Origin of the sequence: Streptomyces desertarenae, from assembly GCF_042681365.1 — a bacterium.
GTDB lineage: Bacteria > Actinomycetota > Actinomycetes > Streptomycetales > Streptomycetaceae > Streptomyces > Streptomyces desertarenae.
The window spans coordinates 412,428-469,910 of the sequence record NZ_JBHUFU010000001.1; the positions used below are offsets into that span (position 1 = coordinate 412,428).

The following is a 57,483-nucleotide window of genomic DNA, read 5'->3' on the forward strand; positions in this document are numbered from 1 at the left end:
GCGGGGGGCGGGCCCCGCCGCCGCGGGTGCGTCAGACCGCGCCCCCGGCCGGGGGCGCGGCGGCCCGGCTGCGCCGGGGCGGGCGGGAGGGCGCCGGCGCCGGCCGGGTCACGGCAGCGTCAGGATGTCCGCCCCGGTCTCCGTGACCACCAGCGTGTGCTCGAACTGGGCCGTCCGCCTGCGGTCCTTGGTCACCACCGTCCAGCCGTCCTGCCACATCTCCCACTCGTGGGTGCCCAGCGTCAGCATCGGCTCGATGGTGAACGTCATGCCCGGCTTCATCACCGTGGTCGCGCGAGGATCGTCGTAGTGCGGGATGATCAGTCCCGAGTGGAACGAGCTGTTGATCCCGTGCCCGGTGAAGTCGCGCACCACCCCGTACCCGAAGCGCTTGGCGTACGACTCGATGACCCGGCCGATGACGTTGATCCGGCGCCCCGGCCGCACCGCCCTGATCGCGCGGTCCAGCGACTCGCGCGTCCGCTCCACCAGCAGCCGCGACTCCTCGTCCACCTCCCCGCACAGGTAGGTGGCGTTGTTGTCGCCGTGCACGCCGTGGATGTAGGCGGTCACGTCCAGGTTCACGATGTCGCCGTCGCGCAGCACGGTGGAGTCCGGGATGCCGTGGCAGATGACCTCGTTGACCGAGGTGCACAGCGACTTGGGGAACTTCCGGTACCCCAGCGTCGAGGGGTAGGCGCCGTGGTCGCACAGGTACTCGTGCGCCACCTCGTCCAACTTGTCGGTGGTCACGCCCGGTGCGATGTGCTCGGCGGCCGCCGCCATGGCGCGGGCGGCGATCCGTCCGGCGATCCGCATCTTCTCGATCGTCTCGGCGTCCTGCACCTCGGGTCCGGTGTACGGGGCCGGCGCGTCCTTGCCGACGTACTCCGGACGCGGGATCGAGGCGGGGACGGTGCGGCGCGGCGAGAGGGTGCCGGGGACGAGGAGTGACTGGCCAGACATGTGCGCGAGTCTAGCGGCGGTAGGCGGCGCCCCCGCGGGGCAGCATGGAACACATGGCACTGTTCAAGCGCAAGGCGGCCGGCAGGCCCGGCGAGTGGTTCTACTGCCTCGAGCACCGCACGGTCGAGGAGGGGCCCGAGTGCCCCGCCAAGGACCGCATGGGGCCCTACGCCTCCCGCTCCGAGGCCGAGCACGCGATGGAGACGGCGCGCGAGCGCAACGTCCGGTGGGAGAACGACCCCCGCTGGAGCGAGGGCGCCCCCCGGGACGGTGCCCCCTGACGGCGGGGGCGGGCGCCCGCCCCCGCGTCCGCCCCGGTTCCCCGACGTCGCTCTACCGGCCGGTAACCCCGGTGGTGCCGAGCCCTGCGGACCCTGGCAGGATCGGAGGCATGACCTCGAACGAAGCTTCCGCAGCCGCTCCGCAGAAGGCCCCCGCCAAGGACCCCTGGGACCTGCCCGACGTCTCCGGCCTGGTGGTCGGCGTGCTCGGCGGCACCGGCGACCAGGGCCGCGGCCTGGCGTACCGGCTGGCCAGGGCCGGGCAGAAGGTGATCATCGGTTCGCGCGCGGCCGACCGGGCGCGGGCCGCCGCCGGGGAACTGGGCCTCGGCGTGGAGGGCGCGGACAACGCCGAGTGCGCGCGCCGCAGCGACGTCGTGATCGTCGCCGTGCCGTGGGAGGGCCACGCCGCGACGCTGGAGGGCCTGCGGGAGGAGCTGGCGGGCAAGCTGGTCGTGGACTGCGTCAACCCGCTCGGCTTCGACAAGAAGGGCGCCTACGCGCTGAAGCCGGAGGAGGGCAGCGCCGCCGAGCAGGCCGCCGCGCTGCTGCCGGACTCCCGGGTGACCGCCGCCTTCCACCACCTGTCGGCCGTGCTGCTCCAGGACCCGCGGATCGAGGAGATCGCCACCGACGTGATGGTGCTGGGCGAGGCGCGGGCCGACTGCGAGATCGTGCAGGCGCTCGCGCACCGCATCCCGGGCATGCGCGGCGTCTTCGCCGGGCGGCTGCGCAACGCGCACCAGGTCGAGTCGCTGGTCGCGAACCTGATCTCGGTCAACCGCAGGTACAAGGCGCACGCCGGGGTGCGGCTCACCGACATCTGAGCGGCCCGCCGCCGGGTCCGGCGGTCACCGGGCGGGGCGCGCCCGCCGCCGCCGGGGCCATGGGGGACAATGGACGGGTCACGAACGCCGTACCCCCCTGGAGCGCGTCCCCATGGCCCCCTCGTCCCCGCACCGGCGGCTGTCCCTCTTCGCCCTCGCCGTCTGCGGCCTCGCCGCCGCCGCCGCGGTGGTGGCCTTCGTCAAGGGCGCCTGGCTGGTGGGGATCGTGTGGGTCCTGATGGCCGGGCTGTCGTCCAACATGGCCTGGTACTACGTGCGCCGGGACCGGCTGGCGCGGGCCTCGGCCCAGGTCAACGGGGAATGACGGCAGACGGCGGCCCGCCCTCCCAGAAGCGGAAGTACTCCAGCCCGTAGGCGGTCTCCTGCCGGGAGACCCCCAGCGTCCCCGTCACCGCGTCGATGCCGGCCCAGAAGACGGCGTTGACCTCGGGGATCCACAGACAGGCGAAGACCGCGAGCAGACCGAAGGGCGCGACGGGCTCCACCCGGCGGCGGATCCCGTGCGGCAGCCAGGGCTCCAGGACGCCGTAGCCGTCCAGGCCGGGCACCGGCAGGAGGTTCAGGACCGCGGCCGTCACTTGGAGCATCGCCAGGAAGGCCAGCGCGCAGCGGAAGGCGACCGGCGCGCCGTCCACCGCGCCGAGCCGGAAGGGGGCAGTCAGGGCCGCCGCGAGGGCGGCGTTGACCAGGGGCCCGGCGGCCGACACCAGGCTGCGCCGCAGCCTGCCCCGGATGCGCTCGCGTTCGATGAACACCGCGCCGCCGGGCAGCCCGATGCCGCCCATGACCACGAACAGCACCGGCAGGACGACGCTGAGCAGGGCGTGGGTGTACTTCAGCGGGTTGAGCGTGAGGTAGCCCCTGGCCTCCACGGAGAGGTCGCCGCCGTGCAGGGCGGTGCGCGCGTGCGCGTACTCGTGCAGGCAGAGCGAGGCGATCCAGCCGGAGACGACGAAGAGGAACACCGCGGCGCCGACGGCCGCGAAGCCGGTCCACAGCCCCCAGGCCGACGCTCCCAGCACGGCCAGGAGCGCCGGGAACACGGGGCTGATCCGACGGCCGGTGCGGGTGCGGCTCGCGTCCATGGGGGCAGACCGTACCCGGCGCGGCCGCCGGGGTGCGAGCCCGTCCGGCGCCCGCCCACCCGCGGCCCGGCCCCTCCCGCGCCGCCTCCCACCGGTGGGACCGGGCGCACCGGCGGGAGGCGGGGTGGCCGGCCGGACGGCTGTGCGGGGCCCCGGGGAGGGGCGCCGCCTGTCGCCGTGCCCCGCGGCCATGCCCGGCGGCCGCGCTCGCAGCCGCCGACGGACCGCCGGCAGCGGCCCCGCGGACGGCCGACAGCCCGCCGACGGGGCCTCGCGGGCCCGCCGGCGGGCTGCCGGTGGGGTGGCCGGTGGGGGAAGCCGGCCGGGGGATGGTCCGCGGGCCGGCGGCGGCCGGCGCCGGATCAGTGGAAGCTGTGCTCCGCGGCGGGGAACGCGCCGTCCACCACGTCCCGGGCGAACTCCCTCGCGGCGTCGCCGAGGGAGGCGCGCAGCTCCGCGTACTGCCGCACGAAGCGCGGCATGCGGCCCGGCGTCATGCCCGCCATGTCCGTCCACACCAGCACCTGCGCGTCGCACCCGGCTCCGGCGCCGATGCCGACGGTCGGGATGTGCAGGGAGCGGGTGACCTCGGCGGCCAGCTCGGCCGGGACCATCTCCATGACGAGGGCGAAGGCGCCGGCGTCCTGCGCGGCCTTGGCGTCGCGCAGCAGCTGCTGCGCGGCCTCCTCGCCGCGGCCCTGGACGTAGTAGCCGCCCAGCGCGTTGACCGACTGCGGGGTGAGCCCCAGATGGGCCATCACGGGGATGCCGGACCGCACGAGCAGCTCGGTCTGGGGCAGGGACCGCTCGCCGCCCTCCAGCTTGACCGCGCCCACGCCCGCCTCCTTCACCAGGCGGGTGGCGTTGCGCAGGGCCTGGACGGGCCCCTCCTGGTAGGCGCCGAAGGGCAGGTCGGCGACGACCATCGCGCGCCGGGTGCCGCGCACGACGGCCGCGGAGAGCACGGCCATCTCGTCCATGGTGACGGGCACGGTGGTGTCGTAGCCGAGGTGGCAGTTGCCCGCGGAGTCCCCCACGAGCAGGACGGGGATGCCCGCCTCGTCGAAGACGGAGGCGGTCATCGCGTCGTAGGCGGTGAGCATGGGCCACTTCTCGCCGCGCTCCTTGGCGGCGGCCAGGTCCCTCACGGTGATGCGTCGCTGCTGAGTACCGCCGTACAGCGCCTTGCTGCCGTCGGCGGGCTTCTGGGCGTGCGTCATTGCGCCGGCTCCTGTGTTCGTCGTCTCGAGGCGCCCTGACGGCGTCCCCGGATCCACGTCCATGGTGGCACCCCCGGGAGGAGGGAGGGAAGGGGGCCCGGCACACCGCGCGGTGCCGGAATGTGCGCGTTTCGTTACAGTGGCGGAGGGGCGCCGGAGATCAGGAACCCGACACCCGGCCGTGTTCGTCCTGGCAGACGTACCGGCGTGCGGGCCGCCCGGCGCGGACCGGCACGCCCAGCACACGCAAGACCGGCCGCCACCCGGGGAGCCGGACCGGGGCGGCCGCTGTGACGGCAAGTGAGGACGGCGGATGGCACGGGCGTACATGACGGACACGGAGTCGCGGACGTCGGAGGAGGAGGCGCCCGGCCGCTCCGGGCCCGCCCGCCCGGCCGCCCGTCTCCGGCGCGCGCTCGCCCGGCTGGGCGGCGAGGGACGGTGGCGGCGCGGCCGGGTGATCGCCGCACTGGCCGTGCTGGTCGCCCTGCTGATGGTGCTGCACTCCCACGTGCCCAACCGGATCGGCAACCTGGGCAGCCTGCTGGAGACGTTCCTGCCGTGGCTGGGGCTGGCGGTCCCGGTGCTGCTGGCGGCGGCCCTGCTGCGGCGCTCGGCCACCGCGCTGGTCGCGCTGCTGCTGCCCGTCCTGGTGTGGGCGGACATGTTCGGCGGTCTGATCACCGACAAGCGGGCCGACGGCGGCGACCTGACGGTCCTCACCCACAACGTCAACGCCGACAACCCCGACCCGGCCGGCACGGCGCGGCAGCTCGTCCGGGCCGGCGCCGACCTCGTGGCGCTCCAGGAGCTGCCGAAGCGCTCGGTGCCGCAGTACGAGGCGGCGCTGGCCGACGCCTACCCGTACCACGCCGTGCAGGGCACGGTCGGCCTGTGGAGCAGGTACCCGCTGGGCGACACCAGGCCGGTGGACATCGGGATCGGCTGGACCCGGGCCATGCGCGCGACCGTCGACACGCCCGGGGGCGAGGTCTTCGCGTACGTGGCGCACCTGCCGTCGGTGCGGGTGAAGTTCGAGGCGGGCTTCACCGCGCGGCAGCGGGACCTGGCCGCCGACATGCTGGGCGAGGCCATCGTGCGGGAGCGCATCGAGCGGGGCGTGCTGCTGGGCGACCTCAACGGGACGATGAACGACCGGGCGCTGGCGTCGGTCACCTCCCAGATGCGCTCCACCCAGGGCGCGGCGGGCGACGGCTTCGGCTTCAGCTGGCCGGCGTCGTTCCCGATGACGCGGATCGACCAGATCATGGTGAAGGGGGTCGAGCCGGTCTCGTCGTGGTCGCTGCCGCGGACCGGGAGCGACCACCTGCCGCTGGCGGCGTCGGTGAGCTGGTAGGCGGCCGCGGCCGCCGGCGAGCCGGCCCGTCCCCTCGCGGGGGCGGGCCTTTCGCTGTTCGTAGCATGGCCGTCACCTATTTGTTTTGCGGCGGAACAAAAAGCTGCCACACTGGGTTGTGCCCGGAGCACACCGACTCCGCGCGTCTATGACACGCCACCACCCCTCGCGTCGAAAGGCCCTTCCGCCATGCCCCTGGCCCTGCTCGCGCTCGCAGTCGCGGCCTTCGGGATCGGTACGACGGAGTTCGTGATGATGGGCCTGCTGCCCAACGTCGCGGACGACCTGGGCGTCACCGTGCCCGCCGCCGGCCACCTCGTCTCCGCCTACGCCATCGGCGTCGTGGTCGGCGCCCCGCTCCTGGCCGCCGTCGGCGTCCGCATCCCGCGCAGGCGGATGCTGATCGCCCTGATGGGCCTGTTCACCGTCGGCAACCTCGCCTCCGCCCTCGCCCCCGACTACGGCACCCTGCTGGCCGGGCGGGTCCTGGCCGGGCTGCCGCACGGGACGTTCTTCGGCGTCGGCGCGGTCGTCGCCGCCCGCCTGGTGCGGGAGGGACGGCAGGCGCGGGCCGTGGCCACCATGTTCCTCGGTCTGACGGTGGCCAACATCGTCGGTGTGCCGGGCGGCACCGCGCTGGGGCAGCAGCTGGGATGGCGCGCGACGTTCCTGGTCGTCACCGTGATCGGGCTGGCCGCCATGGCGGCGCTGGCGGCGCTGGTGCCGCACCTGCCGCCGGAGCGGCGGAAGGGCGCCGGCGGCGCCGGCGCCGAACTGCGCCGCGAGGTGCGGGCGCTGGGCGACCGGCAGGTGCTGCTCGGACTCCTGACCGCCGTCTTCGGGTTCGCGGGCGTCTTCGCCCTCTACAGCTACCTCGCGTCGATGGTCACCGAGGTCACGGGGATGGCGGAGTCGTCGGTGACGGTCGTGCTGGCCCTCTTCGGCGTCGGCATGACGCTGGGTGCCCTGGCCGCCGGGCCGCTGACCGACCGGGCGCTGCGGCCGACGCTGTACGGGGCGCTGGCGGCGCTGGCCGCGGTGCTGGTGGCCTTCCGGTTCACGGTCCACGTGCCGTGGGCGGCGATGGCGACCGTGGTGGTGATCGGTGCGGTCGGCTTCATGACGACCACGCCGCTGCAGATGCTGGTGATGGAGAAGGCGCGCAACGCCCCCACGCTGGCCGCGGCCTCCAACCACTCCGCGTTCAACCTGGCCAACGCGGGCGGCGCGTGGGCCGGCGGCACGGCCATCGCGGCCGGCTGGGGCTGGACCTCGCCGGCGCTGGTGGGCGCCGTGCTGGCCGTGGTGGGGCTGGCGATCGCGCTGGTGGCGGGCGTGCTGGACCGCACCCCCTCGTCCGGCGGCCGGTCCCGGGTGGTCGCCCGCGGTGCGGGGGCCCGGAGGGCGGGCGACCGCGACGGGGCCGGCGTCCGCTGAGGCGGGTGCCGGGGCGTTCGGCGGGGCCGCGGCGGGCGGACCCCGCCGCGGCCCCGTTCCGCGCGCGGCGTCAGCCGGTCTCGCGCCAGCGGCTGGTGATCGGCAGGCGCCGGTCCTTGCCGAAGCCCTTGGCCGAGATCTTCGTGCCCGGCGGGTACTGCCGCCGCTTGTACTCGGCGGTGTCCGTCATCCGCAGCACCCGGGTGACGGTCTCCTCGTCGAAGCCCTCGGCGATGATCTCCTCGCGGCCCCGGTCCCGGTCGACGTACAGCTCCAGGATGCGGTCCAGGACGTCGTAGTCGGGCAGGGAGTCGGAGTCGACCTGCCCCGGGCGCAGCTCGGCGCTCGGCGGCTTGGCGATGGAGTTCTCCGGGATCGGCGGGGTCTCGCCGCGCTCGGCCGCGGCCTTGTTGCGCCAGTGGGCGAGGCGGTAGACGGTCGTCTTGTAGACGTCCTTGATCGGCCCGTAGGCGCCCACCGAGTCGCCGTAGAGGGTGGAGTAGCCGCACGCCAGCTCGGACTTGTTGCCCGGTGCGAGGACGATGTGGCCCTCCTGGTTGGACAGCCCCATCAGCAGGGTCCCGCGCAGCCGGGCCTGGAGGTTCTCCTCGGCGAGGCCGGTGAGGTGCAGCGCGTCCATGTAGGCGTCGAACATCGGGCCGATCGGCACGGTGCGGAAGTTCAGACCGGTGCGCCGGGCCATCTCCGCGGCGTCGTCCCTGGAGTGCTCCGAGGAGTAGCGCGAGGGCATGGAGACGCCGTACACGTTCTCCGGGCCGACGGCGTCGCAGGCGATGGCCGCCACCAGGGAGGAGTCGATGCCGCCGGAGAGGCCGATGAGCACCGAGCGGAAACCGTTCTTCCGCACGTAGGCGCGCAGACCCGTCACGAGGGCGGTGTAGACCTCCTCGTCGTCGTCCAGGCGCGGGGCCTCGGCGCCGGTGACCTCCGGCTCGTACGGCGGGAGGGGGTCGGCGGTCAGGACGCGGTGGTCCACGCGCAGGCCGTCGGCCACGTCCCCGGAGGGAGGCGTGTCGGAGGCGGCGGGCAGGTCCAGGTCGAGCACGACGCAGCCCTCCTCGAACTGCGGCGCCCGCGCCAGGACCTCGCCGTCGGCGGCGACGACGATGGAGTCGCCGTCGAAGACCAGGTCGTCCTGGGCGCCCACCATCGCCAGGTAGGCGGTGGTGCAGCCGGCCTCGCGGGCACGGCGGCGGACCAGGTCCAGGCGGGTGTCGTCCTTGTCGCGCTCGTAGGGGGAGGCGTTGATCGACAGCAGCAGCCCCGCCCCGGCGGCGCGGGCGGCGGGGACGCGGCCGCCGTCCTGCCACAGGTCCTCGCAGATCGCCAGCGCCACGTCGATCCCGTGCACCCGGATCACGGGCAGCGTCTCGCCGGGGACGAAGTAGCGGAACTCGTCGAAGACCCCGTAGTTGGGGAGGTGGTGCTTGGCGTAGGTCAGCACGACCTCGCCGCGGTGGAGGACGGCCGCCGCGTTCTGCGGGGCGCCGGCGGGCTGGCCGTAGCGGGGCCGGGCCTCCTCCGCCCGGTCCAGGTAGCCGACCACCACCGGGAGCTCCCCGAGCCCCTCGCCGGCCAGGCGGGCGGCGAGGGCGGTGAGGGCGGCCCGGCTGGCGTGGACGAAGGACGGCCGCAGGGCCAGGTCCTCGACGGGGTAGCCGGTGAGCATCATCTCGGGGAACGCCACCAGGTGCGCTCCCTGGTCGGCCGAGTGCCGCGTCCAGCGGACGACCGCGTCCGCGTTCCCGGCGAGGTCGCCGACGGTGGAGTCGATCTGGTTCAGGGCGAGTCGTAGCTGAGGCACGCGGTCAGTCTAATCGTCGTACTGACGCGATCGGGGGAGGCGGGAGGGCGGCCCTCCCGCCGCGTGTCGCACCCGTTCGGGTGGACCTCCCGGGCCGGGGCGCGGGGCGGGGCGGCGGCTCGCAGGGGTTGCCGCGCGGCGGTCGCACGGCCATTCTGGGAGCGCTCCCAAGCGGGGGAGGCGAGGAGGAGAGCGGTGACCACGAGGACCAGGCCGTTCGTGCGGCCCTGCCGGCCCGAGGACCGGGACGCGGTGTACGACGTGTGCGTGCGCACCGCCGACGCCGGCGGCGACGCCCGGGGGACCTACCGGGACCCCGACCTGATGGGCGACCTCTTCGCCGGCCCCTACCTGTGGCTGGAACCGGAGCTGGCCTTCGTCCTGGACGACGGCGAGCGGGCCGTGGGGTACGCGGTCGGCACCGCCGACACCGCCGCCTTCGCCGAGGCGTTCCGCCGCACGTGGCTGCCCCGCGTCGCCGGGCGGTACCCGAGGGCGCAGACGCCGCGGACCCCCGACGACCACATGATCGAACTGCTGTACACGCCCGAGCGGATGGTCCTGCCCGAACTGGCCGACCACCCGGCGCACCTCCACATCGACATCCTCCCCGGCCACCAGCGGGCCGGCCACGGCACGGAGCTGATGGGCGAACTGCTCGCCGCGCTGCACCGGGCCGGCGCGGAGCGCGTCCACCTGGGGATGCTGACGGCCAACACCGGCGCCCGCCGCTTCTACGACCGCCTCGGCTTCCGCGAGCTGGCCGTCCGCGATCCGGGGCCGCTCACCTACCTGGGCAGGCCCACGGGGGCGTTGCCGCACCACGGGGATCACCGCGGGGCCGGAGCGGCGTAATGTGACGGTAACCCCTCACCGTGATACTGGTGTGCCGGCCGCCCCCTCGACCCCGGGCGGTGCGGGGAAGGGCCGTCTGACCAGCGAGGATGGGTGACCATGGACAAGCAGCAGGAATTCGTGCTCAGGACGCTCGAGGAGCGCGACATCCGGTTCGTCCGGCTGTGGTTCACCGACGTGCTCGGCTTCCTGAAGTCCGTCGCCGTCGCGCCCGCGGAGCTGGAACAGGCCTTCGACGAGGGCATGGGCTTCGACGGGTCCGCGATCGAGGGCTTCGCGCGCGTCTACGAGTCCGACATGATCGCCAAGCCCGACCCCGGCACGTTCCAGATCCTGCCCTGGCGCGCCGAGGCCCCGGGCACCGCGCGGATGTTCTGCGACATCCTGATGCCGGACGGCTCCCCCTCGTACGCCGACCCGCGCTACGTCCTCAAGCGGGCCCTGAACAAGACCTCCGACCTGGGATTCACCTTCTACACCCACCCCGAGATCGAGTTCTTCCTCCTCAAGGACCGGCCGGTGGACGGCTCCCGGCCCACCCCGGCCGACTCCTCGGGCTACTTCGACCACACCCCCCAGCACGTCGGCCAGGACTTCCGCCGGCAGGCGATCACCATGCTGGAGTCGATGGGGATCTCGGTGGAGTTCTCCCACCACGAGGGCGCCCCCGGACAGCAGGAGATCGACCTGCGGTACGCCGACGCGCTCTCCACGGCCGACAACATCATGACGTTCCGTCTGGTGATGAAGCAGGTCGCGCTGGAGCAGGGCGTGCAGGCCACCTTCATGCCCAAGCCGTTCTCGGAGTACCCCGGTTCCGGCATGCACACCCACCTGTCGCTGTTCGAGGGCGACCGCAACGCCTTCCACGAGTCCGGCGCCGAGTACCAGCTCTCCAAGGTCGGCCGCTCCTTCATCGCCGGGCTGCTCAAGCACGCCGGCGAGATCTCCGCCGTGACCAACCAGTGGGTCAACTCCTACAAGCGCATCTGGGGCGGCGCCCAGCGCACCGCGGGCGCCGGGGGCGAGGCGCCCTCCTACATCTGCTGGGGGCACAACAACCGCTCCGCGCTGATCCGCGTGCCGATGTACAAGCCGGGCAAGACCGGCTCCACCCGCATCGAGGTGCGCTCGCTGGACTCCGGCGCCAACCCCTACCTGGCCTACGCGGTGCTGCTCGCCGCCGGCCTGAAGGGCATCGAGGAGGGGTACGAGCTCCCGGCCGGCGCCGAGGACGACGTGTGGGCCCTGTCGGACGCCGAACGCCGCGCGATGGGCATCGAGCCGCTGCCGCAGAACCTGGGCGAGGCGATCGGGCTGATGGAGCGCAGCGAACTGGTCGCCGAGACGCTCGGCGAGCACGTCTTCGACTTCTTCCTGCGCAACAAGAAGCAGGAGTGGGAGGAGTACCGCTCCGAGGTCACCGCCTTCGAGCTGCGCAAGAGCCTGCCGGTGCTGTAGGCGCAGGTCAGCGCAGTTCTCCAGCCGCAACAGCACTCGGGGCCGGCGGCACGCGGCCGCCGGCCCCGAGTCGCTCCGTCCTGGGCCGTCTGCGGGCCGTCCGGAGCCGGACGCCTTCGGTCTGCCTCGTGCGTTCGCCCGGTGCTGCTTCCGGGGACAAGCACGCCGTCCATGCCATCCGGCTCGTTCCGGGCCGGCGGGAGAAGTCGGTCGTGTGGATCACGCTGGTACAGAGTCGGGTGCTGCCTTCCCGGGGTCCCCGCAGTGGAGGCACGGCGGACCTCGGTGCCGCCGGTCGCGCCTCGTCAGGCACCCGGAGCGTGTCCTGTGCGGGGAGGCGGATCAGCCGTCTGCGGCAGCAGAGGACAGCGGCCGGGCCGGGGAAGGCCGGGTGGTTGCGGGAACGGCGCTCGCAGCGAACGGTGGAACGGCGGTGGCCGGTCCACCGGGCGCAGCCGCTGACCGGCACGTGGACGATCGCGGCGAACACCGCTTCACCAGGAGTGCTCCGTGTCTTCTCCTTCATCCCCCGAAGAACTCGACGGCTGGTTGAGGGGGTACGGCTGGAGTCCGGAGCGAAACATCGGCGAGGAAGCGGAAGAACTCGTCCGGTCGGCTGTGGAAGTCTTCGCCAGGTATGGCGTGCCCACGTCCCCCTCTTCCTGCGCTCTGAGCGTCGTCCGCAACTACGGGAAACTGGAGTTCTTCCTCCACGACCGTCCCGAGAACCATGCCGTGATGGTTCCCGGGATCGTCTACAAGGGGCAGGCCGAGGAGGTCGCGGAATTCGAACAGGAACTGGGGGCCAAGGTGTTCGCCGTCGGGCACGACACTTACGACGGTGCCCTGTTCCTGGTGGACGACTCGAATCGGGTGTTCCTGCTCCATCACTCCGGTGACTACTTCTTGGGCACCGGGATGAGGGAAGCCTTCTTCACCTTCATGTACGGGGAGTTCCAGGACGCGGAGGACTTCCATGCCTGACGGCGTCCCCGGCGTCCCCGGCGCCGCCGCCTCCCTGCCGATCCAGGGCACGGTCGTGAGCCGGACCGACCCGGCGGGGGACGGGAGTCCCGGGCTGCGTCCGGCGGTGCGGGAGTTCTCCGGCTCCCACCCCCGGAGCGCCGTGAGCCGTCCACCGGACACCGCGCCGAGTCCGCACTCGTCTGCGACCGGTTGCGGCGCCTGGACCAGGAGCGCGGCGACGGCCGCACGGCGGCCGGCCGTGGCGGCTCGCGCGGTGCCTCGCCCGGAACCGTAAGGTGGCTCACGAGCTCCTCCGCGACAAGCAGCAGGAGCGGGAGGAGCACCGCTCGGAGGTCACCGCCTTCGAGCTGCGCAAGAGCCTGCCGGTGCTGCGGCCCCGGCCGCGGGCGGGCGCGGGCGCCCGCCCGGGACGGGGACGGCGCACACGGCGAGGAGGTGGAGGGCACGGTGGTGCAGGGCGGTCGGCGCGACAGCCGGTTCGGACGGTTCGCACGGCGGGGGTTCACCGACCCGGGGGCGGCCGGGCGGCTGCTGGACTCACCCGCCGTGGACCGGGTGCGGGACGACCCGGCCCTGCTGGACGCGCTCGGCGCCACCGCCGACCCCGACCTGGCGCTGCGCTCCTTCGTGCGCCTGGCGGAGGCCCAGCCCGGCGAGGAGGAGCGCCGCCTGCTGCTGGACACCGTGCGGGCCGCCAAGCCGCTGCGCGACCGGCTGCTGGGCGTGCTGGGCTCCTCCGAGGCGCTCGGCGACCACCTGGCGCGGCACCCCGGGGACTGGCGGGCCCTGAGGGCGTACGAGACGGCCGACCTCCACCCCGGAGTCGGGGAGTTCGAGGCGGCCCTGGCCTCCGTGAAGGACCCCGACGGGCTGCGCGTGGCCTACCGCCGCGCCCTGCTGGCCGTCGCCGCCCGCGACGTGTGCGGCACCGCCGACGTCGCCCAGACCGCCGCCGAACTCGCCGACCTGGCCACCGCCACCCTGCGGGCGGCCCTGGCGATCGCCTCCCGGGAGGCGCCCGACGACGCGGCGCTGTGCCGGCTGGCCGTGATCGGGATGGGCAAGTGCGGCGGCCACGAGCTGAACTACGTCTCGGACGTGGACGTCGTCTTCGTGGCCGAGCCCGCCGGGGGCGGCGGGGAGAGCGGCGGGGAGGAGGAGAGCGGGGCGCTGCGGGCCGCGACCCGGCTCGCCTCCCGCATGATGCGGATCTGCTCCGACACCACCGCCGAGGGCACCATCTGGCCGGTGGACGCCAACCTGCGTCCCGAGGGGCGCAACGGTCCGCTGGTGCGCACCCTCAGCAGCCACCTGGCGTACTACCAGCGGTGGGCCAAGACCTGGGAGTTCCAGGCCCTGCTCAAGGCCCGGCCGGTGGCCGGCGACGCGGCGCTGGGCCGCGAGTACTGCGAGGCCGTCGGGCCGCTGGTGTGGCAGGCCGCCGAACGGGAGAACTTCGTCACCGACGTCCAGCAGATGCGCCGCCGGGTGGTGGCCGAGATCCCCGCCGCCCAGCTCGACCGCGAGCTGAAACTGGGGCCCGGGGGGCTGCGGGACGTGGAGTTCGCCGTCCAGCTCCTCCAGCTCGTCCACGGCCGCGGCGACACCTCCCTGCGCAGCCCCACCACCCTGGCCGCGCTCGACGCGCTCGCCGCGGGCGGGTACGTCGGACGCCAGGACGCGGCCGCGCTCGGCGACGCGTACCGCTTCCTGCGCACCCTGGAGCACCGCATCCAGCTCCACCGGATGCGCCGCACCCACCTGATGCCCCGGGACGAGGGCGAGCTGCGGATGCTGGGGCGCTCCCTGGGCTTCCGCCAGGACCCGGTGGCCGAGCTGACCCGCGCCTGGAAGCGGCACGCCGCGGTGGTGCGGCGGCTGCACGAGAAGATCTTCTACCGGCCGCTGCTGGACGCCGTCGCCCAGCTCGCACCCGGCGAGATCCGGCTCTCCGCCGGCGCCGCCCGGCAGCGGCTGGAGGCCCTGGGCTACGCCGACCCGGCCGCCGCCCTGCGCCACCTGGAGGCCCTCACCTCCGGGGTGAGCCGCAAGGCCGCCATCCAGCGCACCCTGCTGCCGGTGCTGCTGGGCTGGTTCGCCGACTCCGCCGATCCCGACGCCGGGCTGCTGGGCTTCCGCAAGGTCTCCGACGCGCTCGGCCAGACGCCCTGGTACCTGCGGCTGCTGCGGGACGAGGGGGCCGCCGCGGAGAACCTGGCCCGGGTGCTCTCCGCCGGGCGCCTCGCCCCCGACCTGCTGCTGCGCGCCCCGGAGGCCGTCGCGCTGCTGGGCGATCCCGAGGGGCTGCGGCCGCGCGGCCGGGAGGCGCTCACCCAGGAGGTGCTGGCGGCCGTCGGACGGGCCGGCGGGCCCGAGCAGGCCGTCGCCGCCGCCCGCGGGGTGCGGCGCCGGGAGCTGTTCCGCACCGCCGCCGCCGACGTCGTGGGCGCCTACAAGGCCGCGGACGGCGGGGACGCGGAGGGCACTCCCGCGGAGGTCGCCGCCGCGGTGGACCGGGTCGGCCGGGCCCTGGCCGACCTCAACGCCGCGACGATCGCCGGGGCCCTGCGCGCGGCGGTGGACGCCCGCTGGGGCGACGCCCTGCCCACCCGCTTCGCCGTCATCGGCATGGGCCGCTTCGGCGGCCGGGAGCTGAACTACGGCTCCGACGCCGACGTGCTCTTCGTCCACGAGCCGCGCGAGGGGGCGGACGAGCGGGAGGCGGGCGAGGCCGCCTTCGCCGTCGCCAACGAGATGCGCCGGCTGCTCCAGCTGCCCAGCTCCGACCCGCCGCTGCCGATCGACGCAGACCTGCGGCCGGAGGGCCGCAGCGGCCCGCTGGTGCGCACCCTGGCCTCCTACGAGGCGTACTACCGGCGCTGGTCGCAGGTGTGGGAGCGGCACGCGCTGCTGCGTGCCGAGCCGGTGGCCGGCGACGAGGAGCTGGGGCGCCGCTTCGTCGAGCTGATCGACCCGCTGCGCTACCCCGAGGGCGGACCGGACGAGGAGGCGGTGCGGGAGATCCGCCGGCTGAAGGCGCGGATGGAGTCCGAGCGGCTGCCGCGCGGCGCCGACCGCACCACCCACACCAAGCTGGGCCGGGGCGGCCTGTCGGACGTGGAGTGGACGGTGCAGCTGACGCAGCTGCGCCACGCCGCGGCCGCGCCGGGGCTGCGGACCACCCGCACCCGTACCGCCCTGGCCGCGGCCCGGGACGCCGGACTGATCGAGGCGGACGACGCCGCGGTCCTGGACGAGGCGTGGCTGCTGGCCACCCGGGTGCGCAACGCGGTGATGCTGGTGCGCGGCCGTCCCGGCGACACCTTCCCCTCCGAGCCGCGCGAGCTGGCCGCGGTGGGCCGCTACCTGGGGTACGAACCGGGGCACGTGGGGGAGCTGCTGGAGGACTACCGCCGCACCACGCGCCGGGCGCGGACGGTGGTGGACCGGCTGTTCTACGGCATCGGCTGACCGCCGCGCACGGCATCGACCGACCGCCGCGCACGGCGGCGGGGGCCGGCGGCGCGTCCGCGCCCCCCGGCCCCCGCCCGCGTCACCTCCGGCGTCCGCTCACGGCGAGGCCGGCACCATCCGGGGCAGGCGGTGGGCCGGCGCCCCGTACCACAGGTAGGAGACGGCGAAGCCTATGCCCAGGCAGGCCACCCCGCCCACCGCGTCCAGCCAGAAGTGGTTGGCGGTGCAGACGATCACGACGAGGGTGAGGACCGGGTAGAGCCAGCCGAGGACCTTCACCCACAGCGGTGCGGCGAGCAGGGCGATGGTGATGCCGCACCACACCGACCAGCCGATGTGCATCGAGGGCATGGCCGCGTACTGGTTGGAGACGTTGGCCATGTTGCCCGAGGCCATCGAGCCCCAGGTGTCGTGGACCTTCACGGTGTCGATGAAGTGCACGCTCTCCATCAGCCGCGGCGGCGCCAGGGGGTAGAGGTAGTAGCCGAGCAGGGCGACGGCGGTGGTGGCGAACAGCACCGTGCGGGTGGCGGCGTAGCGGCCGGGATGTCTGCGGTAGAGCCAGACCAGCACGCCTATGGTCACCACGAAGTGCAGCGTCGCGTAGTAGTAGTTCATCGTCACGATGAGCCAGGTGACGCCGTTGACCGCGTGGTTGAGCGACTGCTCGACGGCGATGCCCAGGGCCCGCTCGACCTCCCACAGCCAGTCGGCGTTCCGCAGGGCCTGGGCCTCCTGCTCCGGGACGGCGTTGCGGATCATGGAGTAGATCCAGTAGCTGACCGCGATCAGCACGACCTCGAACCAGATCCGCGGCCGGCGGGGGGCGCGGATGCGCTGGACGACGGTACGGCGCGGCGCCGGAGCACTTCCGTGTTCAGCTGCCGGAATGACGGTGGTCATCTCGGCTTCTTCTGTCGTCCTCGTGATCGGTGCCCCCATGGGGCGACAGTCTGCCAGAATCCGGGCCCCGACCGATCATCCCCCGGTCTGGTCCTGTCCGCTTTCGCTCCTCCCCGAGGCCGATGCCCGGCCCTGAGGGGCGGAGGCGGTGGAGCCGCGGACGACCAGCTCGGGAAGGAAGACGAACTCGCTGTGCGGGGCGGGGGTGCCGCCGATCTCCTCCAGCAGGGCCCGCACGGCCGCCTGCCCCATCGCCGTCACCGGCTGCCGGATGGTGGTCAGGGGCGGGTCGGTGAAGGCGATCAGCGGGGAGTCGTCGAAGCCGATCACCGACACGTCCCGCGGTACCGCCAGGCCGAGCTGCCGGGCGGCGCGGATGGCGCCCAGGGCCATCATGTCGCTGGCGCAGACCACGGCCGTGCAGCCGCGGCCGATCAGGTCCGAGGCGGCGGCCTGGCCGCCCTCCAGGGTGTAGAGGGAGTGCCGCACGAAGGATGCGGCCTCCTCCTGCGTCATCCCCAGCTGCTCCTGGAGGCCGGCGGTGAAGCCCTCCGTCTTGCGCTGGACGGGCACGAACCGGGCCGGCCCCAGGGCCAGGCCGATCCGCTCGTGGCCGAGCGAGACCAGGTGGGTGACGGCCAGCCGCATCGCGGTGCGGTCGTCCGGCGAGACGAAGGGCGCCCGCACCCGGGGGGAGAAGCCGTTGATCATCACGAACGGCACCCCCTTGCCGCGCAGTTGCTCGTACCGCTGCGTGTCGGCGGTGGTGTCGGCGTGCAGGCCCGAGACGAAGATGATCCCGGCCACGCCCCGCTCCACCAGCATCTCGGTCAGCTCGTCCTCGGTCGAGCCGCCGGGGGTCTGGGTGGCGAGGACGGGGGTGTAGCCCTGACGGGTCAGCGCCTGTCCGATGACCTGGGCGAACGCCGGGAAGATCGGGTTGTCCAGCTCCGGGGTGATCAGTCCGACCAGCCCCGCGCTGCGCTGGCGCAGCCTGGTGGGCCGCTCGTACCCCAGCAGGTCCAGCGCGGCGAGGACGGACTCGCGGGTGGCCGGGGAAACGCCCGGCTTGCCGTTGAGGACGCGGCTGACCGTCGCTTCGCTGACCCCCGCCTGGGCTGCGATGTCAGCTAGTCGTGCGGTCACAGCACCGGACTGTACCGGCCGTGTGTCGGACTGCCCACCGTACCCGGGAGTTCGCCGGAATCACGGCGGTTTCGGCCCTGTCTGGAAGGAAGGATTCCGGGGGCGGGCCGTGCGGGCCCGGTCCGGGGGCGCGACACGGGGTGCGGGCGCCCCCGGGCGGGCGCGGCGGGGTCAGCGCTCGATCTCGTAGCCCGGCAGCAGCCGGCCGCTCCACTCCTCGGCGGTGCGCAGCAGCCCCTCCGCGGGTTCCTCCTCGCCGCGCAGGATCGCCGCGTAGTGGGGCTGGAGGGCGGTGAGCAGCTCCCCGCCCTCGGGGAGGGGAGGCCGGGCGACGGCCTTGGTCAGCGCCAGGTAGAAGGAGTTGCGGACCGCGTCGGAGAGCACCTCGCCGGTGTAGGCGGCGGTGCGGGTCGGCAGCAGGCCGAGGGCCAGGGCGGTCCTCTCCTGCTGCTTGGCCTCCGTCATGAACCGGACGAAGAGGTAGGACGCCTCCAGGTTGTCCGAGCCGGCCGCGACCACCAGGTTGTGCCCGCCGGTGGGTGAGCCGGCGGTGCCGGTGGAGCCGGCCGGGACGGCGGCGATGCCCAGGTTGCCCCGGTCCCGGAACTCGGGGGAGGCGAAGATCTCGGCGGTCGCCCACGGACCGTTGATCATCATGGCCGCCCGGCCGCCGGTGAACGCGTCCTGCATCGCGGCGTACGCGTCCTTTCGGGGAGGTCTGGGGGCGGCTCCGGAGGAGACCAGGTCGGCGGCCGTGGAGACACCGCGCACCGAGGCCTCGCCGGCGACGGTGATCCTCCGGGCGCCGACGTCGACCAGGTCGCTCTCCTCGCCGTAGAGGAACGGCAGCGAGAAGAACGGGTCGGGGTTGAGGACGATGCCCTCGGCGCCCGTCTCGTCCCTGATCTTCAGGGCGGTGTCCTTGAGCTCCTTCCAGGTGGAGGGGGGCCGCGCGATCCCCGCCTCCTGGAAGATCCGCCGGTTGTAGAGCAGGGCCAGGGTGTCGGTCACCTGCGGGACGCCGTAGACGCTGCCGTCCTCCAGCGTCACGCTCGCGGTGGTGGACGGCAGGAAGTCCCGCGTCATGTCGCCCTCCACGGCGGGGGTGCCGGTCAGGTCGGCCAGGTGCCCCTCGGCGGCGAAGGCCGGGGTCCAGCCGACGTCGGCGCGCAGCACGTCGGGCACGTCCCGCCCGGACCGCACCGCGTCGAGGAACCTCTGCTGCGCCTGGTCGAAGGGCACGCTGACGTGCTCCACCTCGACGCCCGGGTGCTTCTTCTCGAAGGCGGCGACCAGTTCGGCGAAGTGGGGGGCCTCGGCCTCGCCGGAGGTGTCCCACCAGGTGACGGTGCCCGAGGCGGCCGGGGCCTCCTCGTCGGAGCCGGCGAGGCCGCAGGCCCCGGCGGCCAGCGACAGGGAGAGGCAGACCGCGGCGGCCGCGACCGCGCGGCGCCGCCGGCCCCGTCCGGCCGAACCGGAGGTCACGGACTGTGTGGGGTTCTCCATCGTGCTCTTCCCGTCGTGCCTGAACCGCAGGACCCGCTGTGGGGCGGGGAGGAAGGTAGCAGGGGTGCAAGTTCTTGCGGAAGCCGTTGCAGACCCGTTTGCAGAAAGTTGCCGCAAGGTCTTTCTAAAACATTGCGCCGCTGTTACGTTCCTCGTCAGCCCGGCGCCGCGACCCAGCGGCCCGCGCGGAGTACGCCCGTGCCCCCGCGAGACGGGCACCGGATCATGGAGGAGTTCACATGCGGCGTGGCATAGGGACCACCGCACTGGTCGCCGCTCTCGCGCTGGCGGTCACCGCCTGCGGCGGCGGCGACGGCGGCGACGGCGGCAAGGGCGCCGACGGCGAGCTGTCGGGCACCGTCGAGTTCTGGGACACCTCGGGCGACGCGGAGAAGGACTTCTTCAAGAAGGTCGCCGAGGAGTTCGAGAAGGAGCACCCCAAGGTCGACGTCAAGTACGTCAACGTGCCCTTCGGCGAGGCCAGCAACAAGTTCAAGAACGCCGCGGGCGGCGGCGCCGGTGCCCCCGACGTGATGCGCACCGAGGTCGCCTGGGTCGCGGACTTCGCCAGCCTCGGCTACCTGGCCCCGCTGGACGGCACCCCCGCCGCCGAGGGCAAGGACGACTTCCTGCCCCAGGCCTGGGGGAGCACCCAGTACGACGGCAAGACCTACGCCGTGCCGCAGGTGATCGACACCCTCGCGCTCTTCTACAACAAGGAGCTGCTGGAGAAGGCCGGCGTCGAGGTCCCCGGATCGGTCGAGGAGATCAAGGCCTCCACCGGGAAGTTCTCGAAGGAGGGCGTCACCCCCCTCTACCTGCGCGGTGACGACCCCTACTTCGTCCTGCCCTTCCTCTACGGCGAGGGCGGCGACATGCTCGACGCCGACGCCAAGAAGATCACCATCGACGACGAGCCCGGCGTGAAGGCGTTCGAGGTGATGAAGGACCTGGTGGACTCCAAGGCCGCGATCACCGACACGACCGACGGCTGGGAGAACATGCAGAAGGCCTTCAAGGACGGCAAGGTCGCGATGATGCTCAACGGCCCCTGGGCCATCGAGGACACCCTCGCGGGCAGCCGGTTCAAGGGCAAGGAGGACAACCTCGGCGTCGCCCCCGTCCCGGCCGGCAGCGCCGGCCAGGGCGCCCCGCAGGGCGGCCACAACTACTCCGTCTACGCCGGCTCCGACAACCTGGACGCCTCCTACGAGTTCGTGAAGTACATGAGCTCCGCCGAGGTCCAGAAGCGCACCACCGAGGAGCTCAACCTGCTGCCGACCCGCACCTCGGTGTACGAGGAGCAGGCCGTCAAGGACAACCAGATGGTCCAGTTCTTCAAGCCCGCCGTGGACAAGGCCGTCGAGCGCCCCTGGATCGCCGAGGGCAACTCCCTCTTCGAGCCGCTCCGCGTCCAGCTGGCCGAGGTCCTCACCGGCAGGACCGAGCCGGAGGAGGCCGCGAAGAAGGCCGGTGAGGAGTACGCCGAGCTCCTCAAGGACGGGGACTGGAAGTAACCGAGGGACGACTCAGGAGAGGCTGACCGACGACCATGGCTGTCGAGACCGGCCAGTCGGTGGCACCGGCCGCGGGCGGAGACGCCCGCGGCCGCGGCCGCGGAACTGGCGAGAAGGCCGGGAGGGCCCCCGGACCGCTGCGCCGGGCCCTGGCCACCCACTGGTACGCGTGGGCCATGGTGGCCCCGGTGGTGATCGTCATCTCGGTGATCATCGGATACCCGCTGGTCCGGGGCATCTGGCTGTCCCTCACCAACGCCGACGAGTCCAATGTGGCCCGCACCATCGGCGTCAACGAGATCGAGGCGACCTACGAGTTCACCGGTCTGGAGAACTACCGGGAGATCCTCACCGACAGCGTCTTCTGGGACCGGCTGGGCTGGACGGTGCTGTGGACGGTCGGCTGCGTCTCCGTGACCTTTCTGCTCGGCCTGGTGCTGGCCGTCATGCTCAACCGGAAGCTGCGCGGCCGGACCCTGTACCGCATCGCCATCATCCTGCCCTGGGGCATCCCCGCCTTCGTCTCCGTCTTCGCCTGGAAGATGCTGTTCAACGAGAAGAACGGCATCCTCAACACGGTGCTCTCCGGCGGCGGCATCGACGGGGTCCCCTGGCTGGGCGACCCCACCTGGGCGAAGATCTCCGTCATCGCGGTGAACGTCTGGCTGGGCGTGCCCTTCATGCTCGTCGCCCTGCTGGGCGCCCTCCAGGCCATCCCCTCCGAACTGCTGGAGGCCGCCGAGGTCGACGGGGCCGGCGCCTGGCAGCGCTTCCGCAACGTCACCCTGCCCGGCATCCGCTCGGTCAGCAGCACCGTGGTCCTGCTGAGCACCATCTGGACGTTCAACATGTTCCCGGTGATCTACCTGCTCACCCGCGGCGGGCCGGGCGACTCCACCGAGATCCTGGTGACCTACGCCTACCGGCTGTCCTTCCTCAACAGCCCGCGCGACTTCGCCACCTCCGCGGCCTGGGGCGTGCTGATCCTGCTGCTCCTGATGGCCTTCGCGGTGGTCTACCGCCGTTCGCTCCGCAAGCAGGGAGAGGTGTGGTGACGACCATGAGGACCCCACGGACCACCACCGCGGCCACGACGCCCGACCCCGTCACGACCGCGCCCGCGCCGGCCGCGTCCGGACCGCGCCCGCGGCCCCGGCGCGTCCGCCGGCGCGGCGAGCGCGGCCCCCTGGCCTCGTTCGGTCTCCACGCGGGCCTGCTGCTGGCCGCCGTGGTCGCCGTCTTCCCGCCGTTCTGGCTGCTGGTGACGTCCTTCAAGCCCAAGAGCGACACCTTCACCACCTCGCTGGTGGAGAACTTCACGCTCGAGAACTACGACCACGTCCTGGGCGACACCTACTTCCTGACCTGGTTCGGGAACTCGGTGCTGATCGTGGTGGTGACCACGCTGCTCGGCGTCTTCATCTCCGCCACCACCGGATACGCCGTCAGCCGCTTCCGCTTCCCCGGCATGCGCCCGCTGATGTGGACCCTGCTGATCACGCAGATGTTCCCCATGGCGATCCTGATCGTGCCGCTGTACAACCTGATGGCGCAGCTCGGGCTCCTGAACCAGCCCGTCGGCCTGATCATCACCTACCTCACCATCGCGGTGCCGTTCTGCGCCTGGATGATGAAGGGCTTCTTCGACACCATCCCCGTCTCCATCGACGAGTCCGGGCGGGTGGACGGCCTCAACCCCTTCGGCACCTTCTGGCGGCTGATCCTGCCGCTGGCCAAGCCCGGTCTCGCCGTCACCGGCTTCTACAGCTTCGTGACGGCCTGGGCCGAGGTCGCCTACGCGTCGGCCTTCATGACCGGCGAGGAGAACCTCACCCTCGCCGGCGGCCTGCAGACCTTCGTCAACCAGTACGTCGGCGACTGGGGCTCGATGACCGCCGCCGCGGTGATCATCGCCGTGCCGGCCGCGATCGTCTTCGCCATCGCCCAGCGGCACCTCGTCGCCGGGCTGACCTCCGGCGCCGTCAAGTCCTGACCGGCTCCGGCCCCAGTCCGCGCGGCGCCTCGCGTCCCCCCACTCACGACCACCAGGGATGACATGACCCAGCACTCCTCAGCCCCCGCCACCGGTACGGCTCCCGCCCTCCGCACGGACGCCTCGGGAGAGTCCACCGGCTGGTGGCGCGACGCGGTGATCTACCAGGTCTACCCCCGCTCCTTCGCCGACGGCAACGGAGACGGCATGGGCGACCTGGCGGGCGTCCGCGCGCGGCTGCCGTACCTGGCCGACCTGGGCGTCGACGCCGTCTGGCTCAGCCCCTTCTACGCCTCCCCGCAGGCCGACGCCGGGTACGACGTCGCCGACTACCGCGCCATCGACCCGATGTTCGGCGACCTCCACGACGCCGACGCGCTCATCCGCGACGCCCACGAGCTGGGCCTGCGGATCATCGTGGACCTGGTGCCCAACCACTCCTCCGACCAGCACGAGTGGTTCCAGCGCGCCCTGCGCGAGGGCCCCGGCTCCCCGCTGCGCGACCGCTACCACTTCCGGCCCGGACGCGGTCCGAAGGGCGAGGAGCCCCCCAACGACTGGGAGTCCATCTTCGGCGGCCCGGCCTGGACCCGCACCACCAACCCCGACGGCACGCCGGGGGAGTGGTACCTGCACCTGTTCGCCCCCGAGCAGCCCGACTTCAACTGGGAGAACGAGGCCGTGCGGGACGAGTTCCGCTCGGTGCTGCGCTTCTGGCTCGACATGGGCGTGGACGGCTTCCGCATCGACGTCGCCCACGGCCTGGTCAAGGCCGCCGGCCTGCCCGACATGGGCAGCACCGGCCAGCTCAAGCTGCTGGGCAACCAGGTGCTGCCGTTCTTCGACCAGGACGGCGTCCACGAGATCTACCGCTCCTGGCGCCGCATCCTGGACGAGTACCCGGGCGAGCGCATCGGCGTCGCCGAGGCCTGGACGCCCAGCCCCGAGCGCACGGCCCTGTACCTGCGGCCCGACGAGCTCCACCAGGCGTTCAACTTCCACTACCTCGGCACCGGCTGGGACGCCGAGGCGCTGCGCAGGGTCGTCGACGAGTCGCTGGACTCCATGCGCCCGGTCGGCGCCCCCACCACCTGGGTGCTCTCCAACCACGACGTGGTGCGGCACCGCACCCGGCTCGGCGGCGGCCTGGCCCGCGCCCGCGCCGCCTCGCTGCTGATGCTGGCGCTGCCCGGCTCGGCCTACGTCTACCAGGGCGAGGAGCTGGGGCTGCCGGAGGTCACGGACCTGCCCGACGAGGTGCGCCAGGATCCGTCGTTCTTCAAGGACAACGGCCAGGAGGGCTTGCGCGACGGCTGCCGCGTGCCCATCCCGTGGACGTCCACCGGCCCCAGCTACGGCTTCGGCTCCGGGGGCAGCTGGCTGCCCCAGCCCGAGGAGTGGGGCGAGCTGTCGGTCGAGGAGCAGACCGGCGACCCCACCTCCACCCTGGAGCTGTACCGCAGCGCGCTGGCCGTGCGCCGCGAGCACCCGGCGCTGGGCGCGGGCGAGAGCGTGGAGTGGCTGGAGGGCTTCCCGGCCGGGGTCCTGGCCTTCCGCCGCCGCGCCGCCGACGGCTCCGGGGAGGCGTTCGTCTGCACCGTCAACACCACCGGCTCGCCGGTGGAGCTGCCCGCCGCGCCCGGCCGGGTGCTGCTGGCCAGCGGCGCGTACGACGGCGGTGCGCTCCCGGCCGACACCACCGTCTGGTGGACCGCGTGACCGAGGCGGGCACGGTCCCCCCGCAGGCCGCCCCGGGAGGGGGGCCTGCCGGGGGGACCGGTCCGCACACCGCCCGGCTCGCCGACATCGCGGCCCAGGCGTCGGTCAGCGAGGCCACGGTCAGCCGTGTCCTCAACGGCAAGGCGGGCGTGGCGGCCGGCACCCGGCAGAAGGTGCTGGCCGCCCTGGACGTGCTGGGCTACGAGCGTCCGGTGCGGCTGCGGCAGCGCAGCGCCGGGCTGATCGGGTTGGTCATCCCCGAGCTGACCAACCCCATCTTCCCGGCGTTCGCCCAGGTGATCGAGCAGGTCCTGGCCGGGCACGGCTACACGCCGGTGCTGTGCACGCAGATGCCCGGCGGCGCCACCGAGGACGAGCTGGTCGACCAGCTCGTCGAGCGCGGTGTCAACGGCATCGTCTTCCTCTCCGGGCTGCACGCCGACACCACCGCCGACCCGGCCCGCTACGTCCGGCTCGCCGGGCGCGGTGTGCCGTTCGTGCTCATCAACGGCTTCAACGAGCACATCAGCGCCCCCTTCGTCTCGCCCGACGACCGCGCGGCGGCGCGCATGGCCGTCCGCCACCTGACCGACCTCGGGCACGATCCGCGGCGGATCGGCCTGGCGGTCGGCCCGGTCCGGTACGTGCCGGTGCGGCGCAAGGCGGAGGGGTTCGCCCAGGCCCTGGCCGAGCGGGGCGTTCCGGCCGGGGAGGTGCGGCGGCTGGTCCAGCACACGCTGTTCACGCTGGAGGGCGGCCACGCGGCGGCCGGGGCGCTGATCGACGCCGGCTGCACGGGGGTGGTGTGCGGCAGCGACATGATGGCGCTCGGCGTGGTGCGGGCGGCCCGGCAGCGCGGGCTGGAGGTGCCGCGCGAGCTGTCGGTGGTCGGCTTCGACGACTCGGAGCTGATCGCCTTCACCGATCCGCCCCTGACGACGGTGCGGCAGCCGGTCAAGGCCATGGCGAGCGCGGCGGTGGGCGCGCTGCTGGAGGAGATCGGCGGGAACCCGGTGCAGCACGCGGAGTTCGTCTTCCAGCCCGAGCTGGTGGTGCGCGGCTCCACCGCCCCGCCGGTGGTGCGGGCGGGGCAGGGCGCCGAGGTGCCGTAGGGGGCGCGGCCGGATCTCCGGCGGGGCGGGCGTGCGCGGTGGGTGCCGTGTGCGTCCGCCCCGGTCGTTGCGGGGCCGCCCGCGGGCGGGCGCGCGGACCCGGCCCGGCCGGCCGGGCGCGTGGGGCTCCTGTGGCGGAAACCCCCGGCCGGCCGGGCCGGGAATGTGGTTGAACGTAGCACCGTGCAATCTCTTGCGAAAGAGATTGCGCAGAGAGGGCGATCACGTTTCCGGGATGTGTCCAAAGCCTTGACGGCCGTCAAGGGCGCGTCTACGGTCTCCAGCGCGAAGACTTGCACGGACTTTCAGTCTTCTTGCAGCAAGAGCATTCAGCTCCCACGGCCTTACGGGCGCGGCGCGTTGCCCCCAGGCAGGCATGACGCATCTGCTTCCCCCACAGGAGGAAACGTGGCCAGAAGAACGGCAGCCGCCGCGCTCGCGCTTGTCGCGGGCATGGCAGGCTCGCTCGTCGCGGTCCCCGGACAGGCGCAGGCGGCCCCGCCCGGGAACCGGGACGTCACCGCGGTGATGTTCGAGTGGAGGTTCGCCTCGGTCGCCAGGGCGTGCACGGAGAGCCTGGGCCCCGCCGGCTACGGGTACGTCCAGGTCTCCCCGCCCCAGGAGCACATCCGGGGCAGCCAGTGGTGGACCTCCTACCAGCCCGTCAGCTACAAGATCGCCGGCCGGCTCGGCGACCGCGCCGCCTTCAGGAACATGGTCGACACCTGCCACGCGGCGGGCGTCAAGGTCGTCGCCGACGCGGTCGTCAACCACATGTCCGCCGGCAGCGGGACCGGCACCGGCGGCTCGCCGTACACGAAGTACGACTACCCCGGCATCTACAGCGGCAGGGACATGGACGACTGCCGCCTTGAGATCACCGACTACCGCAACCGCGCCAACGTCCAGAACTGCGAGCTGGTCGGCCTCGCCGACCTCGACACCGGCGAGGACCACGTCCGCGACCGCATCGCCGCCTACCTCGACGACCTGCTCTCGCTCGGCGTCGACGGCTTCCGCATCGACGCCGCCAAGCACATGCCGGCGAGCGACCTGGCCGCCATCAAGTCCAGGCTCTCCAGGCCGGACGTCTACTGGAAGCACGAGGCCATCCACGGCGCCGGCGAGGCGGTCTCCCCGAGCGAGTACCTCGGCAGCGGCGACGTCCAGGAGTTCCGCTACGCCCGCGACCTCAAGCGGGTCTTCACCGGTGAGAACCTCGCCTACCTGAAGAACTTCGGCGAGGACTGGGGCTACATGCCCTCCGACCGGTCCGCCGTCTTCGTCGCCAACCACGACACCGAGCGCGTCGGCGACACCCTCACCTACAAGGACGGCGCCGCCCACACCCTGGCGCACGTCTTCATGCTGGCCTGGCCCTACGGCTCCCCGGACGTCCACTCCGGCTACGAGTGGAGCGACAAGGACGCCGGGCCGCCCAACGGCGGCCAGGTGAACGCCTGCTACAGCGACGGGTGGAAGTGCCAGCACGCCTGGCGCGAGATCTCCTCCATGGTGGCCTTCCGCAACACCGCCCGCGGGCAGGCCGTCACCGACTGGTGGGACAACGGGGGCGACGCCATCGCCTTCGGCCGCGGCTCCGCGGCGTACGTGGTCATCAACCACGAGGGCTCCCCGCTGAGCCGGACCTTCCAGACCTCCCTGCCGGCCGGCGACTACTGCGACGTGCAGAGCGGGCGGACGGTGAGGGTCGACGGCTCCGGCCGGTTCACCGCCACCCTCGGCTCCGGCACGGCCCTGGCGCTGCACACGGGCGCCCGCACCTGCTCCGGCTCCGGCGGCTCCGGGGACTTCGCGGACGGCGCCTCGTTCAACGTCAGCGCCACCACGGCGTGGGGCGAGAGCATCCACGTCACCGGCGACCGCGCCGAGCTGGGCGGCTGGAACCCGGCCGGCGCCCCGCGGCTGGACCCGTCGGGCTACCCGGTGTGGAAGCTGGACGTGGACCTGCCCGCCGGAACGACCTTCCAGTACAAGTACCTCCGCAAGGACGGCAGCGGCAACGTCGTCTGGGAAGGCGGGGCCAACCGCACCGCCACCGTCCCCGCCGACGGCAGGGTCTCCCTGAACGACACCTGGCGCAGCTAGCCGGCCCCGGCGCCCACGGCGCACCGAGGACCAGCCGCCCGGCCCGCATCCATCCCCGCCGCGGGCCGGGCGGCCCCGGACCGCCGCGCCACCGCACCCCGCCAGGGCCCCGGCGGACTCCCCCTCCACCCCCCCACGCACCGACCCATCGCACCGCACCCGAGGAGAGCGACCCGTGACAGGTCCCCTGGCGCGCAGAGGAGGGGCCGCGAGCATCGTGGCCGGCCTCCTCGCGACGCTCATCACCGCGGCGGCCCCCGCCGCCCAGGCGGCGCCACCACCGCCGCCGCCGCCGTCCGACGCGAGGCTGGCGGCCGAACCCACCCGGCACGACCTGACGCGCGAGCAGTTCTACTTCGTCCTGCCGGATCGTTTCGCCAACGGCGACCGCTCCAACGACCGCGGCGGCCTGGAGGGCGGCCGCCTGGCCACCGGGTACGACCCCACCCACAAGGGCTTCTACCACGGCGGCGACCTGCGCGGCCTGATCGAGAAGCTGGACTACGTCAAGGGCCTGGGCACCACCGCCATCTGGATGGCCCCCCTCTTCAGGAACAAGCCCGTCCAGGGCGAGGGCGAGAACGCCTCGGCCGGCTACCACGGCTACTGGATCACCGACTTCACCCGGGTCGACCCGCACTTCGGCACCAACGACGAGCTGCGCGAGCTGATCGACAAGGCCCACCGCAAGGGCATGAAGGTCTTCTTCGACGTCATCACCAACCACACCGCCGACGTCGTGGGCTACGAGGAGAAGTCCTCCTCCTACCTCTCCGAGGGCGCCTTCCCCTACCTCACCAGGGACGGCGAGCCCTTCGACGACACCGGCCGCGCCGCCGGGGAGAAGTTCCCGGAGGTGGACCGCGACTCCTTCCCCCGCACCCCCGTGGTCGCCGAGGACGAGAAGGACGCCAAGGTCCCGTCCTGGCTCAACGACCCGACGATGTACCACAACCGCGGCGACTCCACCTTCGCCGGCGAGAGCTCCCTGAACGGGGACTTCCACGGCCTGGACGACCTGTGGACCGAGCGCCCCGAGGTCGTCGAGGGCATGAAGAAGATCTACCAGCGCTGGGTGCGGGACTTCCAGATCGACGGCTTCCGCATCGACACGGTCAAACACGTCGACCTGGAGTTCTGGACCCAGTGGGCCGCGGCGCTGGACGCCTACGCCGCGAAGAAGGGCCGCGAGGACTTCTTCATGTTCGGCGAGGTCTACACCTCCGACCCCGCCCAGATGGCCCCCTACGTCACCCGCGGCAACCTCGACGCCACCCTCGACTTCGGCTTCCAGGAGGCGGCCCGCTCCTACGCCTCCCAGAGCGGACCGGCGGGCAGGCTCTCGGACCTGTTCGCCCAGGACCACCGCTACACCACCGGCCGGTCCAACGCCTACGAGCAGGTCACCTTCACCGGCAACCACGACATGGGCCGCATCGGCGCCTTCATCCGCCAGGACAACCCCGGCGCCGGCGACGCCGAACTGCTGAGCCGGGCGAAGCTCGCCAACGAGCTGATGTTCCTCACCCGCGGCAACCCGGTGGTCTACTACGGCGACGAGCAGGGCTTCACCGGCGCCGGCGGCGACCAGGACGCCCGCCAGACCCTCTTCGCCTCCCGGACCCCCGCCTACCTCGACGCGGAGAGGAACGACCGGATCGGCACCGACCGCACCCACGCCGAGGACGCCTACGACACCCGGCACCCCCTCTACCGGTCCATCGCCGCGCTGTCCGAACTCACCCGGAAGCACCCCGCCCTGCGCGACGGCGTCCAGACCGAGCGCTACGCCGAGGCGGGCGACGGGCCGGGCGTCTACGCCTTCTCCCGCATCGATGCCGAGCGGCGCACCGAGTACCTCGTCGCCGCCAACAACAGCGAGAAGGCCCGCACCGTGGAGGTCCCCACCGGCTCCCCGGACACCGCCTTCGACCGGATCCACGGCGGCGGCGGCGCCACCGTCCGCACCGGCGGCGACGCCCGGCTGACCGTCACCGTCCCGGCCCTGTCCACCGTCGTCCTCAAGGCCGCGAGGCCGCTGCCCGCCCCGGCCGCCGCGCCCGCCGTCGAGCTGGCGGCCCCCGCCGCGGGCGCCACCGGCACCGTCGAGATCACCGCCGACGTCGACGGCGGGGACGGCCTGAACCGCGTCGTCTTCGCCGCTCAGGTGGGCAACGGCGCGTGGCGGACCCTCGGCACCGCCGACCACGCCCCCTACAAGGTCACCCAGTACCTGGGCGAGGAGGTGCGGGCCGGAACGCCGCTGCGCTACAAGGCCGTCGCGGTCGACGGCAGGGGGCGCACCGCGAGCGACCTGGCGCAGACCACCGCCGGCCAGGCCCCGCCCGAGGAGAAGCCCTCGGCGGTCGAGCGGGACTGGGCCGTCGTCCACTACCAGCGCGCCGACGGCGACTACGACGGCTGGAGGCTCGTCTCCGGCGAGCAGACCGCCGCCTTCACCGGCCGCGACGCCTACGGCGCCTTCGCCTGGGTCAAGGTCGCCGACGGCCGGTCCGAGCTGCCGTTCACCATCGCCAAGGACGGCGTGGCCGACGGCCCCGAGCGCACGATCGACCTGTCCCGGACCGGCGAGGTGTGGGTCGAGCAGGGCGGGAGCGAGGTCCTGCACGAGCGGCCCGAGGGCGTCTACCCGCCGCAGGACGGGAAGAAGGCCGTCCTGCACTACCACCGCGCGGACGGCGACTACGACGGCTGGGGCCTGCACACCTGGACCGGCGCCGCCCGGCCCACCGACTGGTCCGAGCCGCTGATGCCGACGGGCCGGGACGCCTTCGGCGTCACCTTCGAGGTGCCGCTCGCCGAGGGCGCCACGTCGCTGAGCTACATCATCCACCGGGGCGACCAGAAGGACGAGAACGCCGACCAGTCCCTGGACTTCGCCACCCACGGCCGCGAGGTGTGGAAGCTGGGCGGCACTCCCGGCTTCCTGCTGCCCACCACCGGCAAGGCCCCCGAACTGGACCTCTCCAGGGCCGAGGCCCAGTGGATCGACCGGAACACCGTCGCCTGGAAGGTCAAGGCCACGGACGCCACCAGCCAGCAGCTGGTCCACGACGCCCGGGGCACCATCGCCGTCGAGGACGGCGCACTGTCCCACGAGGGCCGCTGGCTGCGGCTGAACCCGGTCCCCGGCGGGCTGACCGAGGAGCAGCGGAAGAGGTTCCCGCACCTGGCGGAGTACGCCGCCTTCACCGTCGACCCGCGCGACCGCGACCGGGTGCGCACCGCCCTGCGCGGACAGCTGATCGCCACCCAGCGCACCACCGGGGGCGCGCTGCTGGCGGCGACCGGCGTCCAGATCGCCGGCGTCCTCGACGACGTCTACGGCACCAGGGCGGCGCGGGCCGCCCTCGGCCCGGTCTTCGACCGCCACGGCCGCCCCACCCTGTCGGTGTGGGCCCCCACCGCGCAGAAGGTCGCCCTCGAACTGGACGGCCGCACCGTGGCGATGCGGCGCGACGACGCCACCGGCGTCTGGAGCGCGAGCGGCAACCGCAGCTGGCGGGGCAAGCCGTACCGCTACCTCGTCACGGTCTGGGCGCCCTCGGTGCGCAAGCTGGTCACCAACAAGGTCACCGACCCCTACTCCACCGCCCTGACCACCGACTCCGAGCGGAGCCTGGTGGTGGACCTGGACGACCCCGGGCTCGCCCCCCGGGGCTGGAAGGAGCTGCGCAAGCCGGCGGCGGTGCCGCTGCGCGACGCCCAGATCCAGGAGCTGCACATCCGCGACTTCTCCGTCGCCGACCCCACGGTGGACGAGCGGCACCGCGGCGGCTACCTGGCCTTCACCGAGGGCTCCTCGGACGGCATGAGGCACCTGAGGAAGCTGGCGGACGCGGGCACCACCCACGTCCACCTGCTGCCCTCCTTCGACATCGCCTCCATCCCCGAGCGGGCCGCCGACCGCGCCGAGCCCGGCTGCGACCTGGCCGCCCTGCCCGCCGACTCCGACCGGCAGCAGGAGTGCGTCGGGGAGGTCCGCGACAAGGACGCCTACAACTGGGGCTACGACCCGCTGCACTACACCGTGCCCGAGGGCTCGTACGCCACCGATCCCGACGGCACCACCCGCACCGTCGAGTACCGCAGGATGGTCCAGGGCCTCAACGGGGCCGGACTGCGGGTCGTCCTGGACGTGGTCTACAACCACACCATGGCCGCCGGGCAGGACGGCAGGTCCGTCCTGGACCGCATCGTGCCCGGCTACTACCACCGGCTGCTGGAGGACGGCACGGTGGCCACCTCCACCTGCTGCGCCAACACCGCGCCCGAGAACACCATGATGGGCAAGCTCACGGTGGACTCCATCGTCACCTGGGCCAGGCAGTACAAGGTGGACGGCTTCCGCTTCGACCTGATGGGCCACCACCCCAAGGAGAACATCCTGGCCGTCCGGAAGGCGCTGGACGCCCTCACGGTCGAGAAGGACGGCGTCGACGGGAAGAGCATCGTCCTGTACGGCGAGGGATGGAACTTCGGCGAGGTCGCCGACGACGCCCGCTTCGTCCAGGCCACCCAGAAGAACATGGCCGGCACCGGCATCGCCACCTTCTCCGACCGGGCCCGCGACGCGGTGCGCGGCGGCGGGCCCTTCGACGCCGACCCCGGCGTCCAGGGCTTCGCCAGCGGCCTGTACACCGACCCCAACTCCTCGGCCGCGGGCGGCAGCCGCGAGGAGCAGCGCGAGCGGCTGCTGCACTACCAGGACCTGATCAAGGTCGGGCTCAGCGGCAACCTCGCCGACTACACCTTCACCGACACCTCCGGGCGGCAGGTCAAGGGCTCCCAGGTCGACTACAACGGCTCACCGGCCGGATACGCCGACGCCCCCGGCGACGCCCTCGCCTACGCCGACGCCCACGACAACGAGACCCTCTACGACGCCCTGGCGTTCAAGCTGCCGAAGGACACCCCGGCCGCCGACCGCGCCCGCATGCAGGTGATCGCCATGGCCACCGCCGCCCTCTCCCAGGGACCGGCCCTCAGCCAGGCGGGCACCGACCTGCTGCGCTCGAAGTCGCTGGACCGCAACTCCTACGACTCCGGCGACTGGTTCAACGCCGTCCACTGGAACTGCGAGGCCGGCAACGGCTTCGGCCGCGGACTGCCGCCGGCCTGGGACAACCAGGACAAGTGGCCCTACGCCGAGCCGCTGCTGACGGCCGCCGCGCTCACCCCGTCCTGCACGGAGATCGAGGGGGCCTCCGCCGCCTACCGGGACCTGCTGACGATCCGCTCCACCGAGGAGGCCTTCAGCCAGGCCACGGCGGCCGAGGTCCAGCGGGCCCTGTCCTTCCCGCTGTCGGGGAGGGACGAGACCCCGGGCGTGATCACCATGCGCGTCGAGGACGGCGACCGCGACCTGGTGGTCGTCTTCAACGCCACCCCCGAGCGGCAGACGCAGGCGGTGGACGCCCTCCGGGGCGCCTCCTACGCCCTGCACCCGGTGCAGGCGTCCGGCTCGGACGCGGTGGTGAAGGAGGCCGCGTTCGACGCGGACAGGGGCGCCTTCACCGTCCCGGCCCGCACGGTGGCGGTGTTCGCCGCACGGTAGGCACCGCGACCGGGAGGCAGCACGGGACGGGCGCGGCCGCCGGGGATCCGGCGGCCGCGCCCGCTCGTTCCGGGGCCGCGGCTCAGTCCCACCAGAACGACCACAGGTCCCGGCCCGGCAGCCACTTCTCCGCGTACCGCGCCAGCGTCCCCGCCCCCTGCCGCACCACCAGGGGGCAGAAGGCGTAGTGCTCGGCGGCCAGCGGCAGCGCCTGCGCCGCGTCGCGGGGCGGCGACGGCACCGACAGGTGCAGCGCCTCCGTCTCCAGGGCCACCACCCGCACCCCGAACCGCTCCTCCCAGGAGCGCAGCACGGCGGTGCGCCGCGCGGTGTCCGCGCCGTGCGCCAGGGCGCCCGTCCAGCCGATCGCGGCGGGTATCGCGGAGCTGCGCCGGGCCGGGACCAGGGCCAGCCGCGGCCGGCGCAGGAGGCCGCGCTCCACCAGGGAGCGGGCCACCGAGGCGGCCGCCTCGTCCGCGCGGCCGTGCCGCTCCGCGCCGCCGCCGGGCCGTACGGCCGCGCGGGCGCGGGCCGGGCCGGGCCACCGGCGGCCGTACGGGCGCAGCGCCGCCCCGCCGTCCGGCTCCCGCGCCCCGTGCTCGCGCCACCAGGCGGCCAGCGCGGCGAAGGCGTCCGGCTCCCGATCGCCACCGCCGCCGCCGGCGGGCAGCAGGTCGTCCTCCACGGCGGTGCCGCGGGAGCCGCGGCCCAGCAGCACGGGCCGCAGGCCGGTGCCCTCCAGCACCGGCAGCGCCCGCTCCCAGCACTCCGGCGCCGCGGGAGCGTCGGCGCGCCACAGCAGCGGCTCGGGCCACCTGCCCAGCACCGTCCGGTCGATCAGCGTGCCCGGCCCCAGCGCCGCCGAGGCCGCGAGCGAGCGCAGCGCATCCGCTGTTCCGGTCCTCGTCGTGTCGGCCACACGCCGACGTTACCGGCCGCCCTCGGCGGCGTCCCCGGCCCCGGCACCGCCGAGCACGGCGCCGAGGATCCGGTCCCCGCCGTCCGCGCGGTCCCCGCCGTCCCCGAGGCCGCCGGGCACCAGGGCCAGCAGCCGCCGCACCAGCTCGCCGAACGGCCCGTCCGCGGGCTCCCGGGCCAGGACGCGCCGCAGCACCCGGGCGGTCTCCGCGTCGTAGGCGGCCGACACCGCCGCCAGGGCCAACAGCTCGTGGACGAGCCGGAGCTCCAGCTCCCGGCGGGGTATCGAGCGGTCCGCCAGCCAGTTCAGGGCCGTCGTCTCGGCGACGCCGATCCAGGAGCGGACCACCAGGGCCATGCGCGGCCCGGGGGAGTCCAGCCCCAGGTGCGCCAGGAGCTGGGCGTACGCCGCCTGCCGCACCTCCTCCACGACGGCCCCGCTGCGCTCCGAACCGCCGCGCAGCAGGGCCGAGAAGCCCGGGGCGTGCTCCTCGGCGAAGTCGAAGTAACGGCCCATCACCTGCAGCAGCCGCATGCTGAACGGGCCCTCGGCCGGGATGGCGAAACGGGCCGACAGCTCGTCCGCGGCCTTCCGCACGGCCGCCTCGTACAGGCTGTACTTGCCGGGGAAGTAGTGGTACACCAGCGGCCGCGATATCCCGGCCGCGGTGGCTATGTCGTCGATCGAGACGTCCTCGGGAGGACGGTCGCTGAATAACGCCAGTGCGACGTCGATGAGCTGCTGCCGACGTTCCTCGACACCCATCCTGCGGCGTACCCCGGTGGTCATGGGAACACCCTAGCGAGACCGCCCGCGCCCGGACCCCTCGTCGGCTCCCGCCGCCGTCCCGGAGGGCGGGCCGCCGGGGCGGCGGATACCGCGGTGCCGACCCGCGGGTGCCTGTGCGAGGATCCCTGCGCCGGGGAAGCCGGTGCAACCGTGGAGGGTGACGATGTTCGCGACGTCCCTGGGCGACGACGGCGCCCTGCTGTGCCCGCTCGAACCGTGGCAGGCCGAGGAGTTCCTGGCCCACCTGGACCGGGGCCGGGAGTTCATCGGGCGGTACGTCGGGCTGCCCGACATCGTCACGGACCTGGAGTCGAGCCGCTCGTACCTCCGGTCCTACGCCGAGAAGGCCGCGGCCGACACCGGGCGGATCTACGGCATCCGGACGGAGGAGGGGCTGGTCGGCGGGGTCCTCTTCCGGACGATGGACGTCGCGCAGGGCACCGCCGAGGCGGGCTGCTGGCTGGAGCCGTCGGCGGTGGGCAGGGGGCTGGTGACCCGGGCCGCGCGCGTGATCATCGACTGGGCCGTCGAGGAGCGGGGCATCCACCGCGTGGAGTGGGTGGCCGCGGCGGCGAACCGGGCCAGCATCGCCGTGGCCCGGCGGCTCGGGATGACCAGGGAGGGCGTGCTGCGGGAGAGCTACCTGTACCGGGGGGAGCGGTACGACATGGAGGTCTGGTCGGTCCTCGCGCCGGAGTGGCGGGCCGCCCGGCGGTCCGGGGCGGTCCCGGGACCCTCCGGCGGGGTTCCGGAGGGTCCCGGGGCCGCGTAGGCACCCCGGCGGTCCGGGGTCAGCCCACCCGCCACCCGGAGAACTCGGCGGTGCCGCTCGCCGCGCCGGCCGCCGTCATGCCCAGCCCCACGTCCTGCCGCCCGGACGCGCCCGGCACCCGCACCGTCGCCACGGTCCGCCAGGACGTGCCGCCGTCGGCGGACAGCTCGCCGGTGTACTCGGCCCCCGCGCGCCGCAGCCGCAGCAGTACCGGGGCCCGCACGCCGGTGATCCGGCGGTAGGCGTCCAGCGCGCCGTCGCCGTCGGAGTCGTAGGACAGCACCACGCCGTTGGCCGGGGTCACCGACAGGTTGAGGAAGCCCGGCGCGCCCGCCCGCGCCAGGTCGCCGCGCACGAAGATCCCGGCCCGGGCCCACGGACCGGTCTCCTCCTGGGCGGTGACGGCCACGGTGACCGTGCCGTCCGCCCCGAGTCCGCCCGGCCGGTACAGGGCGCCGAACTCGGCGGTGCCCTTCCACAGGTCCGCGCCCCCGCCGTGGACGGCGTAGGCGTCGCCCAGCCGCCCGAACACCGCGCCGTTGGTGGAGACCGTGCGCAGTCCCGCCCCCAGCGGCCCGGCCAGGAACAGCGCACCGTCCAGCCGGGTGCGCACCCGCCGCCCGCCCTCGGCCCCGTACACCGCCGCCACCGCGTACGGCAGCTTGCGCAGCGGCTCCGCCAGGGCGCCGGCCGGCGCGGTCAGGCGCCAGCGCGCCCGGGTCCGCCCGCCGGGCGGGACGCGGTCGACGGCGGTGGGGCCCTGCGGCTCGGCCCGCGTGCCGGGCGGCGCGGACAGGGACAGCTCCACCGGCCCGGCCGCCCGCAGCCCGTTGGTGTTGGCGAAGGTGGCGGTCAGCGTGGCGCGTCCGCCCGGTGCCACCGCCGCCGGGTCCACCGCCGTCTCCAGCGCCCCCTGGTAGGGGGCGCCGGCCAGCATGTCGCGGACCCGCACGGCGGTGGCGTACGGGTCGCCCACCGGCCGCAGCGGGTACTCCTTCCGCTCCCGCGTCCACGCCTCCTCCACCGCGTACCAGTCCACCGGGGAGGGCTCGCCGCCCGAGGCCAGGGCCCCGTCCAGCTCGTCCAGCCACCGCCGCCAGCGCGGCAGGTAGAAGTCGCCGATCAGCCCGTGCCAGTCGCGGTTGGCGTAGTCGTGCAGCCTCCCCGCGTCGGAGGTGGCCCGCCCGTCCCACACCGTCAGCAGCACCCGGGCGGTGCGCTCCAGCTCCGCCGCCTCGGCCGGCGAGGTGCCCGCGCGGCGGGCCGCGTCCGTCCACGGGCCCAGCAGGAACAGCCGGTGGGTGCCGGCCAGTTCGTCGGCCAGCGTCATCAGCCGCAGCCACAACGCCGACAGCTCGCGGAAGCCGGCCAGGTCGCCGCCGGCGTAGGCCGACCGCAGCTGCGGCAGCAGCAGCCGGCTGCGGTTGGCCAGCGCCTGCCGGGCGACGTCCACCAGGTCGTGGCGGTAGGCGTCGCTCCCGCGCCGGGCCGCGGCCACCGCCAGCAGCCCCTCCAGCGCCGCGTCGAAGCGCGCCGGGTCGTAGGCCGTCTCGGTGGGGCCGTACTGCCCGGCCCGCGTGGCGGCCAGGTCGGGGCGGGCGGCGAAGAGGCTGTCGTGGGCGAAGCCGTACAGGTGTGCCGTGTGCCGGTAGGCGGTGTCGTGCAGCGCCCGCCAGGCGCCGCGCGCCCCCGGGTCCGGGCCGCCGTAGCGGTACCCGGCGTACCGCTCGAACCAGGCCGGCAGGTCCACCGGCTCCGCGCGCCAGGCCAGCTCGGAGAAGAAGTCGAAGGCGGCCGGGTCGCGGTCGGCGGCCTCCGGCATGTACGCGGTGCCCGCCAGGGCGCTGCCGGGCTTGTCGCGCCAGGCGTGGAAGCGTTCGTTCCACACGTGGGTCCTGGCCCCCAGCAGGGTGCGCCCGCCGAAGTTGGGGATCGAGCCGAAGCAGTAGGGGGTGCCGTTCCAGTCCGCCTCGCGGTCGGAGACGGTCTCGGTGCGCTCGGAGATGCCGTCGACGATGAGCATCCGCCGCTTGTCCACGGCGTCCACCAGCTCGCGCCGCGGATTGTCCTGCCAGCCCAGGATCACCCACACCGCCTCCGGGTGGGCCCGCCGCAGCGCGGCCTCCACGCCCCGCGCCGCGTCCGCCACCGGCACGCCGCCCGCGGTCCCGCCCTCGTGCAGCAGGTCCATCTTGAAGTGCGACGCCTCGCCGAACAGCTCCCGCTGGTGCCGGTAGAAGGAGGCGGCCGCCTCGGCGAAGGCGCCGGTGCGCGGGTCCAGCCAGTCGGGCCGGGCGAATCCGTGCCAGGTGCCCTGGGGGACGGTGCGGGCGCCGGGGACGCGCGAGGCGAAGTCGCGCGGCACCGTTCCGTAGTAGCCGGGCAGCACCGGGTGCATGCCCAGCTCCCGCAGCCGGCCGGTGATGCGGCGGCCCAGCTCCACCCGCGCCTCGATCAGGGCCGGGCTGAGCGGCCCGCCGTAGCCGCTGAGGTTCTGCAGGTGCCACCACGGCTGGTGGGAGGGGGCGGGCAGCCAGCGGCGCGCCTCGGCGTCCGAGTAGCCGAAGTCCCTCAGCAGCCGGTGGTAGACGGCCTCCTGCCCGGCGATGACCAGCACCTGGTTGCAGCCGTTCAGGGCGAGGACGTCGATGAGGCGCTCCCAGTACGCCCAGTCCGCGTACGGGCGGGTGTAGCCGTCGTTGGTGTCGTTGAGCGCGAACCGGTTGGGCAGGGTGGTGGAGCGCTCCAGAGGGCGCGCGGGCGCAGGCAGCGTCGCGGGCAGCGACAGGTTGCTCCCCGCCCAGGAGACGTGCGCCGAGCAGACCTCCTTCAGGTACCAGTGGACCCCGGTGAGGAGCACGGCCGGACTCGTCCCGGCCACCTCGATCCGTCCGGCCGTCCCCGTGACCGAGAAGCGCTCCACCCCGTCGCGCACCGGGAGCGGCACCAGCCGGAACTGGCCGGCGTGGTCCGGCAGCAGCCGGTTCAGCGCCGCCGCGGCCGGGCCCGTGGCGAAGGGCCGTGCCGCCGCGGCCGCCGTGCCGCCGCCGATGCCCGCCGGGCCCGGGCCGACCGCCGCGGCCAGGGAGGCCACCACCGTCCCGGCCCCCAGCAGCAGCCGCCTGGAGGGCCCGTGCGCCGCCGCGCCGTCCGCTCCCGTTCCGCCCGTCCCCCCGCCCGGGCCCGGCCGGCGGCTCACGCCGGGGCTCCCCGCAGGCCGTCCCGGTCGCCGGGGGTCCCCTGGTCCAGGTAGGCCAGGACCGCCAGCACCCGCCGGTTGTCGTCGTCGGACGGCGGCAGCCCCAGCTTGCCGAAGATGTTGGAGGTGTGCTTGGCGACCGCCCGTTCGGTGATCACCAGCTGTGCGGCGATGGCCGCGTTCGACCGGCCCTGAGCCATCAGTTCCATGACCTCCCTCTCGCGCGGTGTCAGTCGGGCCATCGGCCGGTCCCTCTCACGCCGCGTCAGCAGTTGCCGGATCACCTGCGGGTCCATGGCCGTGCCGCCCGCCGCCACCCGGCGGACGGCGTCGACGAACTGGTCCGCGTCGAAGACCCGGTCCTTGAGCAGGTAGCCGACCCCGCCGTTCCCGTCGGCCAGCAGCTCACGGGCGTAGAGCTGCTCCACGTGCTGGGAGAGCACCAGCACCGGCAGCCCCGGCCGTTCGCGGCGGGCCACGAGGGCGCACTGCAGACCCTCGTCGGTGAACGACGGGGGCAGCCTGACGTCGACGACCGCCACGTCGGGGTCCAACTCGGCCAGGGCTCTGCTCAGCTCCGGCCCGTTGTCCACCGCCGCGGCGATCTCGAAGTCGTACGCCTGAAGCAGCCGTACCAGGCCGTCGCGGAGCAGAAACAGGTCTTCGGCCAGGACAACACGCACGGCAGGTCCCCTCGGTTCGCCCGGACGGGCCCCCACCGGGCCCGGGCCCACACGATAGGGCCGCCAACCGCCCTCAGCCGCGCGGCACCACGGTCGCCAGCACCGACGGCAGCGCGCTCCAGTCGGAGGTGACGAAGCTCGCCCGTTCGGCGGCGAGCAGCGCCACCCGGTCGAGCGCCTCGCGCTCGGTGGGGCGGGTGGCGCTGATGGCGGGCGCCACGGCGTGGGCGTCGGTCATCACCAGCAGGTAGTTCCGGGCCGCGTACCAGGAGGTGTCGATGCCGCCGGAGACGTAGGCGGAGGCGTCCCCGTCGAACACCACGAACCACGGCCGCAGGGAGGGGTCGGAGTAGCGGGAGGTGCGCGGGTCCCCGGCCCCGGCCCGGTGCACGGCGGGGAAGGCGGCGGCCCGCGCGAGGTTCCCGGCGGCGGCCAGGTCCCGCAGGTGGGCCGCGTACTCGCGGTCCGTCCACAGCGGGTCGAAGGGGTTGGACTCCTCGACCGTGCCGGGGATGAGGTGGATGAGGAACTTCCCCGCCAGCGCGTCCCGGCTCGGCCAGCCCCTCTGCCGCACCGCCTCGTCCAGCGTGGCGTACCCGGCGGCCAGCTCGCCGGGACGGTAGAGCGCGTCGCCGAGCCCGGCCGAGACCAGCGCGTCGAACTGCGCCGGGCCGCGCCCCAGGTTGGCGGCGAAACCGTCCTTCATCTCGATCTTGAGCAGGATCGGCCGGTGCCCGGGATGGGCGTCGTGCCAGGCCCGCAGGTCGGCCAGGCACCCGGCGAGGCTCTGGTTGCGGGGCTTCGAGCGCAGCTCGGCGGCGGAGGAGGCGTTCTCGCAGTTGTTGTCGTTGCCCAGCGGGTTGTCGTGCGCCACCCGCCAGCCGCGGCCGGAGAAGTTGGTCCACACGTCCAGCTCCAGCAGCGAGGCGCCGGAGTCCAGGGCGTCGGCGAAGTAGGTGTACCGGCTCTTCTCGTAGGCGTTGTGCACCCCGACGGAGGTGGCGCCCGAGTAGGGCAGGCTCCCCGGGTCCGCCGCGCCCGCGCCCGGCGCCGCCGCCACGGTCGTCAGCGCCAGGCCCAGGCCGCACGCCACCGCCGCCATCCCGCTCCGCCGCCGCTCCATCTGTGCCACCTCCGCTGTGGGGGACCAAGTCCCGCTCACCGTAGGGGAGTCGGGTGCGGCGGAGGGGGGCGCGGACGTGAAGGAGGGGGAAACAGCCGGCTCACACCCGGGGGGCGGCCGCCGGCGCGCCCGGCGGCGCCCGGCGCTCCGCACGCGACGGCGCCACCCTGCCGCGGGGACCAGCCGGTCGACGCCCGCCTGGTCCAGGCGCCGGGCGCCGGGCCGCGCCCGTCCGGGCGCGGCCCGGCGGGGTCAGCGCCGGAAGGGCCCCGCCACCTCGAACGTCATCCCGCCCAGGCCCGCCGGGTCGCCCAGGGTGCCGCGCTGGGACGAGAAGTACAGGCGGGAGCCGTCCGGGGAGAACGCCGGGCCGGTGATCTCGGAGTCGCCGTGGCCGTCGAGCCGGACCACCGGGGCCACCACGCCCTCCGGTGTGATCACGTTGATCTCCATGTTGCCGCCGTCCTCCGCCACGTACAGGTCGCCGGCGGAGGTGCCGGTGATGTTGTCCACGCCGTCCAGCGGGGAGTCCCGGTCGTAGACCACCGACAGCTCGCCCCGCTCGGCGTCGTACGCCCACACCCGGTTGTCGCCCTTGGTGGTGAACCAGCACACGCCGTGCGCGTAGTGGCAGCCCTCGCCGCCGTCGAAGTGGCGGGCGGCGTCCACCTGGCGGCGCGTCTGCCGCCCGAACAGCGGCGCCGACGGGTCCGGCACCTCGCGCCACTCCACGCCGCCGCCCGCCGACTCGCACAGCACCTCCAGCCGCCCGCGCGAGAGGTCCCCCCACACCTGGGGGACGTAGCGGTAGAAGCAGCCGTCCGACTCGTCCTCCGTCAGGTAGACCACGCGCCGGTCCGGATCGCAGGCCGCGGCCTCGTGCTTGAAGCGGCCCATCGCGTGGTGGGCGACCGCCTCGCGCCGCCCGTACGGGTCGGTCTCGAAGACCCGCCCCCGGTGGATCTCCTCGCACGACAGCCAGGTCCGCCACGGTGTCGCCCCGCCCGCGCAGTTGAGGTTGGTGCCCTCCAGGATCCGGTACGCCCGGTCGACGGAGCCGTCGGCGCGGAACCGGATCGCCGAGGCGCCGCCCACCAGGGGCACCTCGGAGTTGGAGACGTACACCCAGCCGTCGCCGTCCGGGTAGCAGGCGCCGCCGTCGGGCGCCGGGTGCCACCGCAGTCCGCCCACCGGCAGGCTGGAGCGGGCCACGACCCGGCTGCGGAAGCCCTCCGGCAGCGCCACCCCGTTGGCGTCCGGCGCCCGCAGCGGCCCGTAGGGACCCGCCCCGGCCGGGGCCGTCCCCGCCGCGGTGGCGGCCCCCTGCCACAGCGTGCCGGAGAAGGCGACGGCGCCGGCTCCGGCGGAGGCGGATCTCAGGAAGGTGCGTCGCTCCATGAGGTCTCCCGGATCGAGGGAACGTGTACACGTCACCCTTGCGCGCCGCGGGCGGCCGCCGAAGGGGGCCGGGGGAGAAGATCCGGTGAACTGCCGCTCACGTCCGCCCGGCGGCGCGGGCCGCGGCGGGCGGCCGGCCCCGGACTACCCCGGGCGGCCCTTCGTGCGGACCGCCGCGCGCTGGAGCGCGGCCTGGGCCGGGCCCACCAGGTAGTGGCCGGCGAGGCGTTCGGAGGCCAGTGCCGCGCGGGCCGCGTTGGAGCCGCAGGCGCCGTGGACGCCGCCGCCGGGGTGGGCGGAGGAGGACGCGAGGTACAGGCCGCGGACGGGGGTGGCGGCGCGGCCGGTGCCGGGGACGGGACGGAAGAAGAGCTGCTGGTGGACGGCCGCGGTGCCGCCGCCCAGCGCACCGCCCACCAGGTTCTCGTCGTGCGCCTGGATGTCGGTGGGGGCCAGGAAGCGGCGGGCGACGATGCGGTCGCGGAAGCCCGGCGCGCGGCGCTCGACCTCCGCCTCCACCCGCTCGGCCATCGCCTCCCGGTCCCGGGGCCCCCAGGCGCCGGTGACGCTCCCGTCGCCCGCGTCCCCGCGCACGTGCTGCGGCACGTGGGTGTAGGCCCAGGCCGACTCGGTGCCGGCGGGGGAGCGGGTGGGGTCGGAGGTGGTCATCTGGCCCACCAGGCAGAAGGGCCGGTCGGGCACGAGCCCGGTGGCCAGCTGGGCACTGTGGCGGGTGAGGTGGTCCATGCCGTCGGCCAGGTGGACGGTGCCCGCCCCGGCCGCCTCGGGGGAGCTCCAGGGAATGGGGCCGGACAGCGCCCAGTCCACCTTGACCGTGGAGGTGTCCCACTGGAAGCGGCGGATGTCGTCCCGCAGCCGGGCCGGGAGGTGCTCCCAGCCGACCAGCCCGCCGTACAGCGCCGGGGCGGGCACGTCCGCCAGGACGGCGCGGCGGGCCCGCACGGCATCACCGCCGTCGGTGACCACGCCGAGCGCGCGCCCGCCCCGGACCACCACCTTCGAGACCCGGTCCCCGCAGCGGACCGCCCCGCCCCGCGCCTCCAGGCGGCGCACCAGGGCGGCGGTGAGGGACCCGGCGCCCCCCAGCGGCACCGGCCAGCCGACCTCCTGGCCCATCATCGCCAGCAGCCAGCCGTAGACCGCCCCGGCCGTGGACTCGGGGAAGATGTCCGCGTGCAGCGCGCACCCGGCCAGCAGCATCGGCCCGCCCTCCCCGCCGAACTCCTCCTCGCCCAGCCGCCGCACGGGCAGCAGCAGCATGCGCAGCAGCCGCAGGCCGCCGGCCGCCCGCACCTTCGCGGCCAGGGAGAGGGCGGGGCGCACCGGCGGGAAGGGGGTGAGGAACGCCCGCATCAGGTCGGGGCCGAGCCTGTCCCACAGGCCGGTCAGCCGCAGGTACGCCTCCCCGTCGCCGGGCGCGAAGGACTCCAGGCTCCGCGCGGTGGCCTCGCGGTCGCGGTGCAGGACGGCGCAGCGGCCGCCGGGCAGCGGATGGGCCAGGACGGCCGGGGCGTGGCTCCACTCCAGGCCCCAGCGCTCCAGCTCCAGGGCGCGGATGGTGGGGGAGGCGGCGGCCAGCGGGTAGAAGGAGCTGAACAGGTCGCTGACGTAGTCGGGGTGGACGCCGCGGTCGCTGCGGACGGCGCCGCCCGGTTCGGGCTGGGCCTCCAGGACCAGCACCCGCCAGCCCGCGTCGGCCAGGATGTTGGCGGCGACCAGGCCGTTGGGGCCGGCCCCCACCACGACGGCGTCGGGTGCGTCGGTCATGGGCGACGAGCCTCCTGGGTGAGGGGCGGATCCCGGCGTCGCGCCGGGCCGGGGGTCAGGCGCCGGGCGGCGTGGTGTCGGGGCGGGCGGTGTGGGCGGTGTGGCCGTGGGTGCGCCGCGCCTCCTTCATCTCCGCCTCGTACAGGTGGCGCAGACCGCCCACCAGCTCGCGCACCTTCTCCTCGGCGGCGGTGAACGGCCTGTAGTAGTGGTCGTCGTAGCCCTCGACGATCTGGAACGTCCAGTGGCCGGGGATGACGTTGCGGCCGAGGATCTCGGTCTCCAGCAGGTCCGCCTCCGCCCCGTGGCCGGCGGCGCGGAGCATCTCCACCGCCTCGCCCAGCAGCAGGTCGGCCCGGCCGGTCATCTGGTGGAAGGAGTACAGGTGGCCGCGGGCCCGCTCGGTGGCCTCCAGCGCCTCGGAGACCTTGCCGACGGCCTCGACGGTGGCGTCGTCCACACCGGGGGGACGCCGGTGGGCGCGGTCGGGGCCGTCCTGGGGACCGCGGCGGCCGCGGACGTCCCGGGTCGTCATACGTGCCTCCCCGCCTTCCGGTCGGCCTCCGAGCGCCCGGCCTCCACCACGTCCCTCAGCCGCGCCAGCATCAGCCGGTGCCGCAGTTGCAGCAGCACGTCCACGGGGGCGGTGTGCACCCGGGCGACGGCCCCGCGCAGCGGGTGCTCGTCCATGGTGATCAGCGAGCCCTCCCCCCAGGGGCTCACCCGGATGGCGATGCGCGCGGTGCCCAGCCTCCCCGCCGAGGCCTCCAGCTCCAGCCGCTCGGGCGGCTCGCAGATGCGGACGACGGTGTGGCCGTGGACGGTCAGCGGCCCCACCCCGATCTCGTAGCGCAAGGTGGTGCCGACCTCCGGCCACTGCCCTTCGGCCTCGTGGGTCTCGCTGGTCCCGACCACCCACTTCTGGTACTGCTCGGCGTCGCCGAGGACGCCCCACACCCTCGCGGGCTTCCTGTTCACCCAGACGTGTCGCACTGCCATGCGGGCCGGATACCCGCTTTTCCGCGATGCACCGCCCGGGGGAGCCCGCCGCCCCCCTTACGGGCGAACCCCCCTGGCGCGCCGGCCGCGGGTCAGCCGCGGGTCAGCCGCGGGCGGCCGGGCGCGGCCCGGTGCCGCCCCGGGCCGGGCCGACGGGCGTGCAGGGGATCTCCATGGTGACCGTCGTCGGGCCGCCCGGCGGGCTGCTGACGGCCAGGATCCCGTCGAAGGTGCCGAGCCGGCGCTCCACCCCGGCCAGGCCCGAGCCCCCCGCGGGGTCCGCGCCGCCGTGCCCGTCGTCGACGACGGTGATCCGCAGCGCGCCGGTGTCGCCGCGGTAGCCGACGTCCAGCCAGACCCGGTCGGCCCCCGCGTGCTTGGCGGCGTTGGTGAGGACCTCGCTGACCGCGAAGTACGCCGCGGCCTCCACCGGATCCTCGAAGCGGCCGGGCAGGTCCACCGCGACCTCCACCGGGAGCCGGGTGCGCAGGGCCAGGGCGCGCACGGCGTCGCCCAGACCGCGCTCGGCGAGCACCGGCGGGTGGATGCCGCGCACCAGGTCCCGCAGTTCGGTGAGCGCCTCGGCGGAGTTCTGCCGGGCCTGGGCGACCAGCCTCCTCGCCTGCTGAGGGTCCTTCTCGATCAGGGCCTCGATCGCGCCCAGGCTCATGCCCATGGCCACCAGCCGGGCCTGGGCGCCGTCGTGCAGGTCCCGTTCGATGCGGCGCAGTTCGGCGGAGGAGGTGTCCACGGCGTCGTGCCGGGTCTCGTAGAGCCGGTCGACGCGGCGGCGCAGCGCCATCTCGCGGGTGGGGGCGAGCAGGGCGCGGGTGAGCCGGAGTCCGGCGCGCATCAGGCGCGGGGCCGCGTACGGGGCGGAGGCCGTCAGGCACCAGCCGACGCCCATCGCCAGGAGGGCGTTGCTCTGGGAGGTCAGCGGGACGAACAGGAACCAGTCGCCCTCCATGGCCCGCCACAGGCCCGCCGCGACCACCGTGCCGTAGGGGCCGTAGAGCGTCAGGGCGGCGGGCAGCAGGGCGAGGAGGAAGCCGGCGACGGCGTCGACCAGGAGCCACTGGAGGTCGCGCCAGGTGGCCGGGTCCCTCAGCAGCAGCACGCAGTGCTCGACCCGCCCGGCGATCCCGGGGCGCATCCGCGCCGGCCGGGGGCGGTAGGGGTCGGGGATGGCGGTCCCGCCCCAGTCGGCCGCCAGCGCGCGGCGCCACCGGGCGTAGGAGCGCACCCCGGACAGGACGGCGGGGGTGGTCAGCAGGCCCACGCCGAGCGGGACGAACGCGATCGACAGCACCGCCGCCACGAACAGCGCGATCCCGCACACGATCGACACCAGCGCCAGCGGCAGTCCGCGCGCCGCGGCCGTCAGCCACTCCCGCACCCCCGGCCCGGCCCGTTCCGTGATCACGCCCACGATCCCCTCCGCATCCCCGCCCGTGCCGTACCGCCGCGCGGTGTCCGGGCGGTCCCTCCGCCCGGCGCTCCCAGTCTGGGCGACGCGGGGGAGCCCGGTCACGGGGGACGGGCACCGGGGCGGTGGTGTACCTGGCACCACCACGGGGCAGGGCGTGGAAGCGCGACCACTCCCCGGACGGCGGCGCACCCGCCGGCCCGCCTCCGGCACGGTGGCGCGGACCACCGTACGGCGCACCCGGCCCCCGGGAGCCGCACCCGACAGGAGGAAGACGGCATGAGATTCGGTCTGCTCGGCACCGGACCCTGGGCGGAACTCGCCTACGGGCCCGCCCTCAGCGCCCACCCCGACGTCGAGCTGGCGGGGGTGTGGGGCCGCCGGCCGGAGGCGGCGGCGCAGCTCGCCGGACGCTTCGGCACCCGCCCCTACGAGGACGCCGACGCCCTGATGGCCGACTGCGACGCGATCGCCGTGGCCCTGCCGCCGGACGTGCAGGCGCCCCTGGCGGTGCGCGCCGCGAAGGCGGGGTGCCACCTGCTGCTGGACAAGCCGGTGGCCACCGACGCGGCGGCCGCGCGCGAGATCGCCGCGGCGGTCGAGGGCGCGGGCGTGGCCTCGGTGGTCTTCTTCACCCTGCGGTTCCGCCCGGAGACGGCGGCGTGGATCGAGGAGCAGCGGGCGGCGGGCGGCTGGCAGGTGGGCCGCGCCGCCTGGCTCGGCGGGATCCTCGGTGAGGGGGCCGGGGCCAGCCCGTTCGCGAACTCGCCCTGGCGGCGGGAGAAGGGCGGGCTGTGGGACGTCGGCCCGCACGCCCTGTCGGTGCTGCTGCCGGTGCTGGGCGACGTGGCGGACCTGGACGGCTCCCTGGCCGCCGTCTCCGGCGCGGCCGGCACGGTGCAGCTGGCCATGCGGCACACCTCGGGCGCCACCAGCACCTGCGCGCTCAGCCTCGCCGTGGCCCCGGCGGCCGCCGTGACCGCCGTGGAGCTGCGCGGCACGGCGGGCGCGGCCGCCCTGCCGGACGGGGAGACCGACGCGGTGGAGGCCCTCGGCCACGCCGTCGACGCGCTGCTCGCCTCGGCCCGCACCGGGCGGCCGCACCCGTGCGACATACGGCTGGGGGTGCGGGTGACGGAGATCCTGGCGGCGGCCCAGGCCCGGCTCGACGGGCGCTGACCGCGGCCCGCAAGGGCCCGGTGCCCCGCCCGCGGGCGGGGCACCGGGCCCTTGCGGGCCGCTTCGTGGCACGCCGTCACTCGCGGCCCAGGCACACCCCGCACCGCGCGCACAGGGTGTAGGTCCAGTAGCCGGTGCGCCACAGCTCGGTGCCGGCCGGCCCGGCGCACACCCAGCACGCCGGCCGGCTCCCGGCCCGGCGGGCCCCGGGCCCCTCGAAGGGCTGGGCGTGGAGGGCGCGGCGCACCACCGCGGGCAGCGGTTCGCGGGGGTGGCGGCGGGGATCGGGGCAGTAGGCGATGTTGTTCCAGCCGCGCCGCCAGGTCCGCCAGGGGCCGGCGCAGGAGGGCCGGCGGTGTCCGGCGCGCTTCTCGCGGATCCGCCTCTCGGAGTACGCCGCCACCGCGGCCAGCCACACCTGCCGGGCCTCGTGCAGCTCCTCGACGGCCCGCACCAGCGCGTCGGGGTCCTTCTCGGGCCGGCTCGGTATGCCGGCGCTGGCGCGCAGGTAGTGGTACGTGGCGCCGAAGCCGTACGGTGCGAAGTGCTGCAGGCACGACCGCAGGTCGCTCAGCCGGTGCCGCGGGTTCCGCGCCGCGTCGTGCACCCGGGTCCTGTGTGTACGGAAACTGCTCATCCTGCCCCCTGTGGTTCTCCAGGAGAGGATGGCGCCGCCCCGCCCGTTCCGGAACCCGTGGCGGGGATGGTTCCGGAAGTTCCCCGGCCCCCGCGGGCCGCCGGCGGTGCACTCTCCGTACTGCCGCATATTCAGATCGTATTTGTCAAGTCGCCGTGACGGTCCGGCGGGAGCCCCCTATGCTCCCTGTCACGCAGCGAGCCGCGGCCGTCACGGTCCGTGTCGCCGTGTGCGGTGCCCCGGTGCCGCCGTGTCCCCGGACGGGGCGGCGGGGGAGTCCCGGCGGGTCCGGACGGAACTCCCCGGCCGGGGGCGCGCATGCCGGGGCGGGCTTCCGGCGGCGGCCGGGTGCCGCGTCCGGTCGCGGCGCCGCCGCCCGCTCCGTCCGGCCCGCGCCGCTCCACCCCGTCCCGCTCCGCCCCGCCGTGCCTGCTCCATCCCGTACCGTCCCGTTTCGTCCTGTCCTGTCCCGTGTCCGCGCCGGCGTCCCGACCGGGAACCGGCGCACACCCGGGCCCCGTCCCGCCGGCCCGCTCCGCGACCCGGCCCCGGCCCACGCCCGTCACCACGTCCGCACCAACGCCAGAGGATGCCCATGGAGCCTGCCGGCTCGTTGACGGGAGGCCGACGCCCCGCTCCCGGGGGCGTATGGCTCGCCTCCCCCGTACTGGTGGCCGCCTGCGCGGCCGTAGCCGTCTCCACCGTCACCGCACCCGCCCGCGCCGCGGTCGCCTGGTGCGGCGCGGTGGCCACCCTCCTCGTCGCCGCGGCCGCCTGCGAGGCGGTGCGCCGCGGCCGCGCCGCCACCGCCGCCGAGCGGCGCGCGGAACGCCAGCTCGCCGACCTCGAACACTACTGCCGCACCGTCATGCCCCCGGCCGTGGCGGCCGTGCAGCGCGGCGAGGTGCCCGCCGACGTCCTGCCCGACCCCCTGCACCCGGCCGACTCCGACCCGCGGCTGGTGGCCGCCCACCGGGAGCTGACCCGCGTGGTGCTGCAGGCCCTGCAGGAGCGCGAGTACCGGCGCGACTCCGCCCGCCGCGCGATCGTCAACATCGCCTGCCGCATCCAGGCCGAGATCCACCGCCTCCAGGCCGACCTGCGCAGGATGCAGTTCAAGCACGCCGGTCCGGAGGTCCTGGGCGACCTGATGCACCTGGAGCACGGCGTCAACGTCGCCGGCCGCGTGGCCACCAGCCTCGCCGTCCTCGGCGGCGGCAGCCCGGCCCGCCAGTGGCAGAAGCCGGTCTCGCTCTACGACGTGCTGCGCGCGGGCAGCGCGCCCATCGCCGAGTACCTGCGCATCGATCTGCACCGCATCGCCGAGGTCGCGGTGCTCGGTCCGGCCGTCGAGCCGCTCAGCCTGGTCTTCAGCGAGCTGATGGACAACGCCACCCGCTACTCGCCGCCCAGCACCAAGGTGGTCGTCAACACCGAGGAGGTCGCCTCGGGCGTCGAGGTCTCCATCGAGGACAAGGGGGTGGGCCTGACCGAGGAGACCCGCAAGCACGCCGAGTTCCTGCTCACCCAGGCGCTCGACGGCCTGGACCTGGAGGACCTCGGCGAGACGGCCCGCATGGGCCTGCGCGTGGCGGGCATCATGGCCGGCCGGCTCGGGCTGCGGATCTCCCTGCGGCCCTCCACCTGCGACGGGGTGCGCGCGGTCGTCTACGTCCCGCACGACCTGCTCACCTCGCTGCCCATGGACTCCTACCCCCGGGTCGGGGGCCGCCCCCCGGGCCCGGCGACCCGGCGCCCGGCGCACGCCGCGCCGCGCGCGGCGGTGCCGTCCGGGCCGGACGCGGGCCCGGGGGAGGGGCGCGCCGCCGAGCGGGACACCGGCGGACTGCCGCAACGCCGCCGCCACCGCGTCCACGGCACCCCGGCCGGCGCGCCGGGGGCCGCCGCACCGGCCGCCGGAGGGGGCGCGTCCGCGGGGGGCCCGACCGGCCGGCCGCCCCTGGAGGCCCACCCGGAGACGGGGCTGTGGGTGGGCGACTTCTTCACCAGGCCCGCCGACGGCCGCGGCGGCCCGAGCGGCGGCGGCCCGAGCGGCGGCGGGGCCGCCCCCGCCTCCCGGACATCCCCGGTGCACCGGGCACCGGACCGGCCCGCGGCCGACCACGGGCCGTACGACCAGTAGCGGAATCAGGTGAGTAGCACGTGACGCAGCAGCGGCTCAAGAACATGGACTGGTTGCTCAAGGACCTGGCCGTCACCGTCCCCTGCACCCGGCACATCGTCCTGCTCTCCGCCGACGGCCTGTGCATGGCCCAGTACGGCACCGACAAGGACACCGCGGACCGGCTGGCCGCGGCGTCCTCGGGCCTGAAGAGCCTGGCGCAGTCGGTGGCCGCGGAGTTCCCGCACGGCGGGGGAGGGGTGCGCATGGTCGTCCTGGAGGTCGACGGCGGCTTCTTCTACCTCATGGCCGCCGCCGCCAACTCCTACCTGGCCGTGACCGCCGACGAGGGCGTGGACGCCGGACTGATGAGCCAGCGCATGAGGGACCTGGTCATCCGGATCGGCGACCATCTCGCCAGCCCGCCCCGAGCCCCCGAGCAGACGCCGTGAGCGGCGGCCGGCAGGGGCGGGAGGGGGACTGGGAGGAGGGCACGCCCGTTCCCCTGTACGTCGTCACCGGCGGACGCGCCGAGGCCGGGGACGCGCAGGTGCTGGACCTGGTCACGCTGATCGTGGCCCGGACCGAACCGGAACCGGGGATGCGCCCCGAGCACGTCTCCATCCTGCGCATGTGCGCCAACCCGCTCTCCGTGGCCGAGCTCTCCGCCCATCTGGACCTGCCGTTCAGCGCCGTCCACGTGCTGCTGTCGGACCTGCTGGCCGGGTCCCTGGTGGAGGCACGGCAGACCCGCGCGGCGCACACGGCCGCCGCCGACCCCGACGTCGAGATCCTGAAAGCGTTGATCGATGGACTACAGCGACTCTGAACCGCCCCCGGGACCGCGGCGCGAGGACCTGCTGCCGGCCTCGACCGAGCGGTCGGTGAAGGTGGTCGTGGTCGGGGGGTTCGGCGTCGGCAAGACGACGATGGTGGGCTCGGTCAGCGAGATCCGCCCCCTGACCACCGAGGAGACGATGACCCAGGCCGGGGTGGGCGTCGACGACCTCTCCGGCGTGGAGCGCAAGACCGAGACCACCGTGGCCATGGACTTCGGCCGCATCACGCTCGACGACCGGCTCGTCCTCTACCTGTTCGGCACCCCCGGCCAGCAGCGCTTCTGGTTCCTGTGGAACGGCGTCATCGCCGGCGCGCTGGGGGCGGTGGTGCTGGTGGACACCCGCCGCCTGGAGGAGAGCTTCCCCGCCATGGACCGCCTGGAGCAGGGCGGCGTCCCCTTCGTCGTGGCCGTCAACCACTTCCCCGGCGCCCCCGTGCACCCCGCCTCCGAGCTGCGCGCGGCGCTCGACCTGCCCGAGCACGTCCCCCTGGTCGACTGCGACGCCCGCCGTCTCGACTCCAGCCGCGACGTCCTGCTGACGCTCATGCGCTACCTCTACGACTCCGCCACCGCGCCCCGGGAGGCACTGTGAGCACGCCCTTCCCCGACCCCAGCGTCCCGCCCCCCGGCGTTCCGGACGTCCCGCCGGGCGCCTTCGCCCGCCACGGGCCCGCGGGCGGAGCCGGGGCGCCGCCGCCCGGCTGCCCCGCCCACGGCGGCCGGCCCCTGCCCCCGGAGTTCGCCGACGCCACGCCCCTGTACGGCCCCGAGGCCGCCGCCGACCCCGCCGGCCTGTACGAGCGGATGCGGGAGCGGCACGGCGCGATCGCCCCGGTGCTGCTGGAGGGCGGCGTCCCCGCCTGGCTGCTGCTCGGCTACGAGGAGATCCTCCAGGTCGCGCGCAACCCGCGCCGCTTCACCCGCGACACCCGGCACTGGCGCGACTGCCGGGAGGGCAGGATCCCCGTGGACTCCCCGCTGATGCCGGTGCTGGGCTGGCGGCCCGACTGCATCTCCCAGGACGGCGACGAGCACCAGCGGCTGCGCGGTGCGGTCAAGGACAGCCTGGAGCGCTTCGACCGCCGGGCCATCCGCCGGGCGGTCCACCGCCGCGCCCACCGGCTCGTCGACGCCTTCGCGGGCGCCGGCCGGGCCGAACTGGTGGGCCAGTTCGCCCAGGTGCTGCCCATGACGGTGCTGACCGACCTCTACGGCCTCCCCGAGGCCGAGGGCGCCCGCCTGGTGGAGGCCAGCCGGCAACTCGTGAAGGGCACCGAGAAGGCGCTGGAGGCCGACCGCCACATCCACGGGATCCTGCGGAGGCTGGTGGCGGACAAGCGCGCCGAGCCCGGCCCCGACTTCGCCTCCTGGCTGATCGAGCACGGGGCGCGGCTCACCGACGAGGAGATCCTCCAGCACCTGCGGCTGGTGCTGGTGCTGGCCAACGAGACCACCACCAACCTGATGGCCAACACGCTGCGGATGGTCCTCACCGACCCCCGGTTCCGCGGCACCCTCGACGGCGGCCGGATGACGCTCCCGGCCGCCGTCGAGCAGATCCTGTGGGACGAACCGCCGCTGACGGTCGTCCCCGGGCGCTTCCCGACGCACGACATGGAGATCGGCGGCCGCCGGGTCCGCCGGGGCGACCTGCTGCTGCTGGGGGTGGCCGCCGGGAACACCGATCCGGCCATCGGGCGCTCACCGGGCCAGGACATGCACGGCAACCGCTCGCACCTGTCGTTCAACAGCGGCCCGCACGAGTGCCCGGGCCAGGACATCGGCAGGGCCGTCACGGGCTCGGGCATCGACACCCTGCTCGCCCGGCTGCCCGACCTGCACCTGGCCGTCCCCGAGGAGGAGCTGACCTGGACCGCCACCTCCTGGTCCCGCCACCTGGACGCCCTGCCCGTCCGGTTCACCCCGCGCCACGCGCGCAACCCGTTCGAGCCGCCGCCCGCCCCGCGGCCGCGTGTGCAGCCGGCGGCGGGAGCACCGGCGGGGGCGGCTGCCGCGGTGTCCCACCGGCGGCCGTCCCGCGGGTGGCTGCGCCTGCTGCGGCCGGGGCGGCGCGGCTGAACCCCGCCGGGCGCGCCCGGGCCGGCCGCATCCGCGGCCCCCGGGCCCCCGCCGCCCCTAACGGGACAGCGCGTCGCGCACGGCCTCCTCGGAGCGCGCCACCACGGCCGAGCCGTCGTCGGCGGTGATGATCGGACGCTGGATCAGCCGGGGGTGCTCCGCCAGCGCCGCGATCCACCGGTCCCGCTCGGCCGGCTCCCTCGGCCAGGACCTCAGGCCCAGCTCCCCGGCCTCGGCCTCCTGGGTGCGGGTGATGTCCCACGGCTCCAGCCCGAGCCGCTCCAGCACCGCCCGCAGCTCGTCCGCGTCCGGCGGGTCCTCCAGGTAGCGGCGGACGGTGTACTCGGCTCCCTCGGCGTCCAGCAGCTTCACCGCGCTGCGGCACTTGGAGCACGCGGGGTTGGTCCAGATCTCCATGCCGCCACGGTAGCGGCCGCCCGGACGCGCCCCGCCCGCCCTCGGGAGGGACGCGCCCGGGCGCCCGGCGTCCGTGCGCGGCCCCGCGGCCGTCAGACAAGCGGCGGAGGGCCGGCGCCCCGGGTCCGACGACTGTCCGCTTCTCGGCCCCCGCGTTCCCCGGAAATTCCGCTTCCTGCCTCCCTGAGCTGCGGAAACGTGCCGTACGGCGGTGACGGGCGGTGCTTGACGCCGACCTGGCGCCCTCCTATGGTCTCCCCGCTCGACCGGAAAGGTTCCGAAAACTTTCATCCCCCACACCCCGCGGCCGGAGGCCGCGCGCTCCCCGCGGAGTCCGCCTCCCCCGGCCGCGCACCAGGAAGGAACCGGAGTTGACCATGACCGCGAGACACGCCGAGCGGACCGCCGGGGACCGCCCCCGCTCCCGGCGCACGGGCCGGCGGCTGCGCCGCCTGGTGGCGCCCCTGCTGCTCTCCGCCGGGATGTGCCTGGGCACCCTGACCGCGGCGGGACCGGCCCAGGCCGTCGACAGCACCGTCATCACCTCCACCCAGAGCGGCGGGCGGACCGTCTCGTTCACCTTCGACGACGGCCCGGACCCCACCCACACCCCCAACCTGCTGGCCGTCCTGCGCAAGCACAACGTCAAGGCGACCTTCTGCCTGTGGGGCGACCACGTGCGGCAGCACCCCCACCTGGTGGCCCGGATCGCTGCGGACGGCCACAGGCTGTGCAACCACTCCCTGTCCCACCAGGACATGGGCGGCTGGTCGCAGCAGCAGGTCCGCCAGAACCTGGAGCAGACCAACAACCTGATCCGCCAGGCCGCCCCCGGCGCGCGGATCACCTACTTCCGCGCTCCCTACGGCAGTTGGGGCCAGTCCCCGCAGGTGGCGGCGGCGCTGGGGATGCAGCCGCTGGGCTGGCGGCTGGCGATCAACGACTGGCAGCCCCCGGGCACCGGCGAGCTGGTGCGCCGCATCATGCAGGGCGTCACGCCCGGCGCCGTCGTCCTGATGCACGACGGCGGCGGCGACCGCAGCCAGACGGTCGCCGCCGTCGACCAGACCATCCCCCAGCTGAAGGCCCAGGGCTACACGTTCGACCAGCCCGCCGTCCGCTGACCCTCCCGCCGTCCCCGGCGCTCCGGGCGCCCGGGGACGGCGGACCGGGCGCCCCGGCCCGCGCCCCCGCGGTGTGCGCGGACCTGTCGGTCGTGTGCCCGTCCTTCCTAGACTGCGGGACGTGAAGGGACTGCTGCTGCGGCTCTCGGCGCTGGACGCCGACGCCGCCACCGCCGTGCGGGTGATCGCCCACTTCGAGGCGCTGCTCGGCGGCGGTCTGGATCCGGTCACCCTGGCGCGGTCCACGGCCGGGCTGGCCGGCTGCGCGGCGGGGCTGGAACTGCCCGACGGCCGCACGGCGCGGTTCGGACCGGACGGCGCCCCGCTGCCCGGCACCCCCGCGCACGTCTCCGGCCGGGTGGAGCCGGAGCCGGGCGGCCGCGTCTGGCTGGAGCGGCCCGGCGCGCCCGGCCCGTTCGACGAACTGGTCCTGGAGTGGATGGCCATCGCCGCCCGGGTGCTGGCCGGCCGCCCCCGGCAGGCCCGCCCGCCCCGGGCCGCCGACCCCGCCCTGGTCGAGCTGGTGCTGTCCGGGCGCGAGGACGCCGCGGACCGCTCCCGCGCGCTGCGGCTGCTGGGCCTGGACCCGGCGGTGCCGCTGCGCGTGGTCGCGGTGGCCGCGGGGGCGGGCTCGGACGCGGGGGTGGAGGCGGTGGCCCTGATGGGGCGCGGGGCCGTGCGGGGCGCCGTACGGGTCGCGCGGGTCGGGGAGCTGGGGGCGGTACTGGTGCAGCGGCCGGACGACGGTCCCGCCGGCGCCGGCGGGACCGCGTCACCGGCCGCGGAGCTGCGGGCGGCCGTCCGCGAACGGGCCCGCGACCGGACCGCGCACCGCGCCCCCGCCCCCGGGTGCGGACCGGCCCGCGGACGCGGCACGCGGGCCGGCGTCGGAGGCGCCGCCGGCCCGCTGGACGCGCGCACCTCCTGGGACCAGGCCCGCGCCGCCCTGCGGTTCACCGCTCCCGGCGCCCCGGAGGAGGCGGTGGCCGACCACGACGAACTCGGCCCCGTCGCGCTGCTGGCCGACATCCCCGTCGCGCGGCTGCGCGAGCAGGCCGACGTGCGGCGGCTCGCGGAACTGGCCCGCGGCGACGGCGCCGGGGGAGGGCAGGGCGCCGACCTGCTGGCCGCCCTGGCCGCGTTCTGCCGCACCGGCTCGCTGCGCCAGGCCGCCGCCGGGCTCCACCTGCACCACAGCTCGGTGGCCGCGCGCCTGGCGCACGTCGAGAAGGAGCTGGGGTGGCGGCTGCGCGATCCGCAGGACCGGTTCCGCGCCCACCTGGCCCTGTACGCCCTGCGGCTGGCGGACGCCGGGACCGGCTGAGCGGGTGGTGCGGTGGCGGCGGGCGCGCCGGCCGGCCGCTCACCGCCCCAGCGCCCTGCGCAGCACCGCCACCGCCTCGGCGGTCGCACGGCGTATCACGGCGGCGTGCTCCACGGCCCACGCGCCGTGGAAGGTGCCGGGGACCAGGTGCAGCTCCACCGGCACCCCGGCGGCCAGCAGGGCGCGCGCGTAGTCGATCCCCTCGTCCCGCAGCGGATCGAACTCCATCACCGACACGTACGCGGGGGGCAGCCCCGACAAGGCGATCACCCCGGCGCGGGCGGGCGCGGCGTACGGGGAGACACCGGGCGTCCCCGGCACGCCGTGGCCCAGGTACGCCTCCCAGCTCAGCCGCGCGTTGCGCCGGTTCCACACGGGCGTGTCGGTGAACAGCCGGGCGCTGGGGGTGTCGAGCCGGTCGTCGAGCGCCGGGCTGCACAGGTGCTGGAAGCAGACGGCGGGACCGCCGCGGTCGCGGGCGAGCAGGGTCAGTCCGGCGGCCAGCCCGGCCCCCGCGCTGTCGCCCCACAGGGCGATCCGGCCGGGGTCCACGCCCAGGTCGCCGGCGGCCTCCACCAGCCCGCACAGCCCCGCGTAGCAGTCCTCCAGCGGTGCGGGGAAGGGGTGCTCGGGCGCCAGCCGGTAGTCGACCGAGACCACCAGCGCCCGCAGCTCCCGGCACAGCATCAGGTTCCAGTCGTGGTCGACGTCCGGCGAGCCCAGCACGAACCCGCCGCCGTGGATGCCGTAGACGGCGGGCAGCGGACCGGCGGCCCCCCGCGGCCGGTAGAGCCGCAGCCGCACCCGCGGCGCGCCCGCCGGCCCGGGGACGAGGACCTCCTCGACGTCCACGCCCGCGGTGTCCGCCGCCGCGACCGCCGCGGCCAGCTGCCCGGCCTGCGAGGCGCGGGCCGCGTCCAGGTCGAGGATGTCGACCTCGGGCATCATCGGCAGCGCGGCGGCCAGCTCCGGGTCGAACCGGTGGCGCATCCGCGTCCTCCGGTCGTCTGCGGGCGGGGCGGGGGCCAGAGGTGCGGCGGGGCGCGGCGCGCCGCCGTGAGAAGACGGTGTCACGGGCTTCCTCCCAGGTCATCAGACGGGCGTCGGGAGTACGGCGGCCCCGGACCGACACGCGCGCGGTTTCCCCGGCGCGACCGGTGCCCGACAACCCGGCCGACCCCCCCGAACACCGTTGTGAGCAGCGGAAACAACCCCGCCGGGCGGCCTGCGGCCCGTGCTTGACGCCAGGTGGGGGCCTCCCTATGGTCTCCCCGCCCGGCCGGGA

At 74.8% G+C, this 57,483-nt stretch carries 45 protein-coding genes; 25 read left to right on the forward strand and 20 right to left on the reverse strand.

All coding sequences use genetic code 11. The annotated features are described in order from the left end of the window. Positions 1-108 precede the first annotated feature (108 nt). Positions 109-966 (reverse strand): type I methionyl aminopeptidase, encoded by an 858-nt coding sequence (gene map, locus ACFSJS_RS01815; RefSeq protein WP_380895911.1) that lies wholly within the window; start codon positions 964-966, stop codon positions 109-111. Between the two features lie 53 nt (positions 967-1,019). Here map and ACFSJS_RS01820 point away from each other — a divergent pair, with 53 nt between their 5' ends. From ACFSJS_RS01820 to ACFSJS_RS01830, 3 genes are all read left to right on the forward strand, one after another. After that, positions 1,020-1,247, forward strand: a complete 228-nt coding sequence (locus ACFSJS_RS01820; RefSeq protein ID WP_380895913.1) for a hypothetical protein — start codon at positions 1,020-1,022, stop codon at positions 1,245-1,247. A gap of 110 nt (positions 1,248-1,357) precedes the next feature. Continuing rightward, entirely contained in the window at positions 1,358-2,074 is a 717-nt protein-coding gene (gene npdG / locus ACFSJS_RS01825; RefSeq protein WP_380895914.1) for an NADPH-dependent F420 reductase, read from the forward strand. A 112-nt stretch (positions 2,075-2,186) separates the two neighbouring features. Continuing rightward, a complete protein-coding gene (locus ACFSJS_RS01830; protein WP_380895916.1) occupies positions 2,187-2,399 on the forward strand; it encodes a hypothetical protein in 213 nt (70 codons plus the stop codon). Here the strand turns inward: ACFSJS_RS01830 and ACFSJS_RS01835 are convergent. After that, positions 2,386-3,180 (reverse strand): site-2 protease family protein, encoded by a 795-nt coding sequence (locus ACFSJS_RS01835; RefSeq protein WP_380895918.1) that lies wholly within the window; start codon positions 3,178-3,180, stop codon positions 2,386-2,388. The two genes, ACFSJS_RS01830 and ACFSJS_RS01835, sit on opposite strands and share 14 nt — an antisense overlap. Positions 3,181-3,542: 362 nt before the next feature. Further along, complete coding sequence (gene panB / locus ACFSJS_RS01840) at positions 3,543-4,400, reverse strand: 3-methyl-2-oxobutanoate hydroxymethyltransferase (protein ID WP_380895920.1); 858 nt, start codon at positions 4,398-4,400, stop codon at positions 3,543-3,545. Positions 4,401-4,713: 313 nt separating this feature from the next. Here panB and ACFSJS_RS01845 point away from each other — a divergent pair, with 313 nt between their 5' ends. Beyond that, positions 4,714-5,757, forward strand: a complete 1,044-nt coding sequence (locus tag ACFSJS_RS01845; protein ID WP_380895921.1) for an endonuclease/exonuclease/phosphatase family protein — start codon at positions 4,714-4,716, stop codon at positions 5,755-5,757. Positions 5,758-5,946: 189 nt separating this feature from the next. Then, a complete protein-coding gene (locus ACFSJS_RS01850) occupies positions 5,947-7,194 on the forward strand; it encodes an MFS transporter (RefSeq protein WP_380895923.1) in 1,248 nt (415 codons plus the stop codon). Between the two features lie 70 nt (positions 7,195-7,264). Here ACFSJS_RS01850 and ACFSJS_RS01855 read toward each other — a convergent pair whose 3' ends face one another. Beyond that, positions 7,265-9,019: an NAD+ synthase gene (locus ACFSJS_RS01855; RefSeq protein ID WP_380895925.1), complete on the reverse strand. Its 1,755-nt coding sequence runs from the start codon at positions 9,017-9,019 to the stop codon at positions 7,265-7,267. A 195-nt stretch (positions 9,020-9,214) separates the two neighbouring features. Here ACFSJS_RS01855 and ACFSJS_RS01860 point away from each other — a divergent pair, with 195 nt between their 5' ends. The 4 genes from ACFSJS_RS01860 to ACFSJS_RS01875 all read left to right on the forward strand — a co-directional run bounded on the left by ACFSJS_RS01860 (position 9,215) and on the right by ACFSJS_RS01875 (position 15,793). Next, complete coding sequence (locus tag ACFSJS_RS01860) at positions 9,215-9,874, forward strand: GNAT family N-acetyltransferase (protein ID WP_380895927.1); 660 nt, start codon at positions 9,215-9,217, stop codon at positions 9,872-9,874. Between the two features lie 99 nt (positions 9,875-9,973). Beyond that, positions 9,974-11,335 carry a type I glutamate--ammonia ligase gene (gene glnA, locus ACFSJS_RS01865; protein ID WP_380895929.1) on the forward strand — a complete coding sequence of 454 codons (1,362 nt, stop codon included), beginning with the start codon at positions 9,974-9,976 and terminating at the stop codon, positions 11,333-11,335. Between the two features lie 510 nt (positions 11,336-11,845). Then, positions 11,846-12,319, forward strand: a complete 474-nt coding sequence (locus tag ACFSJS_RS01870; protein WP_380895931.1) for an SUKH-3 domain-containing protein — start codon at positions 11,846-11,848, stop codon at positions 12,317-12,319. A 450-nt stretch (positions 12,320-12,769) separates the two neighbouring features. Continuing rightward, complete coding sequence (locus ACFSJS_RS01875; protein WP_465269787.1) at positions 12,770-15,793, forward strand: bifunctional [glutamine synthetase] adenylyltransferase/[glutamine synthetase]-adenylyl-L-tyrosine phosphorylase; 3,024 nt, start codon at positions 12,770-12,772, stop codon at positions 15,791-15,793. A 99-nt stretch (positions 15,794-15,892) separates the two neighbouring features. Here the strand turns inward: ACFSJS_RS01875 and ACFSJS_RS01880 are convergent, their stop codons facing one another. From ACFSJS_RS01880 to ACFSJS_RS01890, 3 genes are all read right to left on the reverse strand, one after another. After that, entirely contained in the window at positions 15,893-16,699 is an 807-nt protein-coding gene (locus tag ACFSJS_RS01880; RefSeq protein ID WP_380895935.1) for a phosphatase PAP2 family protein, read from the reverse strand. 75 nt (positions 16,700-16,774) lie between these two features. Next, positions 16,775-17,845 (reverse strand): LacI family DNA-binding transcriptional regulator, encoded by a 1,071-nt coding sequence (locus ACFSJS_RS01885; RefSeq protein WP_380895936.1) that lies wholly within the window; start codon positions 17,843-17,845, stop codon positions 16,775-16,777. 171 nt (positions 17,846-18,016) lie between these two features. Continuing rightward, positions 18,017-19,351 carry an extracellular solute-binding protein gene (locus tag ACFSJS_RS01890; protein ID WP_380895938.1) on the reverse strand — a complete coding sequence of 445 codons (1,335 nt, stop codon included), beginning with the start codon at positions 19,349-19,351 and terminating at the stop codon, positions 18,017-18,019. Positions 19,352-19,590: 239 nt separating this feature from the next. On the opposite strand from ACFSJS_RS01890, the gene ACFSJS_RS01895 reads away from it, so the two are divergent. The 7 genes from ACFSJS_RS01895 to pulA all read left to right on the forward strand — a co-directional run bounded on the left by ACFSJS_RS01895 (position 19,591) and on the right by pulA (position 33,379). Further along, complete coding sequence (locus ACFSJS_RS01895; protein ID WP_380895940.1) at positions 19,591-20,868, forward strand: extracellular solute-binding protein; 1,278 nt, start codon at positions 19,591-19,593, stop codon at positions 20,866-20,868. A 35-nt stretch (positions 20,869-20,903) separates the two neighbouring features. Continuing rightward, complete coding sequence (locus ACFSJS_RS01900; protein WP_380895942.1) at positions 20,904-21,923, forward strand: carbohydrate ABC transporter permease; 1,020 nt, start codon at positions 20,904-20,906, stop codon at positions 21,921-21,923. A gap of 5 nt (positions 21,924-21,928) precedes the next feature. Further along, complete coding sequence (locus ACFSJS_RS01905; RefSeq protein WP_380895944.1) at positions 21,929-22,861, forward strand: sugar ABC transporter permease; 933 nt, start codon at positions 21,929-21,931, stop codon at positions 22,859-22,861. Between the two features lie 63 nt (positions 22,862-22,924). Then, complete coding sequence (locus ACFSJS_RS01910; RefSeq protein ID WP_380895946.1) at positions 22,925-24,580, forward strand: glycoside hydrolase family 13 protein; 1,656 nt, start codon at positions 22,925-22,927, stop codon at positions 24,578-24,580. Then, on the forward strand, positions 24,565-25,692 hold the full coding sequence (locus tag ACFSJS_RS01915; protein WP_380896757.1) for a LacI family DNA-binding transcriptional regulator: 1,128 nt from the start codon (positions 24,565-24,567) through the stop codon (positions 25,690-25,692). Before ACFSJS_RS01910 ends, ACFSJS_RS01915 begins: the two co-directional genes overlap by 16 nt. A 408-nt stretch (positions 25,693-26,100) precedes the next feature. After that, complete coding sequence (locus ACFSJS_RS01920) at positions 26,101-27,801, forward strand: carbohydrate-binding module family 20 domain-containing protein (RefSeq protein ID WP_380895948.1); 1,701 nt, start codon at positions 26,101-26,103, stop codon at positions 27,799-27,801. Positions 27,802-28,015: 214 nt separating this feature from the next. Next, complete coding sequence (pulA, locus tag ACFSJS_RS01925) at positions 28,016-33,379, forward strand: pullulanase-type alpha-1,6-glucosidase (RefSeq protein ID WP_380896759.1); 5,364 nt, start codon at positions 28,016-28,018, stop codon at positions 33,377-33,379. An 82-nt stretch (positions 33,380-33,461) separates the two neighbouring features. Here pulA and ACFSJS_RS01930 read toward each other — a convergent pair whose 3' ends face one another. Next, positions 33,462-34,298 (reverse strand): DUF4253 domain-containing protein, encoded by an 837-nt coding sequence (locus ACFSJS_RS01930; protein ID WP_380895950.1) that lies wholly within the window; start codon positions 34,296-34,298, stop codon positions 33,462-33,464. 9 nt (positions 34,299-34,307) lie between these two features. Further along, the gene (locus tag ACFSJS_RS01935) at positions 34,308-35,087 is read right to left on the reverse strand and encodes a TetR/AcrR family transcriptional regulator (protein ID WP_380895952.1); all 780 of its coding nucleotides are present in this window, start codon (positions 35,085-35,087) and stop codon (positions 34,308-34,310) included. Positions 35,088-35,250: 163 nt separating this feature from the next. On the opposite strand from ACFSJS_RS01935, the gene ACFSJS_RS01940 reads away from it, so the two are divergent. Next, entirely contained in the window at positions 35,251-35,859 is a 609-nt protein-coding gene (locus ACFSJS_RS01940; protein ID WP_380895954.1) for a GNAT family N-acetyltransferase, read from the forward strand. A 19-nt stretch (positions 35,860-35,878) separates the two neighbouring features. Here the strand turns inward: ACFSJS_RS01940 and ACFSJS_RS01945 are convergent, their stop codons facing one another. From ACFSJS_RS01945 to ACFSJS_RS01980, 8 genes are all read right to left on the reverse strand, one after another. Continuing rightward, complete coding sequence (locus ACFSJS_RS01945; RefSeq protein ID WP_380896761.1) at positions 35,879-38,974, reverse strand: alpha-N-acetylglucosaminidase; 3,096 nt, start codon at positions 38,972-38,974, stop codon at positions 35,879-35,881. Positions 38,975-39,054: 80 nt separating this feature from the next. Further along, positions 39,055-39,741, reverse strand: a complete 687-nt coding sequence (locus ACFSJS_RS01950) for a LuxR C-terminal-related transcriptional regulator (protein ID WP_380895956.1) — start codon at positions 39,739-39,741, stop codon at positions 39,055-39,057. Between the two features lie 73 nt (positions 39,742-39,814). Beyond that, on the reverse strand, positions 39,815-40,864 hold the full coding sequence (locus tag ACFSJS_RS01955; RefSeq protein ID WP_380895958.1) for a phosphatidylinositol-specific phospholipase C domain-containing protein: 1,050 nt from the start codon (positions 40,862-40,864) through the stop codon (positions 39,815-39,817). Between the two features lie 252 nt (positions 40,865-41,116). Then, the gene (locus ACFSJS_RS01960; protein ID WP_380895960.1) at positions 41,117-42,262 is read right to left on the reverse strand and encodes an alkaline phosphatase PhoX; all 1,146 of its coding nucleotides are present in this window, start codon (positions 42,260-42,262) and stop codon (positions 41,117-41,119) included. A gap of 144 nt (positions 42,263-42,406) precedes the next feature. Further along, complete coding sequence (locus ACFSJS_RS01965) at positions 42,407-44,050, reverse strand: phytoene desaturase family protein (protein WP_380895962.1); 1,644 nt, start codon at positions 44,048-44,050, stop codon at positions 42,407-42,409. A 55-nt stretch (positions 44,051-44,105) separates the two neighbouring features. Then, positions 44,106-44,585, reverse strand: a complete 480-nt coding sequence (locus tag ACFSJS_RS01970) for a hypothetical protein (RefSeq protein ID WP_380895963.1) — start codon at positions 44,583-44,585, stop codon at positions 44,106-44,108. Next, the gene (locus tag ACFSJS_RS01975) at positions 44,582-45,049 is read right to left on the reverse strand and encodes an SRPBCC family protein (protein WP_380895965.1); all 468 of its coding nucleotides are present in this window, start codon (positions 45,047-45,049) and stop codon (positions 44,582-44,584) included. Before ACFSJS_RS01975 ends, ACFSJS_RS01970 begins: the two co-directional genes overlap by 4 nt. Positions 45,050-45,152: 103 nt before the next feature. Continuing rightward, positions 45,153-46,478 carry a sensor histidine kinase gene (locus ACFSJS_RS01980; RefSeq protein ID WP_380895966.1) on the reverse strand — a complete coding sequence of 442 codons (1,326 nt, stop codon included), beginning with the start codon at positions 46,476-46,478 and terminating at the stop codon, positions 45,153-45,155. Between the two features lie 276 nt (positions 46,479-46,754). Between ACFSJS_RS01980 and ACFSJS_RS01985 the strand changes: the two genes are divergently transcribed. After that, positions 46,755-47,654 (forward strand): Gfo/Idh/MocA family protein, encoded by a 900-nt coding sequence (locus ACFSJS_RS01985; RefSeq protein WP_380895968.1) that lies wholly within the window; start codon positions 46,755-46,757, stop codon positions 47,652-47,654. A gap of 76 nt (positions 47,655-47,730) precedes the next feature. On the opposite strand, the gene ACFSJS_RS01990 is transcribed toward ACFSJS_RS01985, so the two are convergent. Next, a complete protein-coding gene (locus tag ACFSJS_RS01990) occupies positions 47,731-48,291 on the reverse strand; it encodes a hypothetical protein (protein WP_380895969.1) in 561 nt (186 codons plus the stop codon). 595 nt (positions 48,292-48,886) lie between these two features. On the opposite strand from ACFSJS_RS01990, the gene ACFSJS_RS01995 reads away from it, so the two are divergent. From ACFSJS_RS01995 to ACFSJS_RS02015, 5 genes are read left to right on the forward strand one after another with little or no spacing between them, the layout of a single operon-like run. Beyond that, on the forward strand, positions 48,887-50,434 hold the full coding sequence (locus tag ACFSJS_RS01995; RefSeq protein WP_380895971.1) for an ATP-binding protein: 1,548 nt from the start codon (positions 48,887-48,889) through the stop codon (positions 50,432-50,434). Positions 50,435-50,478: 44 nt separating this feature from the next. Then, complete coding sequence (locus tag ACFSJS_RS02000) at positions 50,479-50,865, forward strand: roadblock/LC7 domain-containing protein (protein WP_380896763.1); 387 nt, start codon at positions 50,479-50,481, stop codon at positions 50,863-50,865. Then, positions 50,862-51,242, forward strand: coding sequence for a DUF742 domain-containing protein (locus ACFSJS_RS02005; RefSeq protein ID WP_380895973.1), 381 nt, complete (start codon positions 50,862-50,864; stop codon positions 51,240-51,242). The genes ACFSJS_RS02000 and ACFSJS_RS02005 overlap by 4 nt, the downstream gene beginning before the upstream one ends. Next, the gene (locus ACFSJS_RS02010; protein ID WP_380895975.1) at positions 51,223-51,846 is read left to right on the forward strand and encodes a GTP-binding protein; all 624 of its coding nucleotides are present in this window, start codon (positions 51,223-51,225) and stop codon (positions 51,844-51,846) included. Before ACFSJS_RS02005 ends, ACFSJS_RS02010 begins: the two co-directional genes overlap by 20 nt. Further along, the gene (locus ACFSJS_RS02015) at positions 51,843-53,333 is read left to right on the forward strand and encodes a cytochrome P450 (RefSeq protein ID WP_380895977.1); all 1,491 of its coding nucleotides are present in this window, start codon (positions 51,843-51,845) and stop codon (positions 53,331-53,333) included. Before ACFSJS_RS02010 ends, ACFSJS_RS02015 begins: the two co-directional genes overlap by 4 nt. A gap of 57 nt (positions 53,334-53,390) precedes the next feature. Here ACFSJS_RS02015 and ACFSJS_RS02020 read toward each other — a convergent pair whose 3' ends face one another. After that, positions 53,391-53,750: an arsenate reductase family protein gene (locus ACFSJS_RS02020; protein ID WP_380895979.1), complete on the reverse strand. Its 360-nt coding sequence runs from the start codon at positions 53,748-53,750 to the stop codon at positions 53,391-53,393. Between the two features lie 377 nt (positions 53,751-54,127). On the opposite strand from ACFSJS_RS02020, the gene ACFSJS_RS02025 reads away from it, so the two are divergent. Then, entirely contained in the window at positions 54,128-54,874 is a 747-nt protein-coding gene (locus tag ACFSJS_RS02025; RefSeq protein WP_380895981.1) for a polysaccharide deacetylase family protein, read from the forward strand. A 121-nt stretch (positions 54,875-54,995) separates the two neighbouring features. Continuing rightward, entirely contained in the window at positions 54,996-56,198 is a 1,203-nt protein-coding gene (locus ACFSJS_RS02030) for a PucR family transcriptional regulator (RefSeq protein ID WP_380895983.1), read from the forward strand. Between the two features lie 39 nt (positions 56,199-56,237). Here ACFSJS_RS02030 and ACFSJS_RS02035 read toward each other — a convergent pair whose 3' ends face one another. After that, positions 56,238-57,188 (reverse strand): alpha/beta hydrolase, encoded by a 951-nt coding sequence (locus tag ACFSJS_RS02035; RefSeq protein ID WP_380895985.1) that lies wholly within the window; start codon positions 57,186-57,188, stop codon positions 56,238-56,240. Positions 57,189-57,483: the final 295 nt, after the last annotated feature.

Excerpts from the sequence above, each read along its gene's own strand:
- map (WP_380895911.1), bottom strand. The coding sequence starts at position 966 with ATGTCTGGCCAGTCACTCCTCGTCCCCGGCACCCTCTCGCCGCGCCGC.
- ACFSJS_RS01820 (WP_380895913.1), top strand. The coding sequence starts at position 1,020 with ATGGCACTGTTCAAGCGCAAGGCGGCCGGCAGGCCCGGCGAGTGGTTC.
- npdG (WP_380895914.1), top strand. The coding sequence starts at position 1,358 with ATGACCTCGAACGAAGCTTCCGCAGCCGCTCCGCAGAAGGCCCCCGCC.
- ACFSJS_RS01830 (WP_380895916.1), top strand. The coding sequence starts at position 2,187 with ATGGCCCCCTCGTCCCCGCACCGGCGGCTGTCCCTCTTCGCCCTCGCC.
- ACFSJS_RS01835 (WP_380895918.1), bottom strand. The coding sequence starts at position 3,180 with ATGGACGCGAGCCGCACCCGCACCGGCCGTCGGATCAGCCCCGTGTTC.
- panB (WP_380895920.1), bottom strand. The coding sequence starts at position 4,400 with ATGACGCACGCCCAGAAGCCCGCCGACGGCAGCAAGGCGCTGTACGGC.
- ACFSJS_RS01845 (WP_380895921.1), top strand. The coding sequence starts at position 4,714 with ATGGCACGGGCGTACATGACGGACACGGAGTCGCGGACGTCGGAGGAG.
- ACFSJS_RS01850 (WP_380895923.1), top strand. The coding sequence starts at position 5,947 with ATGCCCCTGGCCCTGCTCGCGCTCGCAGTCGCGGCCTTCGGGATCGGT.
- glnA (WP_380895929.1), top strand. The coding sequence starts at position 9,974 with ATGGACAAGCAGCAGGAATTCGTGCTCAGGACGCTCGAGGAGCGCGAC.
- ACFSJS_RS01880 (WP_380895935.1), bottom strand. The coding sequence starts at position 16,699 with ATGACCACCGTCATTCCGGCAGCTGAACACGGAAGTGCTCCGGCGCCG.
- ACFSJS_RS01890 (WP_380895938.1), bottom strand. The coding sequence starts at position 19,351 with ATGGAGAACCCCACACAGTCCGTGACCTCCGGTTCGGCCGGACGGGGC.
- ACFSJS_RS01895 (WP_380895940.1), top strand. The coding sequence starts at position 19,591 with ATGCGGCGTGGCATAGGGACCACCGCACTGGTCGCCGCTCTCGCGCTG.
- ACFSJS_RS01900 (WP_380895942.1), top strand. The coding sequence starts at position 20,904 with ATGGCTGTCGAGACCGGCCAGTCGGTGGCACCGGCCGCGGGCGGAGAC.
- ACFSJS_RS01905 (WP_380895944.1), top strand. The coding sequence starts at position 21,929 with ATGAGGACCCCACGGACCACCACCGCGGCCACGACGCCCGACCCCGTC.
- ACFSJS_RS01910 (WP_380895946.1), top strand. The coding sequence starts at position 22,925 with ATGACCCAGCACTCCTCAGCCCCCGCCACCGGTACGGCTCCCGCCCTC.
- ACFSJS_RS01935 (WP_380895952.1), bottom strand. The coding sequence starts at position 35,087 with ATGACCACCGGGGTACGCCGCAGGATGGGTGTCGAGGAACGTCGGCAG.
- ACFSJS_RS01940 (WP_380895954.1), top strand. The coding sequence starts at position 35,251 with ATGTTCGCGACGTCCCTGGGCGACGACGGCGCCCTGCTGTGCCCGCTC.
- ACFSJS_RS01955 (WP_380895958.1), bottom strand. The coding sequence starts at position 40,864 with ATGGAGCGGCGGCGGAGCGGGATGGCGGCGGTGGCGTGCGGCCTGGGC.
- ACFSJS_RS01960 (WP_380895960.1), bottom strand. The coding sequence starts at position 42,262 with ATGGAGCGACGCACCTTCCTGAGATCCGCCTCCGCCGGAGCCGGCGCC.
- ACFSJS_RS01965 (WP_380895962.1), bottom strand. The coding sequence starts at position 44,050 with ATGACCGACGCACCCGACGCCGTCGTGGTGGGGGCCGGCCCCAACGGC.
- ACFSJS_RS01970 (WP_380895963.1), bottom strand. The coding sequence starts at position 44,585 with ATGACGACCCGGGACGTCCGCGGCCGCCGCGGTCCCCAGGACGGCCCC.
- ACFSJS_RS01975 (WP_380895965.1), bottom strand. The coding sequence starts at position 45,049 with ATGGCAGTGCGACACGTCTGGGTGAACAGGAAGCCCGCGAGGGTGTGG.
- ACFSJS_RS01985 (WP_380895968.1), top strand. The coding sequence starts at position 46,755 with ATGAGATTCGGTCTGCTCGGCACCGGACCCTGGGCGGAACTCGCCTAC.
- ACFSJS_RS01990 (WP_380895969.1), bottom strand. The coding sequence starts at position 48,291 with ATGAGCAGTTTCCGTACACACAGGACCCGGGTGCACGACGCGGCGCGG.
- ACFSJS_RS01995 (WP_380895971.1), top strand. The coding sequence starts at position 48,887 with ATGGAGCCTGCCGGCTCGTTGACGGGAGGCCGACGCCCCGCTCCCGGG.
- ACFSJS_RS02000 (WP_380896763.1), top strand. The coding sequence starts at position 50,479 with ATGGACTGGTTGCTCAAGGACCTGGCCGTCACCGTCCCCTGCACCCGG.
- ACFSJS_RS02010 (WP_380895975.1), top strand. The coding sequence starts at position 51,223 with ATGGACTACAGCGACTCTGAACCGCCCCCGGGACCGCGGCGCGAGGAC.
- ACFSJS_RS02020 (WP_380895979.1), bottom strand. The coding sequence starts at position 53,750 with ATGGAGATCTGGACCAACCCCGCGTGCTCCAAGTGCCGCAGCGCGGTG.
- ACFSJS_RS02025 (WP_380895981.1), top strand. The coding sequence starts at position 54,128 with ATGACCGCGAGACACGCCGAGCGGACCGCCGGGGACCGCCCCCGCTCC.
- ACFSJS_RS02035 (WP_380895985.1), bottom strand. The coding sequence starts at position 57,188 with ATGCGCCACCGGTTCGACCCGGAGCTGGCCGCCGCGCTGCCGATGATG.